This is a genomic window from Streptomyces incarnatus (assembly GCF_001027185.1).
Taxonomy (GTDB): domain Bacteria; phylum Actinomycetota; class Actinomycetes; order Streptomycetales; family Streptomycetaceae; genus Streptomyces; species Streptomyces puniciscabiei.
The window spans coordinates 6,041,984-6,096,394 of record NZ_CP011497.1 but is presented as its reverse complement, the minus strand read 5'-3'; the positions used below and the strand labels follow the sequence as shown (position 1 = coordinate 6,096,394).

Here is a 54,411-nt window from a genome sequence, read left to right as displayed (position 1 = left end):
CACCGCCGCGGGTCTCGCGCTCGCCGCCCCCGCCCACGCCGACGGCACCCACGGCCGCATCAACATCGCCGGCCGGCCCCTGTCCCCGAACAAGCTCTGCGAGACGGCCCTCGGGATCGTCCCGCTCACGGCACCGTGGACGGGCAGCTCGGTGTACGACGCCTGCAACAACCGCCCGCACGTCCACCCCGAACGCGCCCAGCAGCCCGGCCCGGACCCCGCCTCGGACTCGAACTCGCTCCCGGCCTGGCGGTGAGACGCCGGCGACGACGGACAACCAACGGCCCGCCCCGAGGGGCGGGCCGACTGTCGCCTACAGCACCGGCAGGTTCTTCCGCAGCTCGAAGGCCGTGACCTCGCTGCGGTACTCCTCCCACTCCTGGCGCTTGTTGCGCAGGAAGAAGTCGAAGACGTGCTCGCCGAGGGTCTCGGCGACCAGGTCGCTGCTCTCCATGAGGGTCAGGGCCTCGCCGAGGTTCTGCGGGAGGGGCTCGATGCCCATCGCGCGGCGCTCGGCGTTGGACAGGGCCCAGACGTCGTCCTCGGCGCCCGGCGGGAGCTCGTAGCCCTCCTCGATGCCCTTCAGGCCCGCCGCCAGGAGGACGGCGTAGGCCAGGTAGGGGTTGGCGCCCGAGTCCAGGGAGCGGACCTCGACGCGGGCCGAGCCGGTCTTGCCGGGCTTGTACATCGGGACGCGGACCAGGGCGCTGCGGTTGTTGTGGCCCCAGCAGATGTACGACGGGGCCTCGCCGCCGGCGCCGGCCGTGCGCTCGGAGCCGCCCCAGATGCGCTTGTAGGAGTTCACCCACTGGTTGGTGACGGCCGAGATCTCCGCCGCGTGCCGCAGCAGGCCCGCGATGAAGGAGCGGCCGACCTTGGAGAGCTGGTATTCGGCGCCCGACTCGTAGAACGCGTTGCGGTCGCCCTCGAAGAGGGACAGGTGGGTGTGCATGCCGGAGCCGGGGTGCTCGGAGAAGGGCTTCGGCATGAAGGTCGCCTGGACCCCCTGCTCCAGCGCCACCTGCTTCATGACCAGGCGGAACGTCATGATGTTGTCCGCCGTGGAGAGCGCGTCGGCGTAGCGCAGGTCGATCTCCTGCTGGCCGGGCGCGCCCTCGTGGTGGGAGAACTCCACCGAGATGCCCATCGACTCCAGCATGGTGATCGCCTGGCGGCGGAAGTCCATGCCGACGTTGGTCGGGGTGTGGTCGAAGTAGCCCGAGTTGTCGGCCGGGGTCGGGCGGGAGCCGTCGAGCGGCTTGTCCTTCAGCAGGAAGAACTCGATCTCGGGGTGGGTGTAGAAGGTGAAGCCCAGGTCGGAGGTGCGGGCCAGGGCGCGCTTGAGCACGTAGCGGGGGTCCGCGAAGGACGGGGAGCCGTCCGGCATGAGGATGTCGCAGAACATGCGGGCGGTGCCGGGGGTCTCCGCGCGCCACGGCAGGACCTGGAAGGTCGAGGGGTCCGGCTTGGCGATCATGTCGGACTCGTAGACCCGGGCGAAGCCCTCGATGGCCGAGCCGTCGAATCCGATGCCCTCGTCGAAGGCCTGTTCCAGCTCGGCGGGGGCCACGGCGACGGACTTGAGGAAGCCCAGCACGTCCGTGAACCACAGCCGTACGAACCGGATGTCACGCTCCTCCAGTGTCCGGAGCACGAACTCCTGCTGCTTGTCCATCTTCCGCTTCCCCATCCTTGCTGGTCAGGCCGCCTGTCCCCCGTCCCGCGGGAGGCGGTCGGGCACCTGAGCATCCCACCACAACACCATTTCACGCGCGTTGCGGACCTTGATCGCGGATGCGTCCTCGGCCTGAACGCCTCTCGTACGGCAGGTGTACTGCCGTGTGGCCCATCTTGCCTGTTCGGACCGACATCCGTAATGGCCGATCCGCTTCGGACGTGAGGGAAACCACGCCTCGATAATTTGCATCTCAGATGCAACTTTTCCTAGCGTTTCGATCAGTCGAGATGTGAAGAGATCCGACGAGATCCGAGGAGATCCGATGCTGTCCGAGCAGTCCGCGGCCACCGTCCGCGCCACCCTTCCCGCCGTCGGCGCGGCCATCGGCGAGATCACCGAGCGCTTCTACGCCCGCCTCTTCGCCGCCCACCCCGAACTGCTGCGGGACCTGTTCAACCGCGGCAACCAGGCCTCCGGCGCCCAGAAGCAGGCCCTCGCCGGATCCATCGCCGCCTTCGCGACGCACCTGGTGGACCGCCCGGACCAGCGGCCGGACGCCATGCTCGGCCGCATCGCACACAAGCACGCCTCCCTGGGCGTGGCCCCCGAGCACTACCCGGTCGTGCACGAGCACCTCTTCGCCGCCATCGCCGAGGTCCTCGGCGAGGCCGTCACGCCCGAGGTGGCCGCCGCCTGGACCGAGGTCTACTGGCTGATGGCGAACGCGCTCATCGCCATCGAGAAGCGGCTGTACGAGGAGAGCGGCAGCACCGAGCGCCGGCCCTGGGAGGTCGTGGAGCGCATCGAGGAGACGGCGGACGTCGTCACCTTCCGGCTGCGGCCCGCCGACGGCGGCCCGGTGCGCGACTTCCGCGCCGGCCAGTACGTCTCCGTCCAGGTGGAGCTGCCCGACGGCGCCCGGCAGATACGGCAGTACAGCCTCTCCGGCGCGCCCGGCGAGACGCTCCGCCAGTTCAGCGTGAAGCGGGTGCGGGGCGACGACGCGGCGCCCGACGGCGAGGTCTCGAACCACCTCCACGCGCGCGTGCGCGTCGGTGACGTCCTGGACCTGTCCGAGCCGTACGGCGACCTCGTCCTGGACGCCGAGGCCGGCACCCCCCTGCTGCTCGCCTCCGCCGGCATCGGTGTGACCCCGATGATCGCGATGCTGGCCGACCTCGCGGCGGGCGGCCGCGGCGGCCCGGTCACCGTCGTCCACGGCGACCGCTCCCCCGCCGACCACGCCCTGCGCACCGACCACGAGACGTACGCCGGCAAGCTCGCGGACGCCTCCGTGCACTTCTTCTACGAGCAGGACGCCGAGCCGGGCACCCGTACCGGCCTGGTCGACCTGGCCGGCATCGCCGTACCGGCCGGGACGCGCGCGTACCTGTGCGGGCCGCTGCCCTTCATGCGGGCGGTCCGGACCCAGCTGATCGACAAGGGCGTGGCCCCGGCCGACATCCACTACGAGGTCTTCGGGCCGGACCTGTGGCTGGCCCAGGGCTAGGCCCTCTCGCCCGGATCACCCCGGCGTCGCGGGGTCCGGCGGACCTGCGGCCTCCGGGTCACTCGGCGCCGAAGCGGCGGGCGCCCTCGCGGCCGGTCTCCTGGTTCTCCGCCACGTACGGGCGCAGCTCCTGCTCGTAGGCGGCGAAGGCCTTGGTGTGGTCGCCGCCGGACTCGGCGAGGTGCCGGGCGAGGACGCGGGCGCCGATCAGGGCCTGGGAGGTGCCCATGCCCGAGGTGGGGGCGGCGCAGTAGCCGGCGTCGCCCACCAGCACGACCCTGCCCTCGGACCAGCGGTCCAGGTGGACCTGGCAGGCCGAGGAGAAGTACAGGTCCCCGGCGGCGGACATGTCGTCCAGCAGCCGGGGCACGATCCAGCCGGCCCCGGCCATCCGCTCCCGGACGACCCGCTCCTGCTCCGCGCGGTCCAGCAGGTCCAGCTTCGGCGAGTCGCTGGCGAAGGAGAGGCTGACGGACATCCGCTCCGGGTCGGCCGTGCTGAAGGCGTACACCCCCCGGCCCGGGGTCAGCCACAGCGCGCCCCGGTGGTCCAGGCCCAGGTGGTTCGGGGTGGTGAAGCCGACCCCCGACAGGCCGAGGTGCCGGATCACCTCGCCGTGCGGGGCGAAGACCAGGCGGCGTACCACGGAGTAGATGCCGTCGGCGCCGACGACCAGGTCGAAGGTGTCCGGAGCGGCCCGTTCGAAGCCGACCCGGACGCCGTCGGCGTCCTGCTCGACGGCGTTGACGGAGTCGTCGAAGACGTAGCGCACCGCGTCCCGCGTGCGCTCGTGCAGGATGCGGGTCAACTCCCGCTTGGGCACCTCCAGTTCACCGGCGAAGACCTCGGCCGGCAGCTCACCGGCGGGGTTGCCGTCGGCGTCCAGCAGATCCGTGCCGCGCATCCCGGTGGCGTGTCCGCGCACCTCCTCGAGGATCCCGAGGTCCGCCAGCGCGTCGAAGGCCGCGCCCCGGAAGTCGACGGCGTAGCCGCTGTCGCGCAGCGCCGGGGCACGCTCGACCACGGTCACCTCGTGGCCGTCACGGTGCAGGAGAAAAGCGAGCGCCGGGCCTGCGACGCTCGCACCGGAGATGAGGACCTTCATGACGTACCCCCGTCGTCGTGTTCGAGTCGGGGACCAGCCTTGCCCAGGTCCGCCCGGCGATCAACGACGGCTTTCGGTCACCGGGATCAGCCGCCCTGCGGCCCCCGCTCACCGGTGTCAGCCGCCCTGCGGCCCCCGGGAGATGCCCAGCAGCAGCGGCCCCGTCGGGTCGGTGACGAGCTCGGCGAGCGTGATCGGGTCCAGGGCGGCGTAGAAGGCCTCCTGGGCCCGGCGCAGGGCACCGCGCAGGCGGCAGGCGGCGTTCAGCGGGCAGGGGGCCGTACCCGCCGTGCCCTCGCAGTCGACCACGTCGCCGTCGCCCTCGAAGGTGCGCACCACCGCGCCGACCGAGGCCGTGCGGCCCTCGGCGGTGAGGGCGAGGCCGCCGCCCCGGCCGCGCCGGGCGTCCACGAGGCCCAGGTGCTGGAGTTCGGCGACGACCTTCGCGGCGTGCGTGTAGGGCACGTCCATGTCCGCCGCGACCTGGCGGGTGGTGGGCAGGGTGCCGGCGGCCACGGCCAGTCGCATCAGGACGCGCAGGGCCAGGTCGGTGGAGCGCAGGAGCCGCATACCACGAGCCTAGGTAATACGCATCCGCGGTTCAAATTATCGCGCGGGCGGCTCTTTGCCGCTCCCGGTCTACGGGAGCCACCCCCTGCCCCACTACGATCAGCGGGCCCCACCCTTCCCGTTGCCGGCCCTTTTCCCCAGAAGGACACTCATGGGTTCCGCCAAGAACAGCAGCGCGGCGCGCAAGGCGCGCATAGAGGAGATGCGCCGTGCGGAGCGTGCGCGCGAGCGCCGCAACCGCGCGCTCACCATCGCCGCGAGCGTGGTGGTCGTCGCCGGCCTCGTGGTCGGCGGTGTGGTCCTCGTGAACTCCCGGTCCGACAGCAAGAAGAACAGCGCGAGCGACTCCAAGGCCACCGGGAACTCCGGTGACTCGGGGCACTGGGTCACCGGCAAGGACGGCGTGCGGACCTGGAGCGGGAAGCTGGCGCGCACGCACGTAGAAGCCAAGGTGGCGTACCCGATGCACCCCCCGGTCGGCGGCAACCACAACCCGATCTGGGCGACCTGCGACGGCACCGTCTACACCAAGCCGCTGCAGGACGAGAACGCCGTGCACTCGCTGGAGCACGGCGCGGTCTGGGTGACGTACACCAGCAAGGCGCAGAAGGCCGACGTCGACGCGCTGGCGGCGAAGGTGAAGAAGACGCCGTACTCGCTGATGAGCCCGTACGAGAACCAGGCGGCGCCGCTGGTCCTGTCGGCCTGGGGCCACCAGGTGACCGTCAAGAGCGCGTCCGACCCCGAGGTGAACAAGTTCTTCGCCGCGTACGTCCAGGGCCCGCAGACCCCGGAGCCGGGAGCCGCCTGCACCAGCGGGGCGATGTAGTGAGGCGACGGTACGTCGGCTGGCTCACCGGGGCCGCGGCGGCGGTGCTCGTCGCGGCCGGCGCGATCACGTACGCGGTCGCCGAGGACTCCAGCGGCGGCTCGTCGGCACAGGTGCCGGCCGCCGAGTCGGCGGACGCCGGGTTCGCGCGGGACATGGCCGTGCACCACCAGCAGGCCGTCGAGATGTCGTACATCGTCCGGGACCGCACGCAGAACGCGGAAGTGCGGCGGCTCGCGTACGACATCGCGCAGACGCAGGCCAACCAGCGCGGCATGCTGCTCGGCTGGCTGGATCTGTGGGGGCTGCCGAAGGTGTCGGCGAAGCCGCCCATGTCCTGGATGGGCATGGGCGACATGCCCGAGCGCGGGGACGGCTCGCTGATGCCGGGCATGGCGACGAACACGGAGCTGCGGAAGCTCCAGTCGCTGAGCGGCGAGCAGGCCGAGATCCTCTACCTGCAGCTGATGACGGACCACCACAAGGGCGGGATCCACATGGCCGAGGGATGCGTGGCCAAGTGCACGGTCGGCGTGGAGAAGCGGCTCGCCCAGGGCATGGTCGACGCCCAGCAGTCCGAGCTCCAGGTGATGGCGCGGATGCTGAAGGAGCGGGGCGCGAAGCCGCGTTCGTGAGCGGAGCGGAACGGCTCCTGTGAACAGAGCGGTGCGGCGGTTGTGAACAGCGGGCAAGCCGTTTCGTTACGTGCCCGTAAGGATAAAGGCCTCAAATCGCCCCACCTGACGGTTACTTGGGTTTCTCTTGACCTTTCCGTTCCCCTGGCATGAACCGTTCATCGAAAGAGTGACCCCCATCGTGTGATCCACAGGGCCGGCCGAACCGCCGCGGGCCGGCACGCGGATGCATGACGTATCGACCACTACATGCATGCGAACCGCATCGCAGGGGGTTCTATGAGATCCAACCGCGCCAAGCTGCGCGCCGTGAGCATGGCAGCGACACTGCCCATGGTCGCCGGCGCGCTGGCGCTGGGCATACCCGCGGCACACGCTGCGGACAGCCCCGCCCGTGAGGCACTGAAAGGCACCAAGCCGCTGTGGGCCACGGCCAAGGCGGACAAGGGCGCGACCTCGAACAGCGCCCAGGTGAACGCCCGGGTCTACCTGGCCGGCAAGAACGCGGCGGGCCTCGCGGCCTACGCCAAGGCCGTGTCCGACCCCAGCTCGCCGCTGTACGGCAAGTACCTGAACGCCAAGAAGGCCCAGGCCCAGTTCGGGGCCACCAAGGCCCAGGTGGCCGCGGTCAAGTCCTGGCTGACGTCGGCCGGCCTGAAGGTCACCGAGGTCACCCAGCACTACGTCGCCGTCTCCGGTGACGTGGCCGCCGCCGAGAAGGCATTCGGCACCCAGCTGCACAACTACGCCAAGGGCTCGGCGACCTACCGCGCCCCCGCGCAGGCCGCGTCCGTCCCGGAGGCCGTGAAGGGCGCCGTCCTGACCGTCACCGGCCTGGACAACGCCCCGCACGTGTCGCACCACGACGACCAGCTGCCGCCGCCGGACGCCGTGTTCAAGAACTCCGGGCCGTTCTCGTCGTACTACGGCTCGAACATCGCGAGCACGCTGCCGGACGCGTACGGCGCCAAGGCTCCCTACGCGATCAGGGGCTACACGGGCAAGCAGCTGCGCGCCGCCTACGGTGCGGGCGCCTACACGGGCAAGGGCGTCCGCGTCGCCATCACCGACGCCTACGCCTCGCCTACCATCGCCTACGACGCGGGCACGTACGCGGTCAAGCACGGTGACGCGGCGTGGAAGACCGGCCAGCTGCACCAGGTGCTGCCGGCCAACTACACCAAGATCAAGGAGTGCAAGGCCGCGGGCTGGTACGGCGAGGAGACCCTCGACGTCGAGGCCGTGCACGCGGTCGCGCCGGACGCCGACGTCACCTACGTCGGCGCGGCCTCCTGCTACGACAACGACCTCCTGGACTCCCTCAGCAAGGTCGTGGACAACCACCTGGCCGACATCGTCTCCAACTCCTGGGGCGACATCGAGGCCAACCAGACCCCGGACCTCGCGGCCGCCTACGACCAGGTCTTCCAGCTGGGCGCGGTGCAGGGCATCGGCTTCTACTTCTCCTCCGGTGACAACGGCGACGAGGTCGCCAACACCGGTACGAAGCAGGTCGACACCCCCGCCAACTCCGCCTGGGTGACGGCGGTCGGCGGTACGTCCCTGGCCGTGGGCAAGGGCGACAAGTACCAGTGGGAGACCGGCTGGGGCACCGAGAAGGCGACCCTGTCGGCGGACGGCAAGAGCTGGACGAACTTCCCCGGCGCCTTCACCTCGGGCGCGGGCGGCGGCACCAGCAAGACGGTCGCCGAGCCGTACTACCAGAAGGGCGTCGTCCCGGACTCGCTCGCCAAGGCCAACAGCGCCGACGGCAACCGCGTCGTCCCGGACATCGCGGCCATCGCCGACCCGAACACCGGCTTCCTGGTCGGCCAGACCCAGACCTTCCCGGACGGATCGCAGCAGTACAGCGAGTACCGCATCGGCGGCACCTCGCTGGCCGCTCCGGTCATCGCGGCGGTCCAGGCCCTGGCCCAGGAGGCCCGCGGCGGCAAGGCGATCGGCTTCGCCAACCCGACGATCTACGCCAAGTACGACAAGGGCGTGTTCCACGACGTCACGGACAACCCGACCGGCTCCGGCCTGGCCGAGGTCCGGGTGGACTTCGCCAACGGCTTCGACGCCAAGGGCGGCCTGCTGTACTCGGTCCGCAGCCTCGGCAAGGACAGCTCGCTGTCCGCGGTGAAGGGCTACGACAACGTGACGGGCGTCGGTTCGCCGGCGAACGGCTACGTGCAGTCGTACGCCAAGAAGCGGTGACGCTCCGCTGAGCGGAAGGGGGCCCGGGGTCGTGAAGACCCCGGGCCCCTTTGCGTTACGCCGACTTGAGTGCGGTGATGAAGGGGGTCCAGGCGGTGGGGGGAAGGAGGAGAACCGGGCCGCCGGGGACCTTGGAGTCGCGTACGGGGACGAGGTTGGGGATGTTGGCTGCCACTTCGACGCAGTTGCCGCCGCTTTCGTTGCTGTAGCTGCTCTTGAGCCAGAGAGCTTCACTCAAGTCGATCCGGATGGTTGCCATTTCGGTAATCCTCTGCCGCAGCCTTGATCATGGCGAGGGACGTGTCTGGTGACAGCGCGACGGCCCTGAGCCGATCGTATGCCTTGCGGTACTGGCCCACGAAGACCGGATCATCGATGGTGTCACCTGTGTAGGACGCCTCGGTGTACACCAGCGGCGGGGCATCCGGGAACGTCATGGTCATGACGGAGGCAGCCATCAAGGGGTACGCCCTCTGCTTCCGCGGGACGATCTGCGGAGTGATCCGGCGCCGGTCCGCCAGCTCCGCGATGCGGTCGAGCTGCGCTGCCATGTGCTGGGAATCTACGAGCGGTTCGGTGATCAGGGATTCGTGCAGGATCACCCAGTACTCCGGAGTGTGATGGTCCGCCTCGAAGAGGTCGGCACGCGCCATCCGGCCGTTGACCTTCTCTTCCACCTCGGCATCGGCGGACAGCGGGAGGCCCGCCAGGATGACGGCCCGCGCGTAGGCCGGAGTCTGCAGCAGCCCCGGGAAGAGGATCGGGCACCACTCCTCGATGGTCAGGGCGTGCTTCTCCGCGTCCAGGACCTTCTCGAAGTACTCGGCATGACCGGCCCTCCGCGCCTTCCGCACATCCTCGCAATGGCGCTCGAAGAAGCCGTCGGTGTTGAGTTTCCGGTCCGCGTGCCGGGCCAGGTCGAGCGGCATTCTCCGCTCCCCGCGCTCGATGTCGCTGAGGTAGGTCTTGCCGTAGAAGCTGCCTTCGAGGAACGCCTCCAGCGACAGGCCCGCCGCCTCCCTCTTCCACCGCAACTCCTTGCCGTAGAAGGTGGGGACGCTCATCGAGCCGTCGATGTCCTTGCGCCGTGCCATCGTTCACCTTTCGCTGCCCCGGTCGCGAACGCGAAACCTCTTTTACGGTAGCGAGCGGGGCGACACTCTGTGAGGCGTTCGTCACAGACCGCACAGAAGGTTGCTCACCCCATGCCCGACCACCACTCCCCCACGGCCTACGACGTGACTCTCTGCGTGGAGGATCTCCGCGCGGCCCTCGCCCTGCACGACATCACGCTCCCGTCCCTCCGGGTGGATCTGCCGAGCCTCACGGGCAGGTACGGCCGGCCCGCCGGACTCGTCACGCTCGGGAACTGCAACACGGCGACGGCGCGGGCGCTGACCGCCGCGCTCAGGAAGACGGCGGGCCGGTGAGGACAGTGCTCGAACTCCGCTTCCTGGCCACACCGAAGGCGGCACCGGAACTGCGCCACCACCTGCGTGAGCACGACTTCGAGGTCCGTCTGTGCGCGACGGAGTTACTGACGAACGTGATCGACCACGTCGGTGAGGGCACACCGGTGACGGTACGAGTCGTGGGTACGGCGGCGCGTCTCGGCCCCCGTACCCGCATCGAGGTGACCGACCCCGACCCACGCGCCCTGCCTGTCCTGATGTCGGCGACGGAGACGGCGGAGTCCGGGCGGGGGTTGGCCCTGCTCGACGCGCTTGCCGAGCGATGGGGGGTGGAGCAGTGGGCCGACGGGAAGACGGTGTGGTGCGAGTTGTGAAGTCGCCGTTGGACCGCCCACTCCTCCGGCCAGACAGCGACTGACAGACGGGGCTCGCAGCAGCCGGCCCCCTCGCTCACCTTCCAGCCGACCGAGTCGGGTGGGCGGGTGGGCGAAAGGCTCACTCAGTGGTGCAACACCCTCGCCCCCTCCGGCACGTGGGAGGTGATGACCCGCTCCACCGACGGAGTCCCCCGGTGCCGGTCCACCGCCCACGCCACGCTCGCCACGCCCAGGCCCAGCACCGCCAGCATCGCTCCCGCCAGCGCGGGGGACGTCGTACCGAAGCCCGCCGCCAGTGCCAGACCGCCGATCCAGGCGCCGCCGGCGTTGGCCAGGTTGAAGGCCGCCTGGTTGGCGGAGGAGGCGAGGGAGGGCGCCGCTGCCGCCTTCTCCATCACCATCAGCTGGAGCGGGGAACCCGTGATGAAGGCCGCCATGCCCAGCAGGGTCACCGCGAGCGCCGCGCTCCACTCCGCGCGCATCAGCACCGGGAACAGGAGCAGCACGAGCCCGAGCGAGGTCAGGCCGCCGAACAGCGTGCCCCGCAGCGAGTGGTCCGCCAGGCGGCCGCCCAGCAGGTTGCCCGCCGTGGCGCCCACCCCGAACAGAGCCAGGAGCAGCGTCACGTCGCCCTCCGCGAACCCGGCCGACCGGGTCAGCATCGGGGTCACATAGCTGTACGCCGCGAAGAGCGCGCCGAAGCCCGCCACCGTCGTACCGAGGGCCAGCCAGACCGGCAGGGACCGCAGGGCGGCCAGTTCGCCGCGCAGGCCGGCCGAAGCGGCGGCCTGCGCCCGGTCGTGCGGGATCAGCAGCGCCAGCGACGCTATCGCCGCCAGGCCGATCACGCTCACGCCCAGGAAGGTGGCCCGCCAGCCCAGGTGCTGGCCCATCAGCGTGGCCACCGGCACGCCCGCGATGTTGGCGACCGTCAGGCCGAGGAACATCAGCGACACCGAGCGCGCCTTGCGTTCCGGCGGGACCATCGCCGTGGCGACGACCGCTCCGACGCCGAAGAAGGCGCCGTGCGGCAGGCCGCTGAGGAAGCGGGCGGCCAGCAGCGCGTCGTCGCCGGGGGCGAACGCCGAGAGGGCGTTGCCCAGCACGAACAGCGCCATCAGGGCGATCAGCACCGTGCGGCGGGACATGCGGGCCGTGAGCGCGGCCAGCAGCGGGGCGCCGATCACCACGCCCAGCGCGTACGCGGAGACCAGGTGTCCGGCGGTGGGGATCGAGATGTGCAGGTCGTCCGCGACATCGGGCAGCAGGCCCATCATCACGAACTCGGTCGTACCGATACCGAAAGCGCCGACGGCCAGGGCGAGCAGGGCCAGGGGCATGAAGGGCCTGTGCCTTTCAGGGTAGGAGCCGACCCGGCGTGGGGGTCGACGAGAGCGGAGTTCCGTACAGCTTATGTTCAGCTACGGAACAAAGCCTCTCAGGCCCGGTATTCCAAGGGGTTACGACGACGTGTCGAGCTTCACACGGGCAGCCACCGGAAGGTGGTCGCTGCCGGTGCGCGGCAGGGTCCAGGAGCTCTCCGGCTCGACGCCCCGGACCATGATCTGGTCGATCCGCGCCATCGGGAACGACGCCGGCCAGCTGAACCCGAAGCCACTGCCCGCCGCGCCCTGCGTGGAGCGCATCTGGGAGGTGACGGCGTTGAGCGAGCGGTCGTTCATCGTGCCGTTCAGGTCGCCGAGGAGGACGACGCGCTTCAGCGGCTCGGCGGCGATGGCCTCGCCGAGTGCGTCGGCGCTGGTGTCGCGCTGCTGAGCGGTGAACCCGGCGTCCATCTTCACCCGCACCGAGGGCATGTGGGCGACGTACACCGCGAGGGGGCCCTTGGGCGTGGCCACGGTGGCCCGCATCGCGCGCTTCCAGCCGAGCTTGATGTCCACCGCCCGCACGTCGCTCATCGGGTACTTGCTCCACAGGCCGACCGTGCCCTCGGCGCCGTGGTACCTGTACGTCGGCGCGAGCGCCTTCTCGTAGGTGGACAGGGCCGACGCCGGGACCTCCTCCAGGGCCAGGACGTCGGCGCCGGAGGCGGCCACCTCGCGGGCCGTCGCGGCGGGGTCGGGGTTGCCGGCGTTGACATTGTGGGTCGCCACCATCAGGTCGCCGCCCGAGCCCGTCTTGTCGGTGAGCAGCCCGCCGAAGAGGTTCAGCCACACCGTCGCCGGGAGGAGTACGGCGATCAGCGCGGTCGCCGACCTGCGGAGCAGCCCGAGGAGCAGCAGCACCGGGATGGCGAGGCCCAGCCACGGCAGGAACGTCTCGGTGAGGCTGCCGAGGTTGCCCACCCGGTTCGGGATGCGCGAGTGCAGCAGCATCACCAGGGCCAGGAGGAGGGCGAGGAGCGCCAGAACGATGCCCCGGCGCCAGATGCGCGGGTCGTCGCGCCAGCCGGCGAACAGGCGGTGCATCAGGCGCCGAAGCCGGGATCCCGGTCGCTCGGGCCCCGAGCCGCCGTTGTCCGTCTCCGTCACATACGCCTGCTGCGCCATACCGTCTGCCTCACTGCCTGCCGTACACGCCGTCGTTCCCCCGTGTTCTTCCGACCCTAGGGGATGATCGGCTCCGTTCCCGCCGTCCCATGACGGCCGTACGGAAGACGAGGACGAACGAGGCGCGGCGGGGAGTTCCGATCACCACCGCAACGGGGCGGTCTGTGACAGAACGCGCACATCGGTGCTACGAGGCTGTCGAGCTGACGGGCCGTAGACCTTCCAGGACGGTGTCGACGATCGTCTCGGCCAGGCCCTCGGGCAGTTCGCCCTCGGGGCGCAGGACGGCACGGACGAGCATGGGTCCGACGAACATGTCGTTGGCCAGTTCCAGATCGATGTCCGCGCGCAGTTCGCCGTCGCGCTGCCCGCGGCGCAGCACGTCGAGGCCGAGGGCGCGCCGGGGTTCGACGACCGCGGCGTGGTACGCCGACCAGATCCTGGGGCTGGACTTCATCTGGGCGTAGACGTTGTGCAGGATCGCCGAGCGGCTGACCAGGCCGCGCCGGCGCAGCGACTCCAGCAGGGCGACGAGGTCGTCGCGCATGGAGGTGCCGGGGAGTACCGGGTCGGGAGGTTCGGCGGCGCGCATGACGTCGACGAACAACTCCTCCTTGCCGCTCCAGCGGCGGTAGATGGTGGCCTTGCCGACCCCGGCCGTGCGCGCGACGCGCTCGATGGAGAGTTCGGCGAGCGGTACGCCGTCCTCCAGGAGCTTCATCACGCCTTCCAGAATGGCCCGTTCCACGGCCTCGCTGCGGGGTCGTCCCCGCGCGGGGCCGTCCGGCCGCGGCCGGCTCTCGGCAAGGCTCACGTCGTCCGTCCTCTCAGTGTGCTGCGGGAATTGTCCCGCAGCGGCCTCCTTCCCCCGTTGAGTCACGATCGAATTCGCGTCAGTCCGCAGCCGCCACCAACTCGGCTTCCTGCTCGCCCTTCTGAGCGGCCGGCGGCCTGCCGGGCAGGAACAGGGCCGTCACCACGGCGCCGATCAGCGCGACGCCCACGCCGCACAGGGCGGTGACGTGCATCGCGTGCAGGAACGCGTCGTCGGCGGGCGTGACCAGGGCCTTGCCCTGCGGGCCGAGCCTGCCGGCGATGCCGAGGGTGGCCTCGATGGACTCGGCGGCCTTGTCGCGCAGGGCGGGCGGCAGCACGCCGAGCTTGCCCTCGATGCCGTTGCGGTACGACGTGGCGAGCACCGAGCCGAGGACGGCGATGCCGAGCGCGCCGCCGACCTGGCGGAAGGTGTTGCTGAGCGCGGAGGCCGAGCCGGCCTTCTCGCGCGGCAGCGCCTGCATGATGACGACCGAGGTCGGCGTCATGATGTGCGCCATGCCGGTGCCCATGAGGAAGAAGACGACTTCCAGGATCCAGATCGGCGTGTCGGCCTCGAACGTGGCGAACGCGGCCAGCGTGGCGGCGATCAGCACCAGCCCCGCGGTGGTGGTGGCCTTGTTGCCGAACCGGTCGACCAGCAGCCGGGCGCGCGGTGCGAAGATCAGCTGGGCGCAGGCGAGCGGCAGCATCAGCACACCGGACTCCAGCGGCGAGTAGCCGCGCACGCTCTGGGTGTAGAAGACGCCGAAGAACGTGACGCCCATCAGCGCGAAGAAGACCAGCGCGATGGCGCTCATGGCGGCCGAGAAGACCTTGTTCTTGAAGTAGGTGACGTCGAGCGACGGGTGGTCGCTGCGCTTCTCGAAGAGGACGAACGCGGTCAGGACGGCGAGACCGGCGATGATGGTGGCCAGCACCTTGGCGTCGGTGAAGTCGGCCAGCTCACCGCCCTTGATGATGCCGTAGACCAGCAGGACCAGGCCGACGACGGACAGGACGACGCCGACGGGGTCGAGGCGGCCGGGCCTGGGGTCGCGGGAGTCGGGTACCAGCCAGGTCATCAGGACCAGCGCGACGATCACGATCGGCACGTTGACGAAGAAGACCGAGCCCCACCAGAAGTGGTCGAGGAGCGCGCCGCCGGTGATCGGGCCGATGGCGATCGCGAGGCCGACACCGCCCGCCCAGATGCCGATGGCCTTGGGCTGCTCCTCGCGCTCGAAGACGTTCATCAGCACGGCGAGCGTCGCGGGCATGACGAAGGCGGCACCGAGGGCCATCAGGGCGCGGTAGGCGATCAGCTGGTCCGGCGAGCCGGACTCGGCGGCGAGCATCGAGCCGATGCCGAACACGGCGATGCCGCCCAGCAGCACCTTCTTGCGGCCGAGGCGGTCACCGATGAGACCGGCGGTGAACAGCAGGCCGGCGAAGACGAGGGTGTAGGCGTTGATCGCCCACTCGATCTGGCCCTGGGAGGCGCCGAGGCCGGTCGGTGCGGGGCTGGAGATGGTCTTGATGGCGACGTTCAGGATCGAGTTGTCGAGCACCACGATCAGCAGGCTCAGCATCAACACGCCCAGGATCGCCCAGCGGCGCCGGTGCACCGCTTCCGGTATCCGGGAGGCAGGGACGGGACTTGTCATGTGTTCGAGCGTACGGCCATTTCGATACGGAACGGTCTCGTATCTTACTTCTTTACCAAGACCTTACGCCGCTCGCTTCCGGCCCGAGCGGGGTTCGGCGGGGATCGGCGGGATCACAGGCGGGCCCCCTGGCCGTGGCTGGCACGAAGTGCCACCATGGAGGCGATCCGGGGACGCCGTCAGGGCGCCTCGAGATGACTGAAGGAGCCGTTGCCATGACGCAGCTTTCGGCTGCCCAGAACGCGCAGAGCGCGCCGCACAAGTCCTCCGACGGCAGCAAGGCGCTGTACGGGGGGAAGGGCACCCGCCGCATCACCGTCCGCGACATCGCCCTCGCCAAGGAGCGGGGCGAGAAGTGGCCCATGCTCACCGCCTACGACGCGATGACCGCGTCCGTCTTCGACGAGGCCGGGATCCCGGTGATCCTGGTCGGCGACTCGGCGGGCAACTGTCACCTGGGCTACGAGACGACCGTGCCCGTCACCCTCGACGAGATGACCATGCTGTCGGCGGCCGTGGTGCGCGGCACCCAGCGCGCCCTGATCGTCGGCGACCTCCCCTTCGGCTCCTACCAGGAGGGTCCGGTGCAGGCGCTGCGCTCGGCGACCCGGCTGGTGAAGGAGGCGGGGGTCGGCGCGGTCAAGCTGGAGGGCGGCGAGCGCTCGCACGACCAGATCCGGCTGCTGGTCGAGTCCGGCATCCCGGTCATGGCCCACATCGGCCTGACCCCGCAGTCCGTCAACGCGATGGGCTATCGCGTGCAGGGCCGGGGCGAGGAGGCGGCCCAGCAGCTGCTGCGCGACGCGAAGTCCGTCCAGGACGCGGGGGCCTTCGCCGTGGTCCTCGAACTGGTGCCGGCCGAGCTGGCGGCCGAGGTGACGCGGGTGCTGCACATCCCGACGGTCGGGATCGGTGCCGGGCCGGAGACGGACGCGCAGGTCCTGGTCTGGACGGACATGCTCGGCCTGACCTCCGGCCGGGTGCCGAAGTTCGTCAAGCAGTACGCCAACCTGCGTGAGGTCATGGGCGACGCGGTGAAGTCGTTCGCCGAGGAGGTCGTCTCCGGGACCTTCCCGCTGGAGGAACACTCCGTCCACTGAGCCATTGCGGAAACACCGGGCAGCCCGCCGATCGTCCCCCGTCGGCGGGCTGCCGCTCTGCGGGACCCACCGCCCCTGGGGGCTCCGCCCCCAGACCCCCGGCCCATGGCCACCCACCACCCGTCTCGGTCGCCTGAAAGGCTGCCCACACGGCGCCGAACCCACGCAGCGCCACACCAGCCCCCCGGCCGACCGAGACGGGTGGGCGGGTGGGCAAACCGTGGGCAGCGAAGACGAAGACACCGCCGCAGACCCGGCTCAGGAGGCCGAAAACTCCCCGGACGGCGCCCTTCCAGCCGACCGAGACGGGCGGGCGGGTGGGCAAACCGTGGGCAGCGAAGGCACCGCCGCGGGCTCGGCTCGGGAGGCCGAGAAGTCCCCTGGACGGCGCCCTGTCTGCCGACCGAGACGGGTGGGCGGGTGGGCAGAAAAGGCGCTGTCGGCAACCTGTAGGCACCGTGTCGGTGGTTTGTCGGTGGGCACTGGCACCGTCTTCCCCATGACGCGAATCGATGACAACCCCGTCGGCGAAAGCCACGCAGTGACGGTGCGGGGACTGGTCAAGCACTACGGCGAGACCAAGGCACTGGACGGTGTCGACCTGGACGTGCGGGAGGGCACCGTGATGGGCGTGCTCGGCCCGAACGGCGCCGGCAAGACCACCCTCGTACGGATCCTGTCCACCCTGATCACCCCGGACGCCGGCCAGGCCACCGTGGCCGGGTACGACGTCGCACGGCAGCCGCGGCAGTTGCGCCGGACCATAGGGCTCACCGGCCAGTACGCCTCCGTCGACGAGAAGCTGCCCGGCTGGGAGAACCTGTACATGATCGGCCGGCTGCTGGACCTGTCCCGCAGGGACGCCCGCGCCCGCGCCGACGAGCTGCTGGAGCGGTTCTCCCTGACGGAGGCGGCCAGGCGGCCGGCGAGCACCTACTCCGGTGGCATGCGGCGGCGCCTCGATCTCGCCGCCTCCATGATCGGGCGCCCGGCCGTGCTCTACCTGGACGAGCCGACCACCGGGCTCGACCCCCGCACCCGCAACGAGGTGTGGGACGAGGTGAAGGCGATGGTCGGCGACGGCGTCACCGTGCTGCTGACCACCCAGTACATGGAGGAGGCCGAGCAGCTCGCCTCCGAGCTGACCGTGGTCGACCGCGGCAAGGTCATCGCCACGGGCGGGATCGAGGAGCTGAAGGCCCGCGTCGGCGGGCGCACGCTCCGGGTCCGGCCCGTCGACCCGCTGCAGCTGCGCCCGCTCGCCGACATGCTGGACGAGCTCGGCATCACCGGGCTCGCGACCACCACCGTGGACCGCGAGACCGGGACCCTGCTGGTGCCGGTCCTCAGCGACGAGCAGCTGACCGCCGTGGTCGGCGCGGTCACCGCGCGCGGCATCACGATCTCCTCCATCACCACCGAACTGCCCAGCCTGGACGAGGTGTTCCTGTCCCTCACCGGCCACCGCGCCAGTGCCCCGCAGGACACCACGCCCACCGACTCCCGCGAGGAGGTCGCCGTATGAGCGCCGCCACTGCTACCGCCAACCCCGCCGTCGACGCCGACGCCCGGATCCCGCTGCGCGGGCACCTGCGGCACACCGGCGCCCTCATCCGCCGCAACCTGCTCTGGATCCGCCAGGACCCGGAGTCGATGTTCGACGCGCTGCTGATGCCGGTCGTCTTCACCCTGCTGTTCGTGTACGTCTTCGGCGGCTCGATCGGGCAGGCGCTCGGCGGCGGCCAGGGCAAGTACGTGCAGTACGTCATCCCCGGCATGATCGCGATGATGAGCATGACGCTGTCCCAGGGCGTCGGCACCGGGTTCAGCCAGGACTTCAACAGCGGTGTCATGGACCGGTTCCGGTCGCTGCCGATCGGCCGCGGGTCCGTGCTGTTCGCGAAGATCGCCGTCGAGCTGGGGCGGATGCTGTTCGCCACGGCCGTACTGATGATCGTCTCCGTCCTGGTCGGGTTCCACATCCACCACTGGGCCGGCCTGTTCGCGGCGGTGGGCCTGTCCGCCCTCTTCGCCTCCTCGATCATGTGGGTGTTCCTCACCCTCGGCGTGATCCTGAAGAACGCGCAGTCCGTGCAGGCGATGGGCTTCCTGGTGCTGTTCCCGCTCCAGTTCGGCTCGTCGATCTTCGCGCCGACCAAGTCGATGCCGGGCTGGCTGCAGCACTTCACCGACTACAACCCGCTGTCCACGCTCGCGGACGCGGCCCGCGGCCTGATGGTCGGCGGCCCGGTGGCGCACGACCTGTGGGTCACCGTGGCCTGGTCGGTGGCGATCACGGCGGTCATGGCACCGGTCGCGATCCACAAGTTCCGCACGAAGACCTGACGCCCGCCGCGCGTCAGAGCAGGGCGGTGGCCTCTGCGAGGGAGAGGCCACCGCCCTCGGCACGGGCGGCCCGGTAGGCCTGCTCGTCCAGGTTCTCCCGGATCCGGTCCTCGGTCATGTCGCAGACCCGGCGTTCCACCCCGGAGAGGATGTGGCCGGGCGGCAGCAGGGCGAGCGCCGCACCGAGGCAGCGGGCGGCGTCGGCGGCCCGGCTGCCGCCGTCGAGCCGGGCGAGGGCCATCGCCCCGGTGTAGAGGCAGATGGAGTCCAGGTGCGGGGCGACGGCCTTGGACAGCGGGTCCTGGGCGAGATCCAGCGCCCGCCGGGTCCGCTCCAGCGCGTCCTCGGCACGGCCGTCGAGGGCGTCCAGCCAGGCCTCCTGCGTGAGGATCATGGAGTCGAAGACGACGAAGTGCGCGATCGTGAACTCCTCGCGCAGCGACCGCAGTTGTTCGCGCGCCTCCGGGATGCGGCCGGTCAGGCCGAGCCAGCAGGCGAGGAACAGCCGGGCGGCGGGCCGCGCCTCGTTGTGCCGGCCCTCCTGGCTCGCGACGACGTCCCGGAGCATCCGCTCGCCGGCCTCCAGCTCCCCCGCCTCCATGAGCACGCTGCCGAGCCGGGCGGCGAGGAGGGCGATCTGGCCGCGCGCGCCGAGGCGTTCGGCGTGTTCCGTGGCCGCCCGGTAGTCGGCGGCGGCCTCGCGGTAGTCGCCCTGGCGCTCATGGGCCTCGCCGCGCGCGGCCAGCGCCTCGGCGGTGCCCCAGGCGTCGCCGAGGCGGCGGAAGATCTCCAGCGACTCGTCGGCGTCGCGGACGGCGTTGCCGGCCCAGTCGGCGCGGTTGGCGAGGACGTTGGCGCGCATCTGCAGGGTCCCGGCCAGCTCCCACTCGAAGCCGGGGGTGTCCCGGCAGGTCTGGACGCAGGCGTCGATGACGGGCCGCATCCGCTCGGCGCCGCCGGTCAGCATGACCGCGTAGAACCACAGGATGCCCGGCGCCCGGCAGGTCTGCGGCAGCCCCGGCTCGTACACCTGGGTGATGGCGTGCAGCTTGGCCTGTGCCTCGGGGGTCTGCCAGGCGTCCAGCTCGGTGTCCATGCAGGCGAGGTGGGCGAGGTGGACGCCGCGCCGGGCCTCGGCGAGGACCTCGCCGGCGTACGGGGGCGGGGCGTCGGTGCAGCGCCGCCAGACCGGCTCGGCGGGCCGGGCGGGGGCGGTGAAGGGGTCGGGGCCGAGTGCCATGACCTCCCGGCACCAGGTGCGGGTCTCGATGCGCTGGTCGCGCATCTGCCAGAACCACAGCAGGGACAGCACCAGGCACAGCGCCTCCTGCTCGTCGCGGGTGGTGACGGCGTGCCGCAGGGCGGTGCGCAGGTTCTCGTACTCCAGCTGGAACCGGTCGATGGCGGTGCGCTGTTCGGGGCCGCGCAGCAACGGGTCGGTGGTGCGGGCGAGTTCGCGGTAGTACGTCAGATGGGCGCGCTCGGCGCCGGCGCGGTGCCCGGTCTCGTCCAGCCGTTCGCCGGCGTACTCGGCGACCGTCTCCAGCAGCCGGTAGCGCATCGCGCCGTCGGCCCCCTCGCCCGGCAGGGGCGCGGCCACCACCAGGGACTTGTCGACCAGGGAGCCGAGCGCGTCCAGGGCGACGGGCCCGCACACGGCCTCGGCGGCGGCCAGGTCGCAGCCGCCCGCGAAGACGGACAGCCGGGCGAGGACGTCCCGCTCGTCGGCGTCGAGCAGTTCCCAGGACCAGTCCACGACGGCCCGCAGGGTCTGCTGCCGGGGCAGGACGGTGCGGCTGCCGGAGGTGAGCAGCCGGAAGCGGTCGTCGAGCCGGTCGGCTATCTGGCGCGGGCTCAGCATGCGCAGCCGGGCCGCCGCCAGCTCGATCGCGAGTGGGAGTCCGTCGAGCCGCCGGCAGATCTCCGCGCACGCCTCGGGGTCGTCCGCGACGCGGAAACCGGGCCGGGCCGCCGCGCCCCGGTCGGCGAGCAGCCGCAGCGCGACCGGCTCCGGCAGCGGCTCCACCGGACGCACCAACTCCCCCGGTACGCCGAGGGGTTCGCGGCTGGTGGCGAGGACGGTCAGCTCGGGGCAGCGGGCCAGCAGGTGCTCGGTGAGACGGGCGGCGGCCTCGATCACGTGCTCGCAGTTGTCGAGGATGATCAGCATCCGGCGCCGGGCGCAGTGCTCCACGATCCGTTCGAGGGGGTCGTCGTGCCGGTCGGTGACCGCGCGGATGCTCTCGGCGCCGGCGCCGTGCAGCACGGTGTCGCGGGCGCCGATCGCGGTGAGCACGGCCTGCGGTACGGCCTCGGGGTCGTCCACGGGCGCGAGTCCGGCCAGCCACACCCCGTCCCGGACGGTGTGCCGTACCGCCTCGGCGGCCTCCTGGGACAGCCGGGTCTTCCCGGCGCCGCCCGGACCGAGCAGGGTGACCAGGCGGGCGGCGGCGAGGTCGGCGCCGATGGCCTCGATGTCGGCCTCGCGGCCGACGAAGGAGGTGAGCCGGGCGGGCAGGTTGCCCACGGGCTCCGGCCTCGGCGCCGGGCGTTCCTCGGCGGTCAGCAACTCGGCGTGCAGGGCGCGCAGTTCGGGCCCGGGGTCGGAGCCGAGCCGGTCCGCGAGCAGCCGTCGTACGTCCTCGTAGGCGGCGAGCGCCTGGGCCGGGCGGCCGGCGTCGCGCAGGGCGCGCAGCCGCAGCGCCTGCAGCGGCTCGTCCAGCGGATGCCCGTCGCACAGGGCGGTCAGCTCGGGCAGGGCCTGCTCGGCGTGCCCGAGGGCGAGGGCGGCGGCGTGCCGGGCGCGCAGCGCGTCCAGGCGGCGGGTCTCCCAGCGGGCCGCCTCGGCGGTGTGGTCGGGCAGGTCGGCGAGGGCGGGCCCGCGCCACAGGGCGAGCGCGTCGTCCAGGACGACGGCGGCCTTGGCCGGGTCGCCGTCGGCGAGGGCCCGCAGGCCGTCGCCGGTCAGCCGCTCGAAGCGGGTGAGGTCGACGTCGTCGGGGGCGGCGGTGAGCCGGTAGCCGCCCTCGGCGGAGGCGACGGCGTCCGCGCCGAGGGTACGGCGCAGCCGGCCGACCAGCGCCTGGAGCGCCCCGGCGGCGTCGGCGGGCGGGTCGGCGCCCCAGACCTCGTCGACCAGCACGCCCACGGGCACGGTCCGCCCGGCCCGGAGCGCGAGCACGCCCAGCAGGGTACGCAGCCGCGCCCCGCCGACCGGGACGGCCGTGCCGTCGGGGCGGAGTACCTGGGTGGTGCCGAGCAGCGAGAAGCGCACGGGGTCCATTGTCCCGGAAGCGGTCACGGGCGGTCACCGGATTGCGGCGGCGTGCCGTCCGGGACGTCCAGCGTGACCAGGACGCCGACGGCTCGGCGGACCCGGTGCGGGCCCGGGCCCCTGCCGGCTTCCTCCCTCTCGAACCACTTCGGGCAGGTGCGGACGGCTTCCAGGGTGTGCGCGCCGGGCACCGCTTCCATGCGGTACGGGGACGGGAGGAGGACGAGCCCCGGTGACTGCTCGCCCGGTTCCCGGGCACGGTCGGCTTGATCGCGCAGGCGCGGGTCGGTGTGCACCACGAACTCCTGCCGCACCAGCTCGATGGCGTGCACCCGGCCCGTGGTCCGCACCCGGCCCGTGGTCCGCACCCGGACCGTGGTCTCCTCGTCCGGGCCCCCGCCATGGCCCTCCACCCGGGCCCCGGCGCCGTAGCCCCACCCCTGTCGGATGTCCTGGGCGTCGTAGGCGACCAGCCGCCAGGCCACCTCGTCGCCCACCGCGAAGGGCGTTCCGCAGCACTCCATCTGCCAGTCCTCGTAGAACACCCTCATCCGTGGCATTCCCCCAGGGTCCAGGAACCGGACGGCGAGCGCGAGACGTTTCCCCCACGAGTGCGCGGCCGGTACGGTCGCACTTCCGACCGTCCTCACCGCACAGGAGCCCGCTGATGACCACCGCCACCACCCGCAGCGGCGAGCGTCGGGTCTCTCCCGTGTTCGCCGGGATCCTGGCCGTCACGGCGGTGACCGGCTGGGCGACCTGGACGGGGTACGCGGCACGGCCGGGCGTCGCGGTGTTCCTGTTCGTGACGGCGGCCTGGATCGTCTCCCTGTGCCTGCACGAGTACGCGCACGCGCGCACGGCCCTGCACAGCGGCGACATCACGGTCGGCGCGAAGGGCTACCTCACCCTGAACCCGCTGAAGTACACGCACGCGCTGCTGAGCATCGTGCTCCCGGTCCTCTTCGTGATCATGGGCGGGATCGGGCTGCCCGGCGGCGCGGTGTTCATCGAGCGCGGCCGGATCCGGGGCCGCTGGCGGCACAGCCTGATCTCGGCGGCGGGCCCGCTGACGAACGTGCTGTTCGCGGCCGTGTGCACGGCGCCCTTCTGGCTGCACGCGCTGGACGGCGTACCGGGCGACTTCCGGTTCGCGCTCGCCTTCCTGGCCCTGCTGCAGGTGACGGCGGCGGTCCTGAACTTCCTGCCGATACCGGGCCTGGACGGCTACGGCGTCCTCGAGCCCTGGCTGTCGTACAAGGTGAAGCGGCAGGTGGAGCCGTTCGCGCCGTTCGGCCTGATGTTCGCGTTCGCGCTGCTGTGGGTGCCGGCGGTCAACGGCCCGTTCTTCGACATGATCGACGCGATCCTGCGCGGGCTGGGGGTCAGCGGGACGGACGTCTCGTACGGCTGGAGCCTGTACCGCTTCTGGGCCTAGTCAGGCCCGGGCGGCCCGGTCGCGCTTGACGTAGTACCAGGTCATGTTGGACGTCAGGCCCGCCAGCAGCACCCAGACGATCCCCAGCCAGCTGCCCTGGACGAAGGAGACGACGGCGGCGGCCACGGAGAGCACGCAGACGACGAGGGTGTAGAGGGCGATGCGGGGCATGGCTGGGGGACTCCTGTCGGATCCTGTGGTTCCCGTCGGGGACACTGCTCGGAACTGCTTCGCCGACCAGTGTCCCCCATGGGGTCACACGTCCGTGACGCGGAGCCCGGCGTGTGCCTTGTAGCGGCGGTTGACGGAGATCAGGTTCGCGACCAGCGACTCCACCTGGTGGGCGTTGCGCAGCCGGCCGGCGAAGACACCCCGCATGCCGGGGATGCGCCCGGCGAGGGCCTGCACGATCTCCACGTCGGCGCGTTCCTCGCCGAGCACCATCACATCGGTGTCGATCTGCTCGATCCCGGGGTCCTGGAGCAGGACGGCGGACAGGTGGTGGAAGGCGGCGGCGACCCGGGAGTCCGGCAGCAGGGCGGCGGCCTGCTCGGCGGCGCTGCCCTCCTCGGGCCTGAGCGCGTAGGCGCCCTTCTTGTCGAAGCCGAGCGGGTTGACGCAGTCCACGACCAGCTTGCCGGCCAGTTCGTCGCGCAGCGCCTTCAGCGTGTCGCCGTGCCCGTCCCACGGTACGGCGACGATCACGATGTCGCTGCGGCGCGCGGCCTCGGCGTTGTCGGCGCCCTCGACACCGTGGCCGAGCTCCTCGGCGGCGGCCCGGGCGCGCTCGGCGGACCGCGAGCCGATGATCACCTTCTGGCCGGCCCGGGCGAGCCGGTAGGCGAGGCCCTTGCCCTGCGGTCCGGTGCCACCGAGCACGCCGACGACGTAGCCGGAGACGTCGGGCAGGTCCCAGGGGTCCTTGGCGGGGGCCTTGGCCGGGGTCTGTGCGCTGTCGGAAGAGGTCGTAGAGGTCATGGGTGCGACTCTACGTCCGTGGCGGGCACGGCACCGGCTCGGCGAGCCGCGCGACCGGTATCCGGCGGAAGGCGATGGTCTCGTACGCGCTGAAGTCGCCGGTCTCGTAGAGGAGTCCGACGGTGTCCGCATCGACGCGGACCAGGTCGGAGTAGGCGGCGGGCAGTCCGTCGACGGTGCACGCGGTGCGCCAGGTGGTGCCGCCGTCGGTGGAGGCGCGGATCGCCATCAGGGCGCGCCGGGCGGGGTCGGCCGGGCCGGAGTGACGCGGCCCCCGCAGAAGGCGAGGAGGGTACCGGCACCGGTGGCCACCACCGCCGGGATCCGGAAAACGGCGTAGCCCTCGTGTCCGGCGCGGAAGGGGACGGTGACGTCGGTCATCGGGCGGCTCCCAGGGGTGGCGGGCTGGGGAACGCTGAACGGTTCGTACGGGTACCTGTTCGCACGGTGACCGGTGCATGTCCCCGGGGTGGGCGAATTCCGGGTGAACTCCGCGTCACGAGTGACCGGTTGCGGCAGGATGCGGGCGCATGGACGCCGTACGGGTCGCGCTGCTGCGGGAAGTGCTCGCCGGGACCGAGTGGCTGGGGGCCACCCGGAGGTTCGCGGGGGTGCTGCGCGGTTCGGTGGTGGCGCACGGGGGCGGGCTGCTGCTGGTGGGCACGCCGGAGTACGAGCCGTGGCATCTGGCGGCGCACCTGGTGGACGAGGCCGCGTGGTCCGGGACGCCCGAGCTGGCACCGACCCTGGTACGGCAGCACGCGCGCCCCTCCGACCCGCCGCACCTGGCCGTGGGCCCGGGCCGGATCGAGGCGGCGCGACGCGGCGAGACGCTCCTGGTCGTGGCCCCCTCGGAGCCCGCACCGCTGCTGGAGCGGGTGCACTCGGCTCGGCGGGCCGGGGTGACGGTACTGGCCCTGGGTCCAGGTGGCGGCGACCTCGCGGCCATGGCTCATGACACGCTGGCCGTGCCTGACGGGGCGGAGCTGGACCTGGACACCGTCCAGCACCTGGTCAGCGCGGCGGCCGGGGAGAACGGAGGCTCTCCGAGGGTTCGGCGGAGCTTCCGGGACCGTTTGTCGAAGCTGGCGGAGGCTTTGACGGCACCGCCGCCTGCCCCCTGGTGACCTTTGCCCACCCGCCCACCCGTCTCGGTCGGCTGGAAGGGCGCCGAAGGGCCCCGCTGTGGCGCAGCCCGAAGGGCCCCGCTGTGGCGCAGCCCGAAGGGCCCCGCTGTGGCGCAGCCCGAAGGGCCCGGCTGTGGCGCAGTCGCCGCACGGTCCTGCCGAAGGCAGTCAAGCACCCGAGACGGGTGGGTGGGTGGGAAACGGGGGTCTGGGGGCGGAGCCCCCGAGCGCGTGGAAAAGCAGTTGCCCGCTGGTCCCGGCTGGCCGAGCATCCCTGAAGTGACCCGCGCCCTCCTCCCCGACCTCTCCCCCTGGAAGGCCTCCGCGGACTTCCGCCGGCTCTGGAAGTCGGGGCTGATCAGCAACTTCGGCAGCTTCCTCACCTTCGTCGCGCTCCCCGTCCAGCTGAAGGACCTCACCGGATCCGCGGCCGCGGTGGGTGCGATCGGCGCCGTGGAGCTGCTGCCGCTCATCGTGTGCGGTCTGTACGGCGGCGCCCTCGCCGACGCGCTGGACAAGCGGAAGCTCATCGTGTGGACGGAGGCCGGCCAGGGCCTGCTCAGCGCGGCCCTGCTGCTGGGCGCCCTACTCCCGCACCCCGCGATCTGGCCGCTGTACGCCGTCGCCGCCCTCTCCTCCGCCCTGGTCTCCGTCCAGCGCCCGGCACTCGACTCCCTGTGGCCCCGGATCGTCGCCCACGCCGACATGCCGGCCGCGGCCTCGCTGAACTCCCTGCGCTGGACCGTCGGCGGCGTCGCGGGACCGGCCGTCGCGGGCGTGGTCGTCGCCTACGCGGGCCTCGGCTGGGCGTACGCCGCCGACCTGCTGACCTTCGCCGTCTCGCTGGCGTACATCGTCCGGATCGCCCCCTCCCCCGCCTCCCACGAGGCGTCCAAGCCCTCGCTGGGCGCCGTCCTGGAGGGCGCCCGGTACGCCTGGGGCCGCAAGGAACTGCTCGGCACCTACGTCGTGGACCTCGCGGCGATGTTCCTGGCCATGCCGCTCGCGGTGCTGCCGTTCCTCGCCGACGAACTGCGCGCCGAGTGGGCGCTCGGCCTGATGTACGCCACCGTCCCGGCCGGAGCCATGCTGGTGAGCCTGACCAGCGGCTGGGCGTCGAGGATCCACCGGCACGGGCTGATGGTGGTGCTGTCGGCGGCCGGCTGGGGCCTGGCGGTCGCGGCGGCCGGCGTGTGCGGGAACCTGTGGCTCGTCCTGCTGTTCCTCACCGTCGGCGGCGGGTTCGACATGGTCAGCGGGATCTTCCGGTCGGCCATGTGGAACCAGACGATCCCGGACGAGCTGCGCGGCCGGCTCGCCGGGATCGAGCTGCTGTCCTACTCGGTCGGCCCGCAGCTCGGCCAGGTGCGGGCCGGGGGCATGGCCGCCTGGGCGGGCGTACGGACCTCCGTCGTCTCCGGCGGGCTGGCGTGTGCGGGCGCCATGGGACTGCTCGCGCTGTGCCTGCCGGGGCTCATGACGTACGACGCCCGCACCAACGAGCACGCGGTACGGATGCGCGAGCGCCGCGCCGCGGCCGTGCCCACCCGGGCGTGATCACTCCTCCTCGGTGCTGCCGCCGGCCGGCGCGTCGTGCCAGCGCGGGTCGTTCTCCCACTGGAGGTTGCGCTCGGCGGCGGTCTCCATCGCGCGCTGGGCCTCCTGAGGGGAGGCGTACGGCCCGAAGCGGTCCTTGCCCGGGCACTCCGGGCCCTCCTCGACCTTCTTGTGCTCCAGGCAGTAGTACCACTCGCCCGGCTTGCCGGCGGTGCGCTTCTTGAACAGGGGCATGAACAGCTCCTCTCGCCAACGACATGATCCCCCAACTCCGCTCGATAGACTCGCTGGCATGTCTGGCCAGTCGCTGCTCGTACCGGGGGAGCTGTCCCCCATCCGTTCTGTCCCCGGGAACATCCGCCGCCCCGAGTATGTCGGCAAGCCCGCGCCGGCGCCGTACACCGGTCCTGAGGTGCAGAGTCCGGAGACCATCGAGGCGATGCGGATCGCCGGCCGTATCGCCGCGCGGGCGATGGAGGAGGCCGCGAGGATCATCGCGCCGGGGGTCACCACGGACCAGCTGGACAAGGTCGCCCACGAGTACATGTGCGACCACGGCGCCTACCCCTCCACGCTCGGTTACCGCGGCTTCCCGAAGTCGCTGTGCACGTCGGTCAACGAGGTCATCTGCCACGGCATCCCGGACTCGACGGTCCTCAGGGACGGGGACATCGTCAACCTGGACGTGACGGCGTACATCGGCGGGGTGCACGGCGACAACAACGCCACCTACCTGGTCGGGGACGTGGACGAGGAGTCCCGGCTGCTGGTGGAGCGGACCCGGGAGGCCCTGACGCGCGCCATCAAGGCGGTCAAGCCGGGACGGCAGATCAATGTCATCGGCCGGGTCATCGAGTCCTACGCCAAGCGCTTCGGCTACGGGGTCGTCCGCGACTTCACCGGCCACGGCATCAGCTCCGCCTTCCACTCGGGCCTGATCATCCCGCACTACGACAGCCCGCACGCGACGACGGTCATGCAGCCGGGCATGACGTTCACGATCGAGCCGATGCTGACGCTGGGCACCCACGAGTACGACATGTGGGAGGACGGCTGGACGGTCGTGACGAAGGACTGCAGGCGGACGGCCCAGTTCGAGCACACGCTGGTGGTGACGGAGACCGGGGCGGAGATCCTCACGTTGCCGTAACACTCCTCCTGCCCCTTCCATCCCCTTCTGTACGCGGCCCGCTCTCTTCGGAGGGCGGGCCTTTTTGCTGCGCGCTCGCCCCTGATGCCTTTCCGACACACTGTCGGTAAACTTACCGACAGGCCGTCGGCAAACCGAGGAGTGTCCATGGAGTCGTTCTCGACCCTCATCCGCACCGCGTCCCACGAGGCGCACATGGCGGCGGAGACCTCGTCGTTCATGAGCGACCTGCTCGGCGGCCGGCTCGGCGTGGCCGCCTACGCGCGCTACACCGAGCAGCTGTGGTTCGTGTACGAGGCACTGGAGAGCGGCGCCGGACGGCTGGCGGCGGACCCGGTGGCGGGGCCGTTCGTCCGGCCCGAGCTGTTCCGGCTGGCCGCGCTGGAGCGGGACCTGGCGCATCTGCGCGGGCCGGGCTGGCGGGCGGACCTGAGCGCCCTGCCCGCCACACAGGAGTACGCCGACCGGGTCCGCGCGTGCGCCGAGCGCTGGCCCGGCGGCTATGTCGCCCACCACTACACCCGGTATCTGGGCGACCTGTCCGGCGGCCAGATCATCCGCGACCGGGCGGAGAAGACCTGGGGCTTCACGAAGAAGGGCGACGGCGTCCGCTTCTACGTCTTCGAGGGCGTCCCCAACCCGTCCGCGTTCAAGCGGAGTTACCGCGCACTGCTGGACGCGGTGCAGGTGGACGAGCTGGAGAAGCAGCGCATGGTGGCCGAGTGCAAGCGGGCGTTCGCCCTGAACACCGCCGTGTTCGGCGCTCTGGGCGCGGAGTTCCCGCTGAGCGCCTAGCGTTCCAGGAACACCCGGCCGCCGACCTCCACCCACCCGTGCGGCTGGGGTGCGGTCAGGATCTGGGAGCCCTTGCCCTGGGTGATGTTCAGGGCACGGCCGAGCCGGTCGGTGAGGAGGAGGGCGGCGGCGCCGGTGGCCTCGTCCTCGTCGATGCCGTCGTTCCGGCCGGGGAAGGCCCGGGCACGGATCCGGCCGGCCGCCTCGTCCTCCCAGGCCCAGGCGTAGATCCACTCCCCCGGCGGCGGCACGTGAAGGGCGTCGACCTCGGCGGCCGTGCCGTACTGGCGCAGGGTGCGCGGCGGCGCCCACTCCGCGCGTGCCTCGATCCAGCTGAACTCGCCGTCCAGCCGGGCGCCGACGACCCCGGCGGGGGTGACCAGTTCGGGCACGTCGAGCAGCCACGCGGTGCCGACGCAGGGGTGACCGGCGAAGGGCAGCCGGAGGGTGGGCGTGTAGATGTCGATCACGCCCCGCTCGGGGTCGTCCACGAACACGGTCTCGCTGAAGCCGAGTTTGGCCGCGAGCGCCTGCCGGTCGCTCCGCTCGGGCAGCACCGAGCCGTCGCGGACGACGCCGAGCTCGTTGCCGTAGCCGCCGTTCGGTCCGCAGAAGACGCGGAGTACGTCGTAGTCAGTCACGGGGGAATTGAAACATCGCGGCGGGCGTGTTCGGCTTCCAGCCCGGCCCGGCCGTCCGCCAGGTCACGGTGTGGCCGCTGTAGCCGATCCCGACGCTCGCGGTCTTCCTCGCCCCGGTAGGGTTCGCCTCCGGGAAGGGGAAGGTGAAGGGACCCGATGAGCAGGGATCGCAGCCCGCGCAGGCTCCGCAGGCGTGACCGGATCGCCCTCATGGCGGCCGCACTGACCGCTTTGTCGCTGACGGCGAGCGGATGTGTGGTGGTGCACGGGGAGCGCGAAGTGCTCCCCACCGCCACCCGCGCCGAGGCCGCCAAGGCGCTCACCGCGTTCACGACCGCGTACAACAAGGCCGACAAGGCCTTCGACAACTCCCTGGACGCGCCCTACCTCACCGGCCCGTTCGGCGACATCACCGCCGCGCGCCTGAAGGCCGGGCACGCCAACAGCCCGTCCGGCAACCCCGATCACGTGCCGCTGAAGCTGTCGGACGTGAAGATCACGATCCCGAAGAAGGCCGCCTGGCCGCGCTGGTTCGTCGCCGACGCGAAGGGCAACAAGACCGGGACCCTGCGCTGGCTGATGGTGTTCACCAAGGGCGACCTGGGCCAGCGCTGGCGGGTCGCCTACGTCACCCTCGTCGCGCCCGGCGCCGTACCGGAGTTCAAGACGGACCAGGACGGCTGGGCCGAAGCCGTACCGGCCGGCTCCCCGCAGCTCGCCGTCGCCCCCGGCAAGCTGAGCCAGGCGTACGCGACGTACCTGAAGAAGGGCGGTCAGACCTTCGCCGCCGGCAGGTACACCAGCGGCGAACGCGCCGACCGGGCCAAACGGGCCCGGAAGCCGGGCCTGGTCACCCAGTTCATCGACGGACCGCTCACCAGCGGCGGCTACGCCCCGCTGGCGCTGCGCACGGCGGACGGCGGCGCGCTGGTGTTCTTCACCACACACCACTACGAGAAGCAGACCGCCGCCAGCGGAACGACCGTCCCGGTCCCCAACAAGGACGTGCAGGCCCTGACCAAGGGCGAGGTCAACCAGTCCCTGACCCTGGAGTTCATGGCGGGCGAGGTGGCCTTGGACCCGGTGAGCAGCGGCGAGGTGTCGGTGCTGGGGCGGGTTCCGGGGCTGACTTCGGCCCAGGGCGAGTGATCAACGCCCTGAACTAGTGCCGCAGTGGCCAGGAAGCACCCTGGGGGGCAGCGCCCGCATACCGGGAACACGAGTCGGTGAGCGCCTCCAGCAGGCTCAACGGATCCGGCAGCGCATGCTCCGGTCCCCGCACCCACCGCACCGACTGGTCGTCACCGGGAAGCCGGGCCGGGGGCACCAGCACATAGGAACCCCGGCAGTGCCAGCGCAGCAACGGGTGCTCGTCCATGGTCTCGGGGTGGCAGTCCAGCTCGCACGGCCACCACTCGTCCTCGTCCTCGGGGGTGCCGCGGGTGAGGGTGAAGAACAGCATGCGCCCGTCGTCGCTCTCGGCGACGGGCCCCACCTCGATCCCGGAGCCGAGCAGCCGCTCCAGCGCCTCCCGGCCGGCCTCCAGGGGCACGTCCAGGACGTCGTGCACCATGCCGGTCGCGGTGATGAAGTTGGCCTGCGGCTGGTGCCGGGCCCAGCGCTCGATCTGCCCCCGGTCGGTGGTGGACTGCGTCTGCCAGGCGAACGACACCGGGTGCCGGGCCGGGGTGGGACAGCCGACGCGGTCGCAGGAACAGCGGTAGCCGGGGGCGGGGTGCGCGGCGGGGGCGAGCGGCAGGCCCGCACCGGCGGCGGCCAGCAGCAGGGCCTCACGGCCGCTGTCGTCGGCGGCCTCCTTCGGGCGGCGTCCACGCAGCCACTGGGAGAGTTTGCCCTGCCGGCCCGGACGGCCGCCGAACGTCGCGCTCATCTATCCCCTCGCCTCGCTGGTGTGCGGACAGTGTGCCCTATCGTCCCATCTTCATCTGCTTCGGGGCGGCTGGGGTGCGATTCCGTACGGTGCGTGGTCGACGGTCCACCGAGCCGGGGCTGTCAGGCGGACGGCTCCTGCCCGGCGTCCTCCGGCGGCCACTGGTCTCCCCACTCGGCGTCCCGGGCCGCCTTGTAGAGGTGGCCGTGACGCTTGGTGACCGTCGTGCGGGCCAGCCGTTCGTCGGGCTCGCACAGGTCCAGGAGCACCTGGCCCTTGCGGATCTGCGGGCGCCGGATCACGCGGGAGGGGGCCGGTGCGGCGGGCAGGCGGGTGGCGGCGACGTACGAGAACTTCTCGTCCTCGTACGGCAGGGTGCCGCCCTTGACCTGGCGGTGCAGCGAGGAGCGGCTCACCCGGGCGGAGAAGTGGCACCAGTCCCGGCCGGGCTCGATGGGGCAGGCGGCGCTGTGCGGGCAGGGGGCGACGACGTGCAGTCCGGCGCGGATCAGGCGGTCGCGGGCCTCGAGGACACGGGCGTAACCGGCCGGGGTGCCGGCTTCCACGATCACCACGGCCCGCGCGGCGGCCGCGGCGGCGTCGACGAGGGCGGCGCGGTCGGGCTCGGAGAGTTCGTTGAGGACGTACGACACCGTGACGAGGTCGGTGTCGTCCAGGGCGAGGTCGGCACCGATCCGGGCGCGCTGCCAGCGGGCGCCCCGCAGGTCCGGGTTGGCGGCGGCGATCTCCCGGCCGAGGGCGAGGGCGGGCTCGGCCCAGTCCAGCACGGTGACCTTGCGCTCGCCGGGCCAGGTCGCGGTGACGGCCCAGGTCGCGGCGCCGGTGCCGCCGCCGATGTCGACATGGCTGCCGGGGGTCCAGTCGGGGGCGGCCTGTGCGAACGCCTCCAGCGCGGAGTGGACCGCCGCGAAGGTGGCCGGCATGCGGTAGGCGGCGTAGGCGGCGACGTCGGCGCGGTCGCGGAGGATGGGGGCGTGGGTGGGGGTGTCGCCCCGGTAGCTGGCGATGAGCCTGTCGACGGCGCCGGCGGCCTGGGTGGGCGGGAGCCCGGCGAGCAGCTCCGCGAGGGCGCCGCGGAGGGCTTCAGCCGGTGGTACGGGGGCGTTCACCCGGCGATTCTATGGCGCCCTGCGCCGGTGCGGGCCCTGCTGGGGGCTCCGCCCCCAGGCCCCCGTTTCCCACTCGACCACCCGACCACCCGAAACTGTCCGCCCTGGGAGGGCACCGTCACGTCGGCCCCGCCCAGCCGGCTGGACAGTGGCCCTCAGACCACCGCCCGCGCCAATCGCGTCGCCAGTGCCGCCCTCGGCCCGTTGTCCGCCGGCCTGCGCCTCGGATGCACCCTGTTGGCCAGCAGGACCAGGAAGGTGTCCGTCCTCGGGTCGATGACCAGCGAGGTGCCGGTGAAGCCGGTGTGCCCCGCCGCCCCGTGGCCCGCGAGTTCGCCCATGAACCACGGCTGGTCGACGGCGAAGCCCAGGCCCGGCGGGGTCAGGAGCAGTTCCACGAAGTCGGGGCCGAGGATGCGGGCGGGGCCGTAGGAGCCCCCGGCCAGCAGGGCGCGGCAGAAGACGGCCAGGTCGCGGGCGGTGGAGAAGAGCCCGGCGTGCCCGGCCACGCCGCCCAGCGCCCAGGCGTTCTCGTCGTGGACCACGCCCCGCAGCATGCCGCGGTCCGCCTTGGCCCAGGGCCGCCGCTGGTCCTCGGTGGCGGCCGCGCCGGGGCACGGCCCGAAGCAGGTCGCCGTCATGCCGAGCGGCCGGGTGATGCCGTCCTGGACCAGGACGTCGAGGCCGCGGCCGGTGATCCGCTCCAGCACGCACTGGAGCAGCAGCATGTTCAGGTCGGAGTACAGAGGGCGGCCCGGCTCACCCGTCGGCGCCTCGGCGCGCAGCAGGGCCAGCCGTGAGGCGTCGTCGGGGCAGTCGTACAGCGGGAGTTCGGGGCGCAGCCCGGAGGTGTGGGTGAGCAGGTGCCGCACGGTGATGCCGTGGGCGGCCGCGGCGTGGAAGTCGGGCAGGTAGTCGCCGATCCGGGCGTCCATGCCGAGGGTGCCGCGCTCGATCTGCTGCACGGCGGCGACGGCGGTGAACAGCTTGGTGAGGGAGGCCAGGTCGAAGGGCGTGTCGACGGTGGCCGGGACCCGGGCGGAAGGCGGCAGTTCGACACCGTTGTCCGTCTCGGCGTCGTAGCCGGCGTAGCGGACGGCCCAGCCCGCGGCCTCGGCGACGGCGATCACGGGTCCGCGTCCGGCCAGCACGACGGCGCCGGCCGCCCAGGGGCGGTCTCCGGCGGTGAGGGCGTGCACCTCGCCGACCAGGTGCCCGAGTTCCACGGGGTCGAGCCCGGCCCGTTCCGGTGTGTCGGCGCGCAGTCTCGGTGCGCTCAGTTCTCGTCTCCTTCCGACCCCGCACATGTGTTCCCACGTGTGCTCCAGGGACGGCACATTCCCATGAAGGAGGCCGCCGCGACCAGCGCTGCCACCAGTTGGACCATCGCCATGGGTACGGCGGTGTGCTCTCCGGCGACGCCGACGAGCGGTGAGGCGACCGCTCCGACGAGGAAGGAGGACGTGCCGAGCAGGGCGGAGGCGGAGCCGGCGGCGTGCCGGGTGCGCAGCAGGGCGAGGGACTGGGCGTTGGGGAGGGTGACGCCCATGGCGGACATGAGGACGAAGAGCGCGGCGGCGACCGGCGGCAGACCGGCCTCGCCGAGCGCGCCGGTGGCCATCAGCAGCAGGGCGGTCGCGGCGAGCACGATCACCGCGAGGCCGCAGGCGAGCACCTTCTCCAGGGCGACCCGGCCGACCAGCAGCTTGCCGTTGACCTGCCCGGCGACCACCAGCCCGACCGAGTTGAGGCCGAACAGCAGGCTGAAGGTCTGCGGGGAGGCGCCGTAGATCTCCTGGACGACGAAGGGGGAGGCGGATATGTAGGCGAACAGCGCGGCGAAGGCGAAGCCGCCGGCCAGCATGTAGCCGGTGAAGGGCAGGTCGGTGAGCAGGCCGCGCATCGAGCGCAGGGCCTCGCCGGCTCCCCCGCTGTGCCGGTCGGCGGGCGGGAGGGTCTCGGGGAGCCGCAGCCAGACCAGGGCGCCCAGCAGTACGCCGACCGCCGTGAGCACCACGAACACGCCCCGCCAGTCCGTCACCCGCAGGATCTGCCCGCCGATCAGCGGCGCCACGATCGGCGCGACCCCGGAGACCAGCATCAGGGTGGAGAAGAAGCGGGCCATGGCCACGCCGTCGTACAGGTCGCGTACGACGGCCCGGGCGATGACGATCCCGGCGGCGCCCGCGAGGCCCTGGGCCAGCCGGAAGGCGACCAGCGTCCCGACGTTCGGCGCGAGGGCGCACAGGGCGGTGGCGAGGAGGTAGACGGCGAGGCCGGCGAGCAGCGGGCGGCGCCGGCCCCAGCGGTCGCTCATCGGGCCGACGACCAGCTGCCCGAGGGCCATGCCCAGCAGGCACGCGGTGAGGGTGAGCTGGACGGTGGCGGCGGGCGCGTGCAGGGACCCGGTGACCTCGGGCAGGGACGGGAGGTACATGTCCATCGCGAGCGGGGGTGTCGCGGTGAGTCCGCCGAGGACGAGCGTGACGAGCAGGCCGGTCCGGCGGGCGGCGGAGGTCGGGGCCGGGGTGGACGAGTGCTGGGTGTCCGGTGTCGGTGCCGCCGCGTGCTCGCGCATCCGTCCCCTCCCTCGGTGAAACGACCGCCTGCTGAAAACGACCGGCCCCTATGCTCTCAGCTCGTACACACTGCCGGGGCACACATGACCGAGGGGTGGGGCGATGGTGGAGCGGAAGGTGCGCTGGGGGATCCTGGCGACGGGCGGGATCGCGGCGGCGTTCGCGGCGGACCTGGTGGACCTGCCGGACGCGGAGATCGCGGCGGTGGCCTCGCGGCGGCGGGAGTCGGCTGAGGCGTTCGCGGAGCGGTTCGGGGCGGCGCGGGCGTACGGCGACTGGGAGTCGCTGGCGGCGGACGGGAACGTCGATGTCGTGTACGTCGCCACTCCGCACTCGGCACACCGCGCGGCGGCCGGGCTGTGTCTGGAGGCGGGGCGGAACGTGCTGTGCGAGAAGCCGTTCACGCTGAACCTGCGCGAGACGGAGGAGCTCGTCGCGCTGGCGCGGGAGCACGACCGCTTCCTGATGGAGGCGATGTGGATGTACTGCAACCCGCTCGTGCGGCGGCTGAAGGCGCTGGTGGACGACGGCGCGATCGGCGAAGTGCGCACCGTGCAGGCCGACTTCGGGCTGGCAGGCCCCTTCCCACGGGCGCACCGGCTGCGGGACCCGGCTCTCGGTGGCGGGGCGCTGCTGGACCTCGGCGTGTATCCGGTGTCGTTCGCGCAGCTGCTGCTGGGTGAGCCGGACGCGGTCGCGGGCAGCGCGGTGCTGTCGCCGGAGGGTGTCGACCTGCAGACGGGCGCGGTGCTGTCCTGGGAGAGCGGGGCGATGGCCGCGCTGCACTGTTCGATCGTCGGCGGTACGGGCGGCACGGCGTCGGTGACCGGTGCGCGCGGCCGGATCGACGTGCCGTCCGGCTTCTTCCACCCCGAGCGGTTCGTGCTGCACCGTGACGGCCGCGACCCCGAGGAGTTCACCGCCGACCCGGCCGACGGGCCGCGCAGCACTCTGCGGCACGAGGCGGTCGAGGTCATGCGGGCCCTGCGGGCGGGCGAGAAGGAGTCGCCGCTGGTGCCGCTGGAGGGTTCGCTCGCGGTGATGCGCACGCTGGACGCGGTACGGGAGCGGATCGGTGTGCGGTATCCGGGGGACGCGGCGACCGTCGCCGTCGGATAACCGTATGACGGACATGGCATTCCGCATGGCGGACTTGCCGCCTACGCTGCGGTGCCATGACTGACAGGCAATCGAAGATCGCGGTGGTGACGGGCGCCGGCTCCGGCATCGGGCGGGCCGTCGCCGTGGAGCTGCTGCGGGCCGGCTGGTCGGTGGCGCTGGCGGGCCGGCGCACCGAGACGCTGGAGGAGACGGCGGCACTGGCGCCGGGGGCCGCCGCGCTCGCCGTGCGCACGGACGTGTCGCGGCCCGGGGACGTGGACGCGCTGTTCGGGGCGACCGTGGAGCGGTTCGGGCGGGTGGACCTGCTGTTCAACAACGCGGGGACCTTCGGGCCCGGCGGGGTGCCGGTCGAGGAGCTGTCGTACGACGCCTGGCGGCACGTGGTGGACACCAACCTCAACGGGGCGTTCCTGTGCGCCCAGGCGGCGTACCGGCGGATGAAGGAGCAGGACCCGCAGGGCGGCCGGATCATCAACAACGGTTCCATCTCGGCGCACACCCCCCGCCCGCTGTCGGTCGCCTACACCGCGACCAAGCACGCCCTGACCGGCCTCACCAAGTCGCTGTCGCTGGACGGGCGGCCGTACCGGATCGCGGTCGGGCAGATCGACATCGGCAACGCGGCGACCGACATGACGGCCCGGATGCGGACCGGCGCGCTGCAGGCGAACGGTGAGGTGGTGCCGGAGCCGGTGATGGACGTGGCCGACGTGGCGCGGACCGTGCGGCACATGGCCGAGCTGCCGCTGGAGGCGAACGTGCAGTTCGCGACGGTGCTGGCGACGGCGATGCCGTACATCGGGCGGGGGTGAACCCCGTCTCCCCAAGCGGAATTCGAACATCCGCGGTATTGCGACATGTCCAGCCTATATGCTCAACTTTCCTTCACGAGAGCTTCACAGTTGAAGCACGGGGATTCCGTAAGCCATCACCGAGGGGGGAGGCGACGGCCGTTCCACCGGACCGGAGTTGGGGGTGGACCTCGCGACGGGACGCGAGGTACACACCGGTCCCGGTGGAGCGGCCGCCGCACTGTTCAGCGCCGGTGCCGGCCGCCGGGCTCCGGGGTTTCCGCAGGCCCCTCGGTGCCCTCCAGTCGCTCGGCCCTCCCGGCTCCCTCCGGCGCCTCGGCCGCCGCCGCGACCGCCCTGCGCCGCCGCTTGACCACCAGCGCCCCCGCCGCCGCCAGCAGCAGCGCCGTACCTCCCGCGCCCTCCACCAGCCGGCCGGTGGACGGGCGGCCGGAGCCGGAGCCCGGCGCGCCGGCCGCCGCCTGCGCCGCCTTCCCCGCGGGCGCCGGGCTCACCTTCGCCCCGCCCTCGCTGAGCGGCTCGACCAGGGTGCCCACGGCCTGCGCCGAACGCCCGCGCCCGAAGCCCCAGTCGAGCAGCGCGGCGGTCTGCTCGTAGACGGCGTTGCTGCCCTCGGCGGGGTGCATGACCGTCACCAGCAGGGTGCGCCCGCCCCGGGTGGCCGCGCCGGTGAAGGTGTTGCCGGCGTGGCTGGTGTAGCCGTTCTTGACGCCGATCAGGCCGTCGTACGTCCTCAGCCCCCAGGCCCCGGTCAGCAGGCGGTCGGTGTTCTGGATCTGGAAGGTCTTCTTGCCGCCCGCCGGGAAGTCGGCGGTCCGGGTGCCGCAGTAGCCGCGGAAGTCGGGGTCCTTCAGGCCGTGGCGGGCGAACAGCGTGAGGTCGTACGCCGAGGAGATCTGGCCCGGGTGGTCGAAGCCGTCGGGGCTGACCACATGGGTGTCCAGGGCCTGCAGGTCTTCGGCCTTGGCCTGCATCTCGGCGACCGTCCTGGCGATGCCGCCGTTCATATGGGCGAGCACGTGCACGGCGTCGTTGCCGGAACGCAGGAACACACCCTGCCACAACTGCTCGACGGTGTAGGTGATGCCGGGCTTGATGCCGACCAGGCTGGAGCCGGCCGGGACGTCGGAGACGTCCGAGTCCTTGACGGTGTACCGCGCGGTGCGGTCGAACTTCTTCAGCACGGTGTCCGCGAACAGCATCTTCAGCGTGGACGCGGGCGCGAGCCGCCGGTGCGCGTTGAACGCGGCGAGCACCTCGCCGCTCTCGCAGTCGGCGATGAGCCACGAGCGGGCGGTGAGCTTCTCGGGCAGCCCGGAGGCACCGCGCACCTGGACGCCGGTGCGGGCCAGTTGCTCGCCGCCGATCACGGTCGCGGCGGACGCCTCAGTGGTCGCGGACAGGGGAAGGGCGGCGGCCGTCAGTCCGAGGACGGCACGCCGGCTGAGCCGGGAACATTCGCGCACCCGGGGAAGGTACACCGCGCCCAGCAGCGGATTCCGCACCACGGGGCCGTCAGCGCCGTGGAATTTGCCACGTTATGAAAATCCGATGAGTTGCCCCGCTTTCTCAGCCCTTACACATCTTTTACCCAGGGCGGCTCAAGGGTTCCTCCCTACCTTGTGGCCGCGCCCGCAGCGGGCGCCAAGTACGTTCGAGGAACGGAACGTTCGGCTCTGTCCCAAGCGCGAGCTGAGCCGCCGCAAGAAGGCCGCTCTGGTCGTCGCGAGGGGTCCGGCGCTCGGTATCGCGCTGGTCATCACCGTCAACTCGGTGCCGGCCGGCATGACGCAGGCGCAGGACAAGGTCCTGAAATCGCTCTACGGCCTCGGCACCGACATGACCGTCACCAAGGCGCAGTCGGCGCCGAAGACGGGCAGCCGTATGCGCGGGAGCAGTACGCCCAGCGGCCGTACGCCGGAGGTGTCCGCCCAGCAGCCGTACGGCGGTTACGGCTGCTGAGACCGGCTGAGGCGGGGCCGCTCAGGTCCCGAGGATCCGGTCGATCTCGGCCAGTTGCCCGGCGGTGAGTGGGCCCTTCCCGATCGCCCCCGCGTTCGCCTCGGCCTGCGCGACGGACCGGAAGCCGGGGATGGGCACGGTGCGCGGACTGCGGGCCCAGATCCAGGCCAGAGCACCCTGGGCGAGGGTGCGGCCGCCGCTGGTGAGGACGTCCCGCAGGGCGTCGATCCGGGTCAGCCAGTCCTCGTCGGCCCCGGACCCGGCGCCGTCGTACCCCTGCAGCCAGGCCGGCGGCCGGCTCCGGATGTCCCCGGCCTCCAGCGCGCCGCTCCGCCGCCCGGCCAGCAACCCCATGGCCAGCGGGCTGCGGTTGATGCTCGCGAGGTCCAGCCGCTCGCACAGGCCGAGGAGCTGCGGCGCGTCCTGAAGCACATTCAGGGCGTGCTGTACGGCCGTGCAGTACGGGCCCTCGGCGAAGACGGCGGCACGGTCGGGGTCGTCGGTGCTCCAGGCGTAGCAGCGGATGAGCCCTTCCCTCACCAACTCCTCGCACAGGTCGCGGAGTTCGGCGGCGCGCGCCGGGTCGGCGTCGGACAGATGGAACTGGTACAGATCGATGTGGTCGGTGCCGAGGCGGCGCAGGGAGGCGGTGAGGGCGCGCCGGGCGTACTCCGGGGTGTCGTCGCTGCCGGTGAGGGTGCGGGTGTCCGGGTCGAAGACGTTGCCCCACTTGGTGGCGAGCACCACGCCGTCGCGCCGCTTGCCGAGGGCACGCCCGAGGACTTCCTCGCTGTGCCCGGTGCCGTAGCAGTCGGCGGTGTCGAAGAAGGTGACACCGAGGTCGAGCGCACGGCGGATCGCCCGCACGGACTCCTCGTCGTCCACCTTGCCCCACCCGAGCGGCTGCCCGTCGGCGGACTGCCACTCCCCGCCGATGGCCCAACAGCCGAAGCCGAGCGGGCTGACCTCGATACCGCTGCGTCCCAGGGTCCTTGTGGTCTCCATGCCCGAGGACGCTAGGAGCTGGAGCGCACGCGAACACAAGCCCCCGTGACGGCCCTTCCCGTGAAGGCCCTTTCGTGACGGCTCTGCCCGTGACGGCTCTGCCCGTGGCAGCCCTCTACGCCTGCCCGGTCTCGAACCGCGAGATCCGCCCGTCGTCCTCCACGGTGAAGGTCCACTTGGTGCGCATCTCGCCCCAGGTGTCGTTGCGGTAGCGGGCGAGAAGGGCCCGGCCGCCGGAGGACTCGTTGTCGACCTCCAGGTGACCGTGGGTGGAGAAGATCTCCTGGTCGATCCACTCGGCGAGGTCGCGGTCGGAGCCGTCGTCGGACATGGTGGCGCCGGGGGCGAGCAGCGCCATGAAGCCCTCCCGGTCATGGGAGTTGACGGCGTTGACGAAGGCCCGGACGGCCGGATCGCTGAGCTTGGCTGGCTGAATCGTCATGGCGCAAGGCTCACACCGCCGCCCCGACCCCGCCACCCGAACGCCACCCACGGCGGGCCGACGGGTGTCATACCTGCGACGCTGGAAACACGAGCCTCTCCGCCTCTGCTTGGGAGTCACCGTGAGCTGTTTCGACCGACGTGACCTGGGCCTGCTGCTGCTCCGGCTGGGGACCGGCGGGGTGCTGGCCGCGCACGGCACGCAGAAGCTGTTCGGCTGGTTCGGCGGGCACGGTCTGGAGGGCACCGGCCAGTTCATGGAGTCCGTCGGCTACGCGCCCGGCAAGGCGAGCGCGACGGCGGCGGGCCTCGCGGAGGCCGGCGGCGGTACCCTCCTCGCCCTGGGCCTCGCGACCCCGGCGGCGGGCGCGGCTGCGGCCGGGGCGATGGCCGGGGCGGCGACGGTCCACATGCCCAACGGCTTCTTCGCCCAGGAGGGCGGCTACGAGTACGCGGCGAGCCTCGGCCTGGCCGCAGCCGGCCTCGCGATCACCGGCCCCGGCCGCCTCTCCCTCGACCACGCCCTCGGCCACATCTTCGACCGTGGCTGGATGGTGCCGGTGGCCCTCGGGGTCACGGCGGCGGCCACGGCGGTGGTGATCGGGGCGCGGAACCAGCGGGTGCGGGTGAAGAAGGAGGGGGAGCAGGAGGTGTTGTTCGAGGAGTAGCCCCGTGGCTTAGGGCGGCTGCCCGGTTGCCCGGCATGACCGGTCCGACGGTGCCGTGGGCCATGGCAGGCTGCGGGGCATGACGGATCAGGACACCACCCCCACCGCCCCCGCGACCGCCACCACCCCGGCCGCCACCCCCGCCCTCTGGCCGGCCATCGACGAGCTCTGGTCCCGCCTGGAGGCCACCCGCAAGCACGCAGGCCAGGAAGGCGTCCTCCTCCGCGTCCTGAAACTCTCCGAGGAGGTCGGCGAGGTAGCCGAGGCGATCATCGGCACGACCGGCCAGAACCCCCGCAAGGGCGTCACCCACACGTGGGAGGACGTCCAGGCGGAACTCTGCGACGTGGTGATCACCGCACTGGTGGCGTTGCGAACGCTGACGCCCGAGGCGCGGGAGGTGTTCGAGGGGCATCTGGCACGGGTGCGGGACCGGCCCCTGGAACCGTCGGCGTAAACCGTCGGAGCGGCAGACGAGTCCGGCTGTAGGCCGGGGACCGCCGAGCGCTCGGCCAAGATCACCCCTGACCGTCACCCATCAACTTGCCGTCCGTCAGAGTCAAGCCCGGTCGCGGCGGATCAGTGCATCGTAGGCGCCGAAGTTGGGAACTGACTCCCAGTTGCCGGTGACGTCAATGCCGTGACGGCTTTCCTTGGATTCCTCGCCATCGACCTCCACAGTGCGCCGGATGATGCCATCGGTGGTGAACTCGTAGGATTCCATGCGTTCCGCGTCCGCATATCCACCTCGCTCCTGTGAATCGCTGTAGTCGTATGAGGTTGCCGTCTCCAGGAAAAGAGAGCCATTGATGAGGGTGAACGTGTAGTCGAGGGAGTCACGGCCGTACTCATCCATGAAAATGACCGAGGCGTACCCGGTTTCCAGGCGCATTTCCACGCGCAGCGTCGCGGCGGAGTGCTCATCGCGGAAGGCAACAGCGGTGTACAACTGGCCCGACTCGTGCATGCCTTGCGCCTGTTCGGGTGTCAGCGGGTTCATGGGCGTCTCGGTGAGGTTGTTCCACTGCTCGCAGTAGGTCCAGATCATGCCGCTCCCGAACTGCGGGCTCTCCAGCCACTAGACGACGGCGAGTTGGGCCCGGCCGACCCGGGGATCGATCAGGTGATCTTGGGAGTTAGCCAAGGCCAGTTGGGCCTCGACGGAGCGCGGGCCCGCCGCGCTCACCACTCGGCTTCGTCAACTCCCCTGGCGCCCGTCGGCCTCCCGCAGGGATCTGGCTCGCGACCTCCGGTTCTTCCTCGGCCGCCAGGTGATACTCGAGGGTGAAATGAAACCTCGTCCTCACCATAACCCGGAAATCAGCCACATGACACGAGAAGTAGCGGCGCACCAGAACATCACCGGTAACGAGGCGGACGCCGTCATAGCAGCGGCGCAGATCGCAGCAGCCCTTCAGGCTCGGTCTACCGGTCGGCGGCTCCGGTCGGCGACAACAGTCGCATGAGCAGCACCGAACGGACCGGCAGCACCGGCAGCGTCTCATCACTGTTCAGTGAAGCACTCGTCGCCGACGCACATGGCGCCTACGCCCGGCTCCGCGAAACCGCCCCGGTCCACCGCACCACCACTCCCGACGGCGAACCCGTGTGGCTGATCACCCGGTACGCCGAGGCCCGCGCCGCCCTGGCAGACCCCCGGCTCTCCCTGAACAAGGCGAACGCCAAGACCAGCGGCGAGTACAGATCCTCCATGCCGCCTGAGCTCGACGCCCACCTGCTCAACATGGATCCACCCGACCACACTCGCCTGCGCCGACTCGTCGCCAAGGCATTCACTCCCCGTCGCGTCGAAGACATGCGCATGCGCATCCAGAAGCTGACCGACGAACTCCTCACCACGATGACCGGCCCTCACGTGGACCTCGTCCACGCCCTGGCCGTCCCGCTGCCGATGGGCGTCATCTGCGAACTGCTCGGCATCCCGGAGACAGCGAGGCGCGACTTTCGCGCCTGGACCGACACTCTCTTCTCGCCGACGCCGGGCGGGGCAACGGAGTCACGCACGGCGATGAGGGAGATGCATCAATTCCTCAAAAGTGTCATAGAGGACAAGCGGAGCAGCCCGACCGAGGACCTTCTCTCAGCCCTCGTCCAGGCACGCGACGACCACGACGTACTCACCGAGCCCGAACTCGTCTCCCTGGCGTTCCTCACTCTGTTCGCCGGCTACGACAACGCCGTACACCTCATCGGCAACACAGCGCTGAGTCTGCTGCTGCACCCCCGGCTGCTCAGGGCAGTGCGAGGTGGCGCCGTCCCGATACGGTCGGTGGTCGAGGAGACGCTGCGCTGGAACCCCCCTTTCGTACTGGCAGTACGCCGCTTCGCCCTCGAAGACGTAAGCATCGGCAACGCTCTCATCCCAGCCGGCGGCCGCGTGTGGGTCTCCATCGCTTCGGCGAACCGGGACGGGAGGGAGTTCCCGTCTCCCGACGTGTTCGACCCAGGCCGTGCACCGACTCACCTGGCGTTCGGCTACGGAGTGCACTACTGCCTCGGCGCCCCGCTCGCGCGGATGGAAGCGGAAATCGCCGTACGGTCCCTTCTGGAACGGTTCCCTGTACTGGAACTGGCCGTAGCGGCTGACGAGCTGGAGTGGTGGCCGACGTTCCACAAACGGGGACTGCAAAGCCTCCCTGTACTGACTTACTGACGGCGCGAATAGCCCTGCAGGCAGGGGCAGACGAGTCGGGCTGTACGCCGGGTTCTGTTCCCCGGGGCCCTCGCGGGCGCCGGGGCGACGGCCATCCATCTAGGGCCGGTGTTGCCACCGGCCTCGTGCGGTCTACCCGCGGACTCGGGCGGGCAGCCCTCGAGCGTCCGCGCAGGAACACCGGGGTGTTCCCTTTTGACCTTGCTCCGGGTGGGGTTTACCTAGCTGCCCAGGTCACCCTGGGCACTGGTGGTCTCTTACACCACCGTTTCACCCTTACCAGGGGCCGGAGCCCCGGGCGGTCTGCTTTCTGTGGCACTGTCCCGCGGGTCACCCCGGGTGGCCGTTAGCCACCACCCTGCCCTGTGGAGCCCGGACGTTCCTCGGGAAGCCCCCTAGGGGGACTCCACGCGGCCGTCCGCCCGGCTCGTCTGCCGTGTCGACCATGGTACCGGGCGCCGGGAGCGGCGGGGACCGGCCGCCGCCGTCGCCAGGACCGAGCCCGTCAGGATCAGGGCGAAGGCCACGAGAACCGTCGCGGTCAGGCGCTCGTCCAGGAAGAGCGCGCCCGCCGCCACCGCCACCGCCGGGTTGACGTAGGTGATCACCGTCGCCCGCGTCGGACCCGCCTCCTTGATCAGCTCCAGGAACGCCACGAAGGCCACCGCCGTGCAGAGCACGCCCAGGCCGGCCAGCGCCGCCAGGGCGGAGGAGGAGGGGACCGAGGTCGGGCGCGTCGCCATCGCCATCGGGGCGTAGACGACCGCGGCCAGGGTCAGGCAGGCCGAGGTCAGGTGGAGGGACGGGACGTCCTTCATGCGGCGCGCGGCGATCAGCGGCGCGGTCGCGTAGCCGACGACCGTGACCAGCACCTCCGCCAGGGAACGGGCGTCGCCGCCGGTCAGGTGGGGCAGGGTCAGGACCGTCACGCCCGCCAGGCCCAGGGCGAGGCCGGTCAGGCGGCGGGCTCCCAGGTGCTCGGTGTCGCCGAGGAAGCGGGCTCCGATCACGCCCACGATCGGTACCCCCGCGATCAGCAGGCCCGACGTCGAGCTGGACAGGTGCCGTTCGGCGTCGGTGAGGGTGAACCAGGGGACCATGATCTCCAGGCACGCGAAGGCCAGCAGGGGGCGCCAGTGGGTGCGCACGGTCCGGGGCAGGCCGCCCTGGCGCAGGGCGAAGGGGAGCAGGAGGGCCGCGCCGAGCGCGCAGCGCGTGAACACCAGGACCGGCGGGGACACCTCGGTCACCGCCACCTTGATCAGCAGATAGGGGATGCCCCAGATCACTCCCATGAGGGAGAACAGGAACCAGCCGCGTGCAGTCATGCGGTGAGTTTCGGCCACCCCGTCAGCGGGTGTCTTGAACGCTGTTGCGGTACGCCGCCGGCGTCACCCCGAGCACCCGGCGGAACCAGCGGGTCAGGTGCGCCTGGTCGGCGAAGCCCACCAGGCCCGCCACCTCCGCCGGCCGCAGGCCCGCCTCCAGCAGGCCCCGCGCCCTGCTCACCCGGTGCTGGGCCAGCCAGGCGTACGGCGGTATGCCCATCGTCGTACGGAAGGCCCTCAGGAGCTGGTAGCGGGACAGGCCCAGCTCGGCGGCCAGGCCGGCCAACGACGGCGGGGCCGTGAGGTCGTCGGCGAGGCGGTCGCGGACCCGCATCGCGATGGCGAGCGCGCCGGGGATCTCGTCGGAGGCGGAGCGGGCGGTGGAGTGGCGGCGGGCCAGGGCCGTCAGCAGCCAGGGCAGCACGGACTCGGCCTCCAGGGGGTCCGGGCAGGTGCTCAGCCGGGTGTGGGCGCGGCGGAGCGCGGTGGCGAGTCGGGGGTCGTCGAGGAGGGGTTCGCGGAAGTGCGGGAGGCCGCCGAGGGTGCCGTCGGCCAGCAGGGACGGATCGGCGTACAGGGCGCGGTAGGCGTAACCGTCGGTGGCGTTGCCGGGGCCGCCGGTGTGCATCTCGCCGGGGTCGAGGACGACGATCGTGCCGGGGCCGGTGCGGATGTGGCCGCCCCGGTAGTCGATGATCTCGCTGCCGCCGACGCAGACCCCGATCGTGTACTCGTCGTGGGCGTGCGGGGCGTAGGTGTGCCGGTGGAAGTCCGCCGTCAGCAGGTCCAGCGGGGGCCCGCCATGGCCCAGCCGGGCGCGCGTCCACAGCGCCCGTTCCGCCGTTTCCGCCCGTTCCGCCGTTTCCGGCCTTTTCGCCGGCTCCGCGATGTCCGTCATCCGCGTCACCCCTTCCGCCAAGAGTGCAACGCCTCCGGGTCCGCTTCCATGCCGCGGGGGCTTCAGGAAAGCTTCAGGGAGCCATGCGCTCCAGCGCTGCGAACGCCGACTCCAGGCGCCGCCGGTGGTCCCGTGCCACCTCCTCCACCGGGTCCCCGGCGAGCAGCCGGCGCGCGGAGGTGACGAAGACCGTGCGGTACGCCGCCACGGTCAGGGCCGCCAGGAGGTGCGGGTCCGGTGCGCCGGTGCCGGCGAGGGCGCCGGCCAGTGCCTCCTCCACCTCCTCGGCGCCCTCACGGGCGCGGGCGCGCAGGGCGGGCGAGGCGGTCACGGTCCGCCAGAAGGGCGGGAAGGTCTCCCCCACCCCGCTCAACGGGTGCCGCCCGTCGAGGAGTTGGCGCGCGAGCCGGTGCAGGGCGGCCAGCGGGGTCTCGTCCGGCGCGCGCTGCCGTACGGCCGTGGCGACCAGCTCGACGGCCTCCGGGATGCGGTCGAGGAACAGGTCCTCCTTGCGCGGGAAGTAGTTGAAGACGGTCATCGCCGAGACGCCGGCCGCCCGGGCCACTTCGGTGACCGGCACCGCGTCGAAGCCCCGCTCCACGAAGAGCGCCGTCGCGATGTCCGAGAGCCGCTGCCGCGTGGCCCGTTTCTTGCGCTCCCTCAGCGGAAGCTCCTCGTCCTGTTCCTCGCTCATGCAGAAACTATAGCCACTCAAAACTTTTAGTGACTACAGTGATGGCCATGACGACGGACTACGGGGATGACGGCGTGACGGACAACGGCGTGACGGATTACGACGTGACGGACTACGACGTCGTGGTGGCCGGTGCCGGCCCGGTGGGTCTCTTCCTCGGCTGCGAGCTCGCGCTCGGCGGGGCGCGGGTGCTGGTCGTGGAGCGGCTGACCGAGGTGGACGAGACGATCAAGGCGGGCTCGGTCAACATCCCGAGCGCCGTCGCCTTCTACCGGCGGGGGCTGCTGCCCGAGATGACGGCGGTGTGGGAGGCGGCGCGGGAACGGATGCGTGCCTTCAAGGGCCGCGGCGACGGCGGCGAGGCCAAGGGCGCCATGCGGACCCCGCCCAAGTTCGCCGGGCACTTCGCCGGGATCATGATGGATCCCGACCTCTTCGACGGCTCCGACCCCGCCTGGGCGGACGTCGGCCCCGCCGCCGACAGCGGGCTCGGCGTGCCCCAGGCCGAGCTGGAGCGGATCCTGGCCCGGCGGGCCGCACGGCTCGGGGTGGAGGTGCGCCGGGGCGTGGAGCTGACCGGTTTCGACGCCGACGCGGACGGGGTCGCCGTACACACCGGTGACGGGACGGTCCGGGCCGGCTGGCTGGTCGGCTGCGACGGCGGCCGCAGCACCGTCCGCAAGCTCGCCGGGTTCGACTTCCCGGGCACCGACCCGGAGATCACCGGCTATCAGGCGGTCGTGGAGATGTCCGGCGACGAGCGGCTGGGCGTGGGCTGGAACACCACGGACGTGGGGACGTACGTCAACGGGCCGTTCCCCGGCCGGGTCCTCAGCGTGGAGTTCGACGGGCCCCCGGCCGACCGGTCCGCCCCCGTCACCGCCGAGGAGCTGCAGGCGAGCCTGCGCCGGGTGTCGGGCGTGCCCGAGGTCACCGTCCACAAGGTGGTCACCGCGACCCGGTTCACCGACAACGCCCGCCAGGCCACCGAGTACCGCAAGGGCCGGGTGCTGCTCGCGGGCGACGCGGCGCACGTGCACTCGCCGTTCGGCGGGCAGGGGCTCAACCTCGGCATCGGGGACGCGATGAACCTGGGCTGGAAGCTGGCCGCCGTCGTGCGCGGTACGGCACCCGAGTCCCTGCTGGACACCTACACCGCCGAGCGGCACCCGATCGGCGCCTGGGTGCTCGACTGGACCCGGGCCCAGATCGCGGTGATGCGCCCGGACCGGCACGCCCGCGCCCTGCGCCGGGTGGTCACCGACCTGGCGCTGACCACGACCGGCACGACGTACCTCGTCACGCGGATCTCCGGCGTCTGGCAGCGCTACGACCTGCCCGGCGACCACCCGCTGACCGGCGCGAGCGCGCCCGACCTGGAGCTGTCCGACGGCACCCGGCTCGGCGAGCACCTGCACACCGGCCGCGCCCTGCTCCTCGACCTCGCCGACGACGCGGGGCTGCGCGCGCACGCCGAGGGGTACGGCGACCGGCTGGACGTCCGCACCCTCGCCTGCCCGGACCGCCCCGGCCTGAAGGGTCTCCTGGTACGGCCCGACGGGTTCGTGGCCTGGGCCTCCGACGCGGAGAGCCGCGACGACACCAAGGGACTGCCGGAGGCGCTGGAGCGGTGGCTCGGCATGCCCCGAGCCGCGGCTTGACTGGATCTCGCGGTCGGTTCGCAGACGTCGGTGCGGCTGGAGCCGGCCGAGCCCGTCGCCCACCGGTCGTTCCTCGGCCGTCCCCGGCAGATGCGCGTGGTGCGGCTGCACGCCGACGGCGCCGGCGGCCTCGTGCGGGCCCTCGTGCCGCAGTTGAGCCCTCACGCCACGGTGAAGAGGATCTTCGTCGTACCCGGCTCGGCCCGGCTGAGCCGTACCCGCAGGCGTTCGCCGAGCGGCAGCCGGTCGCCCTCGACGCGGCCGATCACGGCGGGCGAGTCCACCTGCACGGTCCCCACGGTGGGCCGGTGTTCGTCCACGTCCACCACACAGCCGACGAAGACGTCCCCGACCCGGTCCTTGAGCAGGGCCGCCTCGACGATGTCCACGCACTCGCGCTCGACCGTGCCGGTGATCCGGGCGCCGTCGGCCATCCGCCGGGGCAGCGCGTCGAGCACGGTGAGCACCCAGTCGGGCGGGGGCTGACCGGCCATGGCGGCCAGGCAGATCTCGGAGGCGTAGCGGTCGGCCAGGCGGCGCAGCGGGGCGGTGCAGTGGGTGTAGGGGGCGGCGACGGCGGCGTGGGTCGTGATCGCCGGGAGGACGCCGTCGCGGAAGACGGCATAGCCGGCGCCGCGCAGCAGGGTGGTGCACTCCTGGAGGAAGGCCGCGTGGTGGGTGTCGTGCGGGTCCAGGGTGCGGATGAGGGCGGCGTACGACACGTGGTGCGGCCAGTCGATGTGCAGCGCGGTCGCGGTGCGGCGCAGGCGGGCGACGGCGCCGTCCGGCGCGGCGGGGAGGGTGCGCAGGACACCGGTTCCGTACGCGAGCATCAGGTCGGCGGCGGCCATCCCGGTGAGGAGCGAGAGCTGGGCGTTCCAGGCCTCGGCGGGCAGCGGGGCCCGGTAGCCGAGGACATAGGTGTGGTCCTGCTCGGTGATCCGCTGCTCCGGCACGTTCAGGGAGATGCCGCCGCGCCCGGCCTCCTGCCGCTCCCGGGCCTCGCCGATCTCCTTGAGGAGCGCGACGGGCTCCTCGGCGGTCTTGGCGTCGATCTCTCGCTGCACGCCCGCGTAGTCGAACCTGGCCCGGCTGCGGACCAGGGCACGGCGCACGTCGACGGCGACGGTACGGCCCTCCGCGTCCAGGTCGACCGTCCACAGCACGGCCGGGCGGACCTGGTGCGGCAGCAGGCTGGCCGCGCCCTCGCTGAGCACGGTGGGGTGCAGCGGGACCTTCCCGTCGGGGAAGTACAGGGTGTTCACCCGGCGGTGCGCCTCCGCGTCCAGTGCCCCGCCGGGTACGACGAAGGCGGCGACGTCGGCGACGGCGTACCGGACCCGGTAGCCGGTGCCCTGCCGGGACAGGTGGGCGGCCTGGTCGAGGTCTGTCGAGGCGGGCGGGTCGAGGGTGAAGAAGGGGATGTCGGTGGCGTCGTACGACGGCAGGACGGGCGCTTCAGCCGCGCGCTCGGCCTCCGCCCGGGCCTCCGGCGGGAAGGCGTCGAGCAGGCCGAGTTCGGCCCGCAGGGCAGCCAGGGCGGCCCGCAGCGGCGCCTCGGGGGCACCGGTCACGCGGATCCTGCGGCGGGGCATACAGCGAGCGTAGGTCGCGGGCGCGCGGGGGGCACGCCGTACGCTGTCGCGGAGGTCTACGTGAGGAGTACGTGTTGCTGGTCCTGCTGCCGCCCTCGGAAGGCAAGGCGAACTCGGGCCGGGGCGCCCCGCTCGAGCTCGGGTCGCTGTCCCTGCCGGGGCTGACCGCCGCACGGGAGGCCGTGCTCACCGAGCTGGTCGAGCTGTGCACCGGCGACGGGGAGAAGGCGCGCGAGGTGCTCGGGCTGAGCGAGGGGCTGCGCGGCGAGGTCGCGAAGAACGCCGGGCTGCGCACGGCCGGTGCCCGCCCGGCCGGGGAGATCTACACCGGTGTCCTGTACGACGCCCTGGGCCTGGCCACCCTGGACGCGGCGGCGAAGAGGCGCGCGGCCCGGTCGCTGCTGGTCTTCTCGGGGCTGTGGGGCGCGGTGCGGGTGACGGACCGGATCCCGTCCTACCGCTGCTCGATGGGCGTGAAGCTGCCGGGACTCGGGGCGCTGGCCGGGCACTGGCGGGCGCCGATGGCCGAGGTGCTGCCTGAGGCGGCCGGTGACGGCCTGGTACTGGACCTGCGTTCCTCCGCCTACGCGGCGGCATGGAAGCCGAAGGGCGAGCTCGCGGGGCGCACGGCGACCGTACGGGTGCTGCACGCGCCGACCCGGAAGGTGGTCAGCCACTTCAACAAGGCGACCAAGGGCCGGATGGTACGGAGCCTGCTGACGGCCGGGGCCGCACCCAAGGACCCCGCCGGGCTGGTCGAGGCGCTGCGGGAGCTCGGGTACGTGGTGGAGGCGGAGGCGCCGGGCAAGGCGGGCAAGGCCTGGTCGCTGGACGTGCTGGTGGAGGAGATCCACTGAGGGTCCTTTGACCTGCCTTCGACCGGTAGCATTGCAGCATGCGCAACGCTCATTGCGTGTGCTGCAGCCGCTGGGCACGATGAGCGCATGAGCTCACCGCCGCCCTCCCCTTCCCCTGCCTCCATGCTGGATCTCGCCCCCGTCGTGCCCGTGGTGGTCGTCTCCGACGCCGCCGACGCCGTACCGCTGGCGCGGGCGCTGGTGGCCGGCGGGCTGCCGGCGATCGAGGTGACGCTCAGGACGCCGGGGGCGCTGGACGCGATCCGGGCGATCGCCGGTGAGGTGCCCGGGGCCGTGGTCGGCGCGGGCACGGTGCTCACGCCGGAGCAGGTCGGCGCGTGTGTGGGGGCGGGGGCGCGGTTCCTGGTCAGCCCGGGGTGGACGGACGCCCTGCTGACGGCGATGCGCGGGTCCGGGGTGCCGTTCCTGCCCGGGGTGTCGACCACCTCGGAGGTCGTGGCGCTGCTGGAGCGCGGGGTGCGGGAGATGAAGTTCTTCCCGGCGCAGGCGGCGGGCGGTACGGCGTACCTGCGGTCGCTGGCCGGACCCTTGCCGCAGGCTCGCTTCTGCCCGACCGGCGGGATCGGTCCGGCGAACGCGCCGGAGTATCTGTCGCTGCCCAACGTCGGCTGCGTGGGCGGCAGTTGGATGGTCCCGGCGGACGCGGTGGCCGCCGGGGACTGGGCCCGGATCGAAGAGCTGGCGCGGGGCGCGGCACGGCTCGGCGGACTCGGCGACGCGGGCGGGGACGCAGGTCGGCTCGGGGACGCAGGTGCGGACGCGGGCGCGGACGCAGGTCGGCTCGGGGACGCGGGCCGGCTCAGGGGCGCAGGTGGGACGTGTCGTTGAAGAGGCGGACGCTGGCGTTTCCGTCCGCGTAGTACGCCACCGCCGACAGGGAGGCGGCCGACAGCTCCATCCGGAACAGGGACTCGGGCGGGGCGCCGAGGGCCAGGCGGACGAACGTCTTGATCGGGGTGACGTGGGTGACGAGGAGGACCGTCCGGCCCGCGTACGCCGCGACCAGCTTGTCCCGGGTGGCGGCGATGCGAGTGGCCGTCTCGGCGAAGCTCTCGCCGCCGCCGGTGGGGTGGGCCTCCGGGTCGGCGAGCCAGGCGTTCAGGTCGTCGGGGTGGCGCTCGCGGACCTCGCCGAAGGTGAGGCCCTCCCAGGCGCCGAAGTCCGTCTCGCGCAGGCCCTCCTCGATCGTCACGTCCAGGCCGAGGCGGGCGGCGACGACGGCGGCGGTCTCCCGGGTGCGGGCGAGGGGGGAGGCGAGGACGGCCTGGACGGTGCCGCGCCTGGCGAGTGCCTCGGCCGTGCGGTGGGCCTGTTCGCGGCCGGCGGCGGAGAGGGACGGGTCGGTGCCGCCGCTGCCCGAGAAACGCTTCTGCGGGGTGAGGGGGGTCTCGCCGTGCCGGAGCAGCACGAAGGTGGCGGGGGCGCCGAGGTCGGGGGCGCTGCTCCAGCCAGGGCTGCTGGACAGCTGCGGCGCGCCGCCGGCGGACGGAGTGCTGGACAGCTGCGGCGCGGCGGCGGACGCCGGGGCGTCCAGGGCCGCCGTGGACTGCGAGGGCGACCACTGTTCGCCCCTCGACCCCGCGTCCATCGCCTCGTTCGCCAGGCGGTCGGCGTGTTTGTTCTGTTCGCGGGGGATCCACTCGTAGGTGACCTGCTCCGGTGGGAAGACGGAGCGGGCCTGGGTCGCCAGGGGCTTCATGTCGGGGTGCTTGATCTTCCAGCGGCCCGACATCTGCTCGATGACGAGCTTGGAGTCCATGCGGACGTGGATCCGGGCCGCCGGGTCGAGGGCGCGGGCGGCGCGGAGCCCGGCGACCAGGCCCCGGTACTCGGCCACGTTGTTGGTGGCGACGCCGATGTACTCGGCCACCTCGGTCAGCGGCTCACCCGTGGCCGCGTCGCGGACCACCGTGCCGTAACCGGCGGGCCCGGGGTTGCCCCGCGACCCGCCGTCCGCCTCGATGATGAACTCCCGCACCCCTGAAGCCCCTTACCGACTCTTACAGACCCGACTCGGCCGTGCGCACCAGGATGCGGCGGCAGTTCTCGCAGCGCACCACGGTGTCCGGCGCCGCCGCGCGGATCTCGTTCAGCTCGGTGATCGCCAGTTCCTGGCGGCAGCCCTGGCAGGTGCGGGCGTACAGCTTGGCCGCGCCGATGCCGCCCTGCTGCTCGCGCAGCTTGTCGTAGAGCTTCAGCAGGTCGGCGGGGATGGCGCCCGCGATGACCTCGCGCTCCTTGGTCACCGTCGCCACCTCGCCGTCGATCTCCTCGAACGCGGCGTCCCGGCGGGCGCTCGCGTCGTCGATCTTCGACTGGACGGAGGCGACGCGCCCGGTCAGCTCGGTCACCCGCTCCTGCGCGGCCTCCCGGCGCTCCATGACCTCCAGCACCACGTCCTCCAGGTCGCCCTGCCGCTTGGCGAGGGAGGCGATCTCGTGCTGGAGGTTGGCCAGGTCCTTGGGCGAGGTGACCGCGCCGGAGTCCAGGCGCTGCTGGTCGCGGGCGGCGCGCTGGCGCACCTGGTCCACGTCCTGCTCGGCCTTGGTCTGCTCGCGGGCGGTGTCGCTCTCCTCGGTCTGCGCGGCGACGAGCAGGTCCCGCAGCTGGGTGAGGTCCTTGTTCAGGGAGTCGATCTCGGCGTGCTCGGGCAGGGACCTCCGCCGGTGCGCGAGCTGCTGCAGGCGGACGTCGAGGTCCTGGACGTCGAGGAGTCGGATCTGGTCGGCGGGCGCGGCGTTCAGTTGGGGGCTCCCGGGATTCAGCTAGAGGTGGCGATGGACGCCGCGTGGGCGGTCCAGGGGTCGGTGACCGTCTTGGAGACGTGGACGCGCAGGTCCCAGCCGTGGCGGTCGGAGATCTCGTCGAGCTGGCTCGCGGCCAGCTCGCACCAGGGCCACTCGGTGGCCCAGTGCGCCGCGTCGAGCAGCGCGAGGGGGCTGTGCGCGACGGCCTCACTGGCCGGGTGGTGGCGCAGGTCGGCGGTGAGGAAGGCGTCGACACCGGCCGCGCGGACCTGGTCGAAGAGGCTGTCGCCGGAGCCGCCGCTGACGGCGATCGTGCGGACGACGGCCTCGGGGTCGCCGGCCACCCGGATGCCCTGCGCGGTGGCGGGCAGCCGCTCGGCGGCGCGCGCGGCCAGTTCGCGGACGGTCACCGGGTGGTCGAGCTCGCACACCCTGCCGATGCCCCGACGCCCGGCCGGGTCGGTCGGGTCCGGCACCAGGGGGCGTACGACGCGGAGGTCCAGCGCGCCCGCGAGCGCGTCCGAGACGCCCGGGTCCGCCGTGTCGGCGTTGGTGTGGGCCACGTGCAGCGCGATGTCGTTCTTGATCAGCGTG

Annotated in this window: 54 protein-coding genes, 1 other RNA gene and 5 pseudogenes (2 of these 60 only partly in view); 27 read left to right on the top strand and 33 right to left on the bottom strand. The window is 72.2% G+C overall.

Annotation, left to right across the window (positions count from 1 at the left end; genetic code table 11):
- On the top strand, positions 1-256 hold the 3' portion of the coding sequence (locus ABB07_RS27555) for a hypothetical protein (RefSeq protein ID WP_208901234.1). Its footprint begins 29 nt before the window's first position; 256 of the gene's 285 nt are visible here — the last part of the coding sequence; its start codon lies off the left edge, out of view; the stop codon is at positions 254-256.
- A 57-nt stretch (positions 257-313) separates the two neighbouring features.
- On the opposite strand, the gene ABB07_RS27550 is transcribed toward ABB07_RS27555, so the two are convergent.
- Positions 314-1,675, bottom strand: coding sequence for a glutamine synthetase family protein (locus tag ABB07_RS27550; RefSeq protein WP_208901233.1), 1,362 nt, complete (start codon positions 1,673-1,675; stop codon positions 314-316).
- Positions 1,676-2,000: 325 nt separating this feature from the next.
- Here ABB07_RS27550 and ABB07_RS27545 point away from each other — a divergent pair, with 325 nt between their 5' ends.
- Complete coding sequence (locus tag ABB07_RS27545) at positions 2,001-3,188, top strand: globin domain-containing protein (protein WP_208901232.1); 1,188 nt, start codon at positions 2,001-2,003, stop codon at positions 3,186-3,188.
- 58 nt (positions 3,189-3,246) lie between these two features.
- Here ABB07_RS27545 and ABB07_RS27540 read toward each other — a convergent pair whose 3' ends face one another.
- Positions 3,247-4,293 carry an FAD-dependent monooxygenase gene (locus ABB07_RS27540; protein WP_208901231.1) on the bottom strand — a complete coding sequence of 349 codons (1,047 nt, stop codon included), beginning with the start codon at positions 4,291-4,293 and terminating at the stop codon, positions 3,247-3,249.
- Between the two features lie 117 nt (positions 4,294-4,410).
- Positions 4,411-4,863, bottom strand: a complete 453-nt coding sequence (locus ABB07_RS27535; protein WP_208901230.1) for an RrF2 family transcriptional regulator — start codon at positions 4,861-4,863, stop codon at positions 4,411-4,413.
- A gap of 151 nt (positions 4,864-5,014) precedes the next feature.
- On the opposite strand from ABB07_RS27535, the gene ABB07_RS27530 reads away from it, so the two are divergent.
- The 3 genes from ABB07_RS27530 to ABB07_RS27520 all read left to right on the top strand — a co-directional run bounded on the left by ABB07_RS27530 (position 5,015) and on the right by ABB07_RS27520 (position 8,547).
- Positions 5,015-5,692, top strand: a complete 678-nt coding sequence (locus tag ABB07_RS27530; RefSeq protein ID WP_208901229.1) for a DUF3105 domain-containing protein — start codon at positions 5,015-5,017, stop codon at positions 5,690-5,692.
- Positions 5,692-6,327, top strand: a complete 636-nt coding sequence (locus ABB07_RS27525) for a DUF305 domain-containing protein (protein ID WP_208901228.1) — start codon at positions 5,692-5,694, stop codon at positions 6,325-6,327. Before ABB07_RS27530 ends, ABB07_RS27525 begins: the two co-directional genes overlap by 1 nt.
- Positions 6,328-6,606: 279 nt before the next feature.
- Complete coding sequence (locus ABB07_RS27520; RefSeq protein WP_208901227.1) at positions 6,607-8,547, top strand: S53 family peptidase; 1,941 nt, start codon at positions 6,607-6,609, stop codon at positions 8,545-8,547.
- 55 nt (positions 8,548-8,602) lie between these two features.
- Here the strand turns inward: ABB07_RS27520 and ABB07_RS27515 are convergent, their stop codons facing one another.
- Together ABB07_RS27515 and ABB07_RS27510 are read right to left on the bottom strand one after the other, a co-directional pair.
- Positions 8,603-8,806: a DUF397 domain-containing protein gene (locus ABB07_RS27515; protein WP_208901226.1), complete on the bottom strand. Its 204-nt coding sequence runs from the start codon at positions 8,804-8,806 to the stop codon at positions 8,603-8,605.
- Complete coding sequence (locus tag ABB07_RS27510) at positions 8,778-9,641, bottom strand: helix-turn-helix domain-containing protein (protein WP_208901225.1); 864 nt, start codon at positions 9,639-9,641, stop codon at positions 8,778-8,780. The genes ABB07_RS27515 and ABB07_RS27510 overlap by 29 nt, the downstream gene beginning before the upstream one ends.
- A gap of 111 nt (positions 9,642-9,752) precedes the next feature.
- Between ABB07_RS27510 and ABB07_RS27505 the strand changes: the two genes are divergently transcribed.
- Both ABB07_RS27505 and ABB07_RS27500 read left to right on the top strand, forming a co-directional pair.
- Positions 9,753-9,977, top strand: a complete 225-nt coding sequence (locus ABB07_RS27505; protein ID WP_208901224.1) for a hypothetical protein — start codon at positions 9,753-9,755, stop codon at positions 9,975-9,977.
- Positions 9,974-10,333, top strand: coding sequence for an ATP-binding protein (locus tag ABB07_RS27500; RefSeq protein ID WP_208901223.1), 360 nt, complete (start codon positions 9,974-9,976; stop codon positions 10,331-10,333). Before ABB07_RS27505 ends, ABB07_RS27500 begins: the two co-directional genes overlap by 4 nt.
- A gap of 125 nt (positions 10,334-10,458) precedes the next feature.
- Here ABB07_RS27500 and ABB07_RS27495 read toward each other — a convergent pair whose 3' ends face one another.
- The 4 genes from ABB07_RS27495 to ABB07_RS27480 form a co-directional block, all read right to left on the bottom strand.
- Complete coding sequence (locus ABB07_RS27495) at positions 10,459-11,676, bottom strand: MFS transporter (RefSeq protein WP_208901222.1); 1,218 nt, start codon at positions 11,674-11,676, stop codon at positions 10,459-10,461.
- Positions 11,677-11,796: 120 nt separating this feature from the next.
- Entirely contained in the window at positions 11,797-12,765 is a 969-nt protein-coding gene (locus ABB07_RS27490) for an endonuclease/exonuclease/phosphatase family protein (RefSeq protein WP_425264825.1), read from the bottom strand.
- Between the two features lie 268 nt (positions 12,766-13,033).
- The gene (locus tag ABB07_RS27485) at positions 13,034-13,660 is read right to left on the bottom strand and encodes a TetR/AcrR family transcriptional regulator (protein ID WP_208901220.1); all 627 of its coding nucleotides are present in this window, start codon (positions 13,658-13,660) and stop codon (positions 13,034-13,036) included.
- Positions 13,661-13,739: 79 nt separating this feature from the next.
- On the bottom strand, positions 13,740-15,326 hold the full coding sequence (locus ABB07_RS27480; RefSeq protein ID WP_208901219.1) for an MFS transporter: 1,587 nt from the start codon (positions 15,324-15,326) through the stop codon (positions 13,740-13,742).
- A 215-nt stretch (positions 15,327-15,541) separates the two neighbouring features.
- On the opposite strand from ABB07_RS27480, the gene panB reads away from it, so the two are divergent.
- The 3 genes from panB to ABB07_RS27465 all read left to right on the top strand — a co-directional run bounded on the left by panB (position 15,542) and on the right by ABB07_RS27465 (position 18,772).
- Positions 15,542-16,426, top strand: a complete 885-nt coding sequence (gene panB / locus ABB07_RS27475; RefSeq protein WP_208901218.1) for a 3-methyl-2-oxobutanoate hydroxymethyltransferase — start codon at positions 15,542-15,544, stop codon at positions 16,424-16,426.
- Positions 16,427-16,925: 499 nt separating this feature from the next.
- A complete protein-coding gene (locus ABB07_RS27470) occupies positions 16,926-17,951 on the top strand; it encodes an ATP-binding cassette domain-containing protein (protein ID WP_208901217.1) in 1,026 nt (341 codons plus the stop codon).
- On the top strand, positions 17,948-18,772 hold the full coding sequence (locus ABB07_RS27465; RefSeq protein WP_208901216.1) for an ABC transporter permease: 825 nt from the start codon (positions 17,948-17,950) through the stop codon (positions 18,770-18,772). The genes ABB07_RS27470 and ABB07_RS27465 overlap by 4 nt, the downstream gene beginning before the upstream one ends.
- A gap of 13 nt (positions 18,773-18,785) precedes the next feature.
- Here ABB07_RS27465 and ABB07_RS27460 read toward each other — a convergent pair whose 3' ends face one another.
- Positions 18,786-22,055, bottom strand: a complete 3,270-nt coding sequence (locus tag ABB07_RS27460; RefSeq protein WP_208903649.1) for an ATP-binding protein — start codon at positions 22,053-22,055, stop codon at positions 18,786-18,788.
- Between the two features lie 14 nt (positions 22,056-22,069).
- Positions 22,070-22,606: a DUF6578 domain-containing protein gene (locus tag ABB07_RS27455; RefSeq protein ID WP_208901215.1), complete on the bottom strand. Its 537-nt coding sequence runs from the start codon at positions 22,604-22,606 to the stop codon at positions 22,070-22,072.
- A gap of 107 nt (positions 22,607-22,713) precedes the next feature.
- Here ABB07_RS27455 and ABB07_RS27450 point away from each other — a divergent pair, with 107 nt between their 5' ends.
- A complete protein-coding gene (locus ABB07_RS27450; protein WP_208901214.1) occupies positions 22,714-23,484 on the top strand; it encodes a site-2 protease family protein in 771 nt (256 codons plus the stop codon).
- On the opposite strand, the gene ABB07_RS27445 is transcribed toward ABB07_RS27450, so the two are convergent.
- The 4 genes and pseudogenes from ABB07_RS27445 to ABB07_RS27430 all read right to left on the bottom strand — a co-directional run bounded on the left by ABB07_RS27445 (position 23,485) and on the right by ABB07_RS27430 (position 24,843).
- Entirely contained in the window at positions 23,485-23,655 is a 171-nt protein-coding gene (locus ABB07_RS27445; RefSeq protein WP_208901213.1) for a hypothetical protein, read from the bottom strand.
- Positions 23,656-23,739: 84 nt separating this feature from the next.
- Complete coding sequence (gene npdG, locus ABB07_RS27440) at positions 23,740-24,462, bottom strand: NADPH-dependent F420 reductase (protein WP_208901212.1); 723 nt, start codon at positions 24,460-24,462, stop codon at positions 23,740-23,742.
- A 10-nt stretch (positions 24,463-24,472) separates the two neighbouring features.
- Positions 24,473-24,727: pseudogene (locus ABB07_RS27435) on the bottom strand (hypothetical protein); the annotation flags it as partial.
- On the bottom strand, positions 24,691-24,843 hold the full coding sequence (locus ABB07_RS27430) for a sialidase family protein (RefSeq protein WP_208903849.1): 153 nt from the start codon (positions 24,841-24,843) through the stop codon (positions 24,691-24,693). The gene ABB07_RS27430 and the pseudogene ABB07_RS27435, both read right to left, overlap by 37 nt.
- Positions 24,844-24,992: 149 nt before the next feature.
- Here ABB07_RS27430 and ABB07_RS27425 point away from each other — a divergent pair, with 149 nt between their 5' ends.
- The gene (locus ABB07_RS27425) at positions 24,993-25,589 is read left to right on the top strand and encodes a hypothetical protein (RefSeq protein WP_208901211.1); all 597 of its coding nucleotides are present in this window, start codon (positions 24,993-24,995) and stop codon (positions 25,587-25,589) included.
- A 279-nt stretch (positions 25,590-25,868) separates the two neighbouring features.
- Positions 25,869-27,146, top strand: coding sequence for an MFS transporter (locus tag ABB07_RS27420; protein ID WP_208901210.1), 1,278 nt, complete (start codon positions 25,869-25,871; stop codon positions 27,144-27,146).
- On the opposite strand, the gene ABB07_RS27415 is transcribed toward ABB07_RS27420, so the two are convergent.
- A complete protein-coding gene (locus ABB07_RS27415) occupies positions 27,147-27,380 on the bottom strand; it encodes a hypothetical protein (protein ID WP_208901209.1) in 234 nt (77 codons plus the stop codon).
- Positions 27,381-27,438: 58 nt separating this feature from the next.
- Between ABB07_RS27415 and map the strand changes: the two genes are divergently transcribed.
- Complete coding sequence (gene map, locus ABB07_RS27410) at positions 27,439-28,296, top strand: type I methionyl aminopeptidase (RefSeq protein ID WP_208901208.1); 858 nt, start codon at positions 27,439-27,441, stop codon at positions 28,294-28,296.
- Between the two features lie 147 nt (positions 28,297-28,443).
- On the top strand, positions 28,444-29,091 hold the full coding sequence (locus ABB07_RS27405; RefSeq protein ID WP_208901207.1) for a biliverdin-producing heme oxygenase: 648 nt from the start codon (positions 28,444-28,446) through the stop codon (positions 29,089-29,091).
- Here ABB07_RS27405 and ABB07_RS27400 read toward each other — a convergent pair.
- Positions 29,088-29,732 carry a PhzF family phenazine biosynthesis protein gene (locus tag ABB07_RS27400; protein WP_208901206.1) on the bottom strand — a complete coding sequence of 215 codons (645 nt, stop codon included), beginning with the start codon at positions 29,730-29,732 and terminating at the stop codon, positions 29,088-29,090. The two genes, ABB07_RS27405 and ABB07_RS27400, sit on opposite strands and share 4 nt — an antisense overlap.
- Positions 29,733-29,755: 23 nt before the next feature.
- Between ABB07_RS27400 and ABB07_RS41040 the strand changes: the two are divergent.
- Positions 29,756-29,929 (top strand): annotated as a pseudogene (locus tag ABB07_RS41040) (iron transporter); the annotation flags it as partial.
- On the top strand, positions 29,889-30,881 hold the full coding sequence (locus ABB07_RS27395) for an SCO2278 family lipoprotein (RefSeq protein ID WP_208901205.1): 993 nt from the start codon (positions 29,889-29,891) through the stop codon (positions 30,879-30,881). The pseudogene ABB07_RS41040 and the gene ABB07_RS27395, both read left to right, overlap by 41 nt.
- Positions 30,882-30,894: 13 nt before the next feature.
- Here the strand turns inward: ABB07_RS27395 and ABB07_RS27390 are convergent, their stop codons facing one another.
- The 4 genes from ABB07_RS27390 to ABB07_RS27375 all read right to left on the bottom strand — a co-directional run bounded on the left by ABB07_RS27390 (position 30,895) and on the right by ABB07_RS27375 (position 35,331).
- The gene (locus ABB07_RS27390; RefSeq protein ID WP_208901204.1) at positions 30,895-31,623 is read right to left on the bottom strand and encodes a bifunctional DNA primase/polymerase; all 729 of its coding nucleotides are present in this window, start codon (positions 31,621-31,623) and stop codon (positions 30,895-30,897) included.
- A 122-nt stretch (positions 31,624-31,745) separates the two neighbouring features.
- Positions 31,746-32,753 (bottom strand): small ribosomal subunit Rsm22 family protein, encoded by a 1,008-nt coding sequence (locus ABB07_RS27385; protein ID WP_208901203.1) that lies wholly within the window; start codon positions 32,751-32,753, stop codon positions 31,746-31,748.
- A 155-nt stretch (positions 32,754-32,908) separates the two neighbouring features.
- Complete coding sequence (locus tag ABB07_RS27380) at positions 32,909-34,060, bottom strand: serine hydrolase domain-containing protein (protein WP_208901202.1); 1,152 nt, start codon at positions 34,058-34,060, stop codon at positions 32,909-32,911.
- Positions 34,030-35,331: a multidrug effflux MFS transporter gene (locus tag ABB07_RS27375; protein ID WP_208901201.1), complete on the bottom strand. Its 1,302-nt coding sequence runs from the start codon at positions 35,329-35,331 to the stop codon at positions 34,030-34,032. Before ABB07_RS27375 ends, ABB07_RS27380 begins: the two co-directional genes overlap by 31 nt.
- A gap of 103 nt (positions 35,332-35,434) precedes the next feature.
- Between ABB07_RS27375 and ABB07_RS27370 the strand changes: the two genes are divergently transcribed.
- Together ABB07_RS27370 and ABB07_RS27365 are read left to right on the top strand one after the other, a co-directional pair.
- Positions 35,435-36,451 (top strand): Gfo/Idh/MocA family protein, encoded by a 1,017-nt coding sequence (locus ABB07_RS27370; protein ID WP_208901200.1) that lies wholly within the window; start codon positions 35,435-35,437, stop codon positions 36,449-36,451.
- 56 nt (positions 36,452-36,507) lie between these two features.
- Positions 36,508-37,266: an SDR family oxidoreductase gene (locus ABB07_RS27365; protein ID WP_208901199.1), complete on the top strand. Its 759-nt coding sequence runs from the start codon at positions 36,508-36,510 to the stop codon at positions 37,264-37,266.
- 224 nt (positions 37,267-37,490) lie between these two features.
- Here ABB07_RS27365 and ABB07_RS27360 read toward each other — a convergent pair whose 3' ends face one another.
- Entirely contained in the window at positions 37,491-38,732 is a 1,242-nt protein-coding gene (locus ABB07_RS27360; RefSeq protein WP_208901198.1) for a D-alanyl-D-alanine carboxypeptidase family protein, read from the bottom strand.
- Positions 38,733-38,958: 226 nt separating this feature from the next.
- Between ABB07_RS27360 and ABB07_RS27355 the strand changes: the two are divergent.
- Positions 38,959-39,150 (top strand): annotated as a pseudogene (locus tag ABB07_RS27355) (ABC transporter permease); the annotation flags it as partial.
- Positions 39,151-39,249: 99 nt separating this feature from the next.
- On the opposite strand, the gene ABB07_RS27350 reads toward ABB07_RS27355, so the two are convergent.
- A complete protein-coding gene (locus ABB07_RS27350; protein ID WP_208901197.1) occupies positions 39,250-40,233 on the bottom strand; it encodes an aldo/keto reductase in 984 nt (327 codons plus the stop codon).
- A 115-nt stretch (positions 40,234-40,348) separates the two neighbouring features.
- Positions 40,349-40,675, bottom strand: a complete 327-nt coding sequence (locus tag ABB07_RS27345) for a nuclear transport factor 2-like protein (protein WP_208901196.1) — start codon at positions 40,673-40,675, stop codon at positions 40,349-40,351.
- Positions 40,676-40,796: 121 nt separating this feature from the next.
- Between ABB07_RS27345 and ABB07_RS27340 the strand changes: the two genes are divergently transcribed.
- Complete coding sequence (locus ABB07_RS27340) at positions 40,797-41,342, top strand: DoxX family membrane protein (RefSeq protein WP_208901195.1); 546 nt, start codon at positions 40,797-40,799, stop codon at positions 41,340-41,342.
- A gap of 79 nt (positions 41,343-41,421) precedes the next feature.
- Positions 41,422-41,799 carry a MazG-like family protein gene (locus ABB07_RS27335; RefSeq protein ID WP_208901194.1) on the top strand — a complete coding sequence of 126 codons (378 nt, stop codon included), beginning with the start codon at positions 41,422-41,424 and terminating at the stop codon, positions 41,797-41,799.
- A gap of 102 nt (positions 41,800-41,901) precedes the next feature.
- On the opposite strand, the gene ABB07_RS27330 is transcribed toward ABB07_RS27335, so the two are convergent.
- The gene (locus ABB07_RS27330; RefSeq protein WP_208901193.1) at positions 41,902-42,390 is read right to left on the bottom strand and encodes a hypothetical protein; all 489 of its coding nucleotides are present in this window, start codon (positions 42,388-42,390) and stop codon (positions 41,902-41,904) included.
- A 142-nt stretch (positions 42,391-42,532) separates the two neighbouring features.
- Between ABB07_RS27330 and ABB07_RS42055 the strand changes: the two are divergent.
- A pseudogene (locus ABB07_RS42055) lies at positions 42,533-42,808 on the top strand (DUF6545 domain-containing protein); the annotation flags it as partial.
- Positions 42,805-44,016 (top strand): cytochrome P450 family protein, encoded by a 1,212-nt coding sequence (locus ABB07_RS27325; protein ID WP_208901192.1) that lies wholly within the window; start codon positions 42,805-42,807, stop codon positions 44,014-44,016. The pseudogene ABB07_RS42055 and the gene ABB07_RS27325, both read left to right, overlap by 4 nt.
- Before the next feature lie 27 nt (positions 44,017-44,043).
- Here ABB07_RS27325 and rnpB read toward each other — a convergent pair.
- The 4 genes and pseudogenes from rnpB to ABB07_RS27300 form a co-directional block, all read right to left on the bottom strand.
- Positions 44,044-44,446: RNase P RNA component class A (gene rnpB, locus ABB07_RS27320), an RNA gene on the bottom strand.
- Between the two features lie 118 nt (positions 44,447-44,564).
- Positions 44,565-45,311, bottom strand: a pseudogene (locus ABB07_RS42050) (DMT family transporter); the annotation flags it as partial.
- 55 nt (positions 45,312-45,366) lie between these two features.
- Complete coding sequence (locus ABB07_RS27305) at positions 45,367-46,242, bottom strand: AraC family transcriptional regulator (RefSeq protein ID WP_208901190.1); 876 nt, start codon at positions 46,240-46,242, stop codon at positions 45,367-45,369.
- 73 nt (positions 46,243-46,315) lie between these two features.
- On the bottom strand, positions 46,316-46,936 hold the full coding sequence (locus tag ABB07_RS27300; RefSeq protein ID WP_208901189.1) for a TetR/AcrR family transcriptional regulator: 621 nt from the start codon (positions 46,934-46,936) through the stop codon (positions 46,316-46,318).
- Between the two features lie 47 nt (positions 46,937-46,983).
- Here ABB07_RS27300 and ABB07_RS27295 point away from each other — a divergent pair, with 47 nt between their 5' ends.
- On the top strand, positions 46,984-48,597 hold the full coding sequence (locus ABB07_RS27295) for an FAD-dependent monooxygenase (protein ID WP_208901188.1): 1,614 nt from the start codon (positions 46,984-46,986) through the stop codon (positions 48,595-48,597).
- A 161-nt stretch (positions 48,598-48,758) separates the two neighbouring features.
- Here the strand turns inward: ABB07_RS27295 and ABB07_RS27290 are convergent, their stop codons facing one another.
- A complete protein-coding gene (locus ABB07_RS27290; protein WP_208901187.1) occupies positions 48,759-50,192 on the bottom strand; it encodes an RNB domain-containing ribonuclease in 1,434 nt (477 codons plus the stop codon).
- 74 nt (positions 50,193-50,266) lie between these two features.
- Between ABB07_RS27290 and yaaA the strand changes: the two genes are divergently transcribed.
- Both yaaA and eda read left to right on the top strand, forming a co-directional pair.
- Complete coding sequence (yaaA, locus tag ABB07_RS27285) at positions 50,267-51,049, top strand: peroxide stress protein YaaA (protein WP_208901186.1); 783 nt, start codon at positions 50,267-50,269, stop codon at positions 51,047-51,049.
- An 87-nt stretch (positions 51,050-51,136) separates the two neighbouring features.
- The gene (gene eda, locus ABB07_RS27280) at positions 51,137-51,898 is read left to right on the top strand and encodes a bifunctional 4-hydroxy-2-oxoglutarate aldolase/2-dehydro-3-deoxy-phosphogluconate aldolase (protein WP_208901185.1); all 762 of its coding nucleotides are present in this window, start codon (positions 51,137-51,139) and stop codon (positions 51,896-51,898) included.
- On the opposite strand, the gene ABB07_RS27275 is transcribed toward eda, so the two are convergent.
- The 3 genes in view from ABB07_RS27275 to ABB07_RS27265 are tightly spaced (at most 22 nt apart) and all read right to left on the bottom strand, a layout consistent with a single transcriptional unit that may run on beyond the window.
- Positions 51,870-53,048, bottom strand: a complete 1,179-nt coding sequence (locus ABB07_RS27275; protein WP_208901184.1) for a bifunctional RNase H/acid phosphatase — start codon at positions 53,046-53,048, stop codon at positions 51,870-51,872. The genes eda and ABB07_RS27275 overlap by 29 nt on opposite strands.
- Positions 53,049-53,070: 22 nt before the next feature.
- Positions 53,071-53,814, bottom strand: coding sequence for a zinc ribbon domain-containing protein (locus ABB07_RS27270; RefSeq protein ID WP_208903648.1), 744 nt, complete (start codon positions 53,812-53,814; stop codon positions 53,071-53,073).
- A gap of 17 nt (positions 53,815-53,831) precedes the next feature.
- Positions 53,832-54,411: the 3' portion of a Nif3-like dinuclear metal center hexameric protein gene (locus tag ABB07_RS27265; protein WP_208901183.1), read on the bottom strand. The gene runs 260 nt beyond the window's last position; 580 of the gene's 840 nt are visible here — the last part of the coding sequence; its start codon lies off the right edge, out of view; the stop codon is at positions 53,832-53,834.

Coding starts and splice junctions, on each gene's coding strand:
- ABB07_RS27550 (WP_208901233.1), bottom strand. CDS start 1,675: ATGGACAAGCAGCAGGAGTTCGTGCTCCGGACACTGGAGGAGCGTGAC.
- ABB07_RS27545 (WP_208901232.1), top strand. CDS start 2,001: ATGCTGTCCGAGCAGTCCGCGGCCACCGTCCGCGCCACCCTTCCCGCC.
- ABB07_RS27540 (WP_208901231.1), bottom strand. CDS start 4,293: ATGAAGGTCCTCATCTCCGGTGCGAGCGTCGCAGGCCCGGCGCTCGCT.
- ABB07_RS27535 (WP_208901230.1), bottom strand. CDS start 4,863: ATGCGGCTCCTGCGCTCCACCGACCTGGCCCTGCGCGTCCTGATGCGA.
- ABB07_RS27530 (WP_208901229.1), top strand. CDS start 5,015: ATGGGTTCCGCCAAGAACAGCAGCGCGGCGCGCAAGGCGCGCATAGAG.
- ABB07_RS27520 (WP_208901227.1), top strand. CDS start 6,607: ATGAGATCCAACCGCGCCAAGCTGCGCGCCGTGAGCATGGCAGCGACA.
- ABB07_RS27515 (WP_208901226.1), bottom strand. CDS start 8,806: ATGGCAACCATCCGGATCGACTTGAGTGAAGCTCTCTGGCTCAAGAGC.
- ABB07_RS27510 (WP_208901225.1), bottom strand. CDS start 9,641: ATGGCACGGCGCAAGGACATCGACGGCTCGATGAGCGTCCCCACCTTC.
- ABB07_RS27505 (WP_208901224.1), top strand. CDS start 9,753: ATGCCCGACCACCACTCCCCCACGGCCTACGACGTGACTCTCTGCGTG.
- ABB07_RS27495 (WP_208901222.1), bottom strand. CDS start 11,676: ATGCCCCTGGCCCTGCTCGCCCTGGCCGTCGGCGCTTTCGGTATCGGT.
- ABB07_RS27490 (WP_425264825.1), bottom strand. CDS start 12,765: ATGCACCGCCTGTTCGCCGGCTGGCGCGACGACCCGCGCATCTGGCGC.
- ABB07_RS27480 (WP_208901219.1), bottom strand. CDS start 15,326: ATGACAAGTCCCGTCCCTGCCTCCCGGATACCGGAAGCGGTGCACCGG.
- panB (WP_208901218.1), top strand. CDS start 15,542: ATGACGCAGCTTTCGGCTGCCCAGAACGCGCAGAGCGCGCCGCACAAG.
- ABB07_RS27470 (WP_208901217.1), top strand. CDS start 16,926: ATGACGCGAATCGATGACAACCCCGTCGGCGAAAGCCACGCAGTGACG.
- ABB07_RS27465 (WP_208901216.1), top strand. CDS start 17,948: ATGAGCGCCGCCACTGCTACCGCCAACCCCGCCGTCGACGCCGACGCC.
- ABB07_RS27460 (WP_208903649.1), bottom strand. CDS start 22,055: ATGGACCCCGTGCGCTTCTCGCTGCTCGGCACCACCCAGGTACTCCGC.
- ABB07_RS27455 (WP_208901215.1), bottom strand. CDS start 22,606: ATGCCACGGATGAGGGTGTTCTACGAGGACTGGCAGATGGAGTGCTGC.
- ABB07_RS27450 (WP_208901214.1), top strand. CDS start 22,714: ATGACCACCGCCACCACCCGCAGCGGCGAGCGTCGGGTCTCTCCCGTG.
- ABB07_RS27445 (WP_208901213.1), bottom strand. CDS start 23,655: ATGCCCCGCATCGCCCTCTACACCCTCGTCGTCTGCGTGCTCTCCGTG.
- npdG (WP_208901212.1), bottom strand. CDS start 24,462: ATGACCTCTACGACCTCTTCCGACAGCGCACAGACCCCGGCCAAGGCC.
- ABB07_RS27430 (WP_208903849.1), bottom strand. CDS start 24,843: ATGACCGACGTCACCGTCCCCTTCCGCGCCGGACACGAGGGCTACGCC.
- ABB07_RS27425 (WP_208901211.1), top strand. CDS start 24,993: ATGGACGCCGTACGGGTCGCGCTGCTGCGGGAAGTGCTCGCCGGGACC.
- ABB07_RS27415 (WP_208901209.1), bottom strand. CDS start 27,380: ATGCCCCTGTTCAAGAAGCGCACCGCCGGCAAGCCGGGCGAGTGGTAC.
- map (WP_208901208.1), top strand. CDS start 27,439: ATGTCTGGCCAGTCGCTGCTCGTACCGGGGGAGCTGTCCCCCATCCGT.
- ABB07_RS27405 (WP_208901207.1), top strand. CDS start 28,444: ATGGAGTCGTTCTCGACCCTCATCCGCACCGCGTCCCACGAGGCGCAC.
- ABB07_RS27395 (WP_208901205.1), top strand. CDS start 29,889: ATGAGCAGGGATCGCAGCCCGCGCAGGCTCCGCAGGCGTGACCGGATC.
- ABB07_RS27390 (WP_208901204.1), bottom strand. CDS start 31,623: ATGAGCGCGACGTTCGGCGGCCGTCCGGGCCGGCAGGGCAAACTCTCC.
- ABB07_RS27380 (WP_208901202.1), bottom strand. CDS start 34,060: ATGTGCGGGGTCGGAAGGAGACGAGAACTGAGCGCACCGAGACTGCGC.
- ABB07_RS27375 (WP_208901201.1), bottom strand. CDS start 35,331: ATGCGCGAGCACGCGGCGGCACCGACACCGGACACCCAGCACTCGTCC.
- ABB07_RS27370 (WP_208901200.1), top strand. CDS start 35,435: ATGGTGGAGCGGAAGGTGCGCTGGGGGATCCTGGCGACGGGCGGGATC.
- ABB07_RS27365 (WP_208901199.1), top strand. CDS start 36,508: ATGACTGACAGGCAATCGAAGATCGCGGTGGTGACGGGCGCCGGCTCC.
- ABB07_RS27350 (WP_208901197.1), bottom strand. CDS start 40,233: ATGGAGACCACAAGGACCCTGGGACGCAGCGGTATCGAGGTCAGCCCG.
- ABB07_RS27345 (WP_208901196.1), bottom strand. CDS start 40,675: ATGACGATTCAGCCAGCCAAGCTCAGCGATCCGGCCGTCCGGGCCTTC.
- ABB07_RS27335 (WP_208901194.1), top strand. CDS start 41,422: ATGACGGATCAGGACACCACCCCCACCGCCCCCGCGACCGCCACCACC.
- ABB07_RS27330 (WP_208901193.1), bottom strand. CDS start 42,390: ATGATCTGGACCTACTGCGAGCAGTGGAACAACCTCACCGAGACGCCC.
- ABB07_RS27325 (WP_208901192.1), top strand. CDS start 42,805: ATGAGCAGCACCGAACGGACCGGCAGCACCGGCAGCGTCTCATCACTG.
- ABB07_RS27305 (WP_208901190.1), bottom strand. CDS start 46,242: ATGACGGACATCGCGGAGCCGGCGAAAAGGCCGGAAACGGCGGAACGG.
- ABB07_RS27300 (WP_208901189.1), bottom strand. CDS start 46,936: ATGAGCGAGGAACAGGACGAGGAGCTTCCGCTGAGGGAGCGCAAGAAA.
- ABB07_RS27295 (WP_208901188.1), top strand. CDS start 46,984: ATGACGACGGACTACGGGGATGACGGCGTGACGGACAACGGCGTGACG.
- ABB07_RS27290 (WP_208901187.1), bottom strand. CDS start 50,192: ATGCCCCGCCGCAGGATCCGCGTGACCGGTGCCCCCGAGGCGCCGCTG.
- eda (WP_208901185.1), top strand. CDS start 51,137: ATGAGCTCACCGCCGCCCTCCCCTTCCCCTGCCTCCATGCTGGATCTC.